This window comes from Alteromonas sp. MmMcT2-5, assembly GCF_022348315.1.
Classification (GTDB): Bacteria; Pseudomonadota; Gammaproteobacteria; order Enterobacterales; family Alteromonadaceae; genus Alteromonas; species Alteromonas macleodii.
The window spans coordinates 1-43,412 of record NZ_JAKRFB010000036.1 but is presented as its reverse complement, the minus strand read 5'-3'; the positions used below and the strand labels follow the sequence as shown (position 1 = coordinate 43,412).

At 44.5% G+C, this 43,412-nt stretch carries 36 protein-coding genes; 18 read left to right on the top strand and 18 right to left on the bottom strand.

Features of this window, described 5'->3' with window-relative positions:
* Positions 1 to 232 precede the first annotated feature (232 nt).
* The 6 genes from MHN09_RS14870 to MHN09_RS14845 all read left to right on the top strand — a co-directional run bounded on the left by MHN09_RS14870 (position 233) and on the right by MHN09_RS14845 (position 7,189).
* Positions 233 to 1,372, top strand: a complete 1,140-nt coding sequence (locus tag MHN09_RS14870; protein ID WP_039225346.1) for a M14-type cytosolic carboxypeptidase — start codon at positions 233 to 235, stop codon at positions 1,370 to 1,372.
* A 108-nt stretch (positions 1,373 to 1,480) separates the two neighbouring features.
* Complete coding sequence (locus tag MHN09_RS14865; RefSeq protein ID WP_014949838.1) at positions 1,481 to 3,139, top strand: AGCS family amino acid carrier protein; 1,659 nt, start codon at positions 1,481 to 1,483, stop codon at positions 3,137 to 3,139.
* 265 nt (positions 3,140 to 3,404) lie between these two features.
* The gene (locus MHN09_RS14860) at positions 3,405 to 3,731 is read left to right on the top strand and encodes a zinc ribbon domain-containing protein (RefSeq protein WP_069944504.1); all 327 of its coding nucleotides are present in this window, start codon (positions 3,405 to 3,407) and stop codon (positions 3,729 to 3,731) included.
* Positions 3,732 to 4,025: a DUF1315 family protein gene (locus MHN09_RS14855; RefSeq protein WP_014949836.1), complete on the top strand. Its 294-nt coding sequence runs from the start codon at positions 3,732 to 3,734 to the stop codon at positions 4,023 to 4,025.
* Positions 4,015 to 6,957: a DUF349 domain-containing protein gene (locus MHN09_RS14850; RefSeq protein ID WP_239241232.1), complete on the top strand. Its 2,943-nt coding sequence runs from the start codon at positions 4,015 to 4,017 to the stop codon at positions 6,955 to 6,957. The genes MHN09_RS14855 and MHN09_RS14850 overlap by 11 nt, the downstream gene beginning before the upstream one ends.
* A gap of 13 nt (positions 6,958 to 6,970) precedes the next feature.
* A complete protein-coding gene (locus MHN09_RS14845) occupies positions 6,971 to 7,189 on the top strand; it encodes a hypothetical protein (protein WP_014949834.1) in 219 nt (72 codons plus the stop codon).
* Positions 7,190 to 7,272: 83 nt separating this feature from the next.
* Here MHN09_RS14845 and MHN09_RS14840 read toward each other — a convergent pair whose 3' ends face one another.
* From MHN09_RS14840 to MHN09_RS14780, 13 genes are all read right to left on the bottom strand, one after another.
* The gene (locus tag MHN09_RS14840) at positions 7,273 to 7,467 is read right to left on the bottom strand and encodes a hypothetical protein (protein ID WP_014949833.1); all 195 of its coding nucleotides are present in this window, start codon (positions 7,465 to 7,467) and stop codon (positions 7,273 to 7,275) included.
* Positions 7,468 to 7,505: 38 nt separating this feature from the next.
* Positions 7,506 to 7,682 (bottom strand): DUF1328 family protein, encoded by a 177-nt coding sequence (locus tag MHN09_RS14835; protein WP_014949832.1) that lies wholly within the window; start codon positions 7,680 to 7,682, stop codon positions 7,506 to 7,508.
* Positions 7,683 to 7,928: 246 nt separating this feature from the next.
* Positions 7,929 to 8,624, bottom strand: coding sequence for a DUF2490 domain-containing protein (locus MHN09_RS14830; RefSeq protein ID WP_239241231.1), 696 nt, complete (start codon positions 8,622 to 8,624; stop codon positions 7,929 to 7,931).
* A gap of 116 nt (positions 8,625 to 8,740) precedes the next feature.
* Complete coding sequence (locus MHN09_RS14825; RefSeq protein ID WP_061095301.1) at positions 8,741 to 9,385, bottom strand: hypothetical protein; 645 nt, start codon at positions 9,383 to 9,385, stop codon at positions 8,741 to 8,743.
* 511 nt (positions 9,386 to 9,896) lie between these two features.
* A complete protein-coding gene (locus MHN09_RS14820; protein WP_239241230.1) occupies positions 9,897 to 10,475 on the bottom strand; it encodes a hypothetical protein in 579 nt (192 codons plus the stop codon).
* 24 nt (positions 10,476 to 10,499) lie between these two features.
* On the bottom strand, positions 10,500 to 10,757 hold the full coding sequence (locus MHN09_RS14815; protein WP_014949827.1) for a hypothetical protein: 258 nt from the start codon (positions 10,755 to 10,757) through the stop codon (positions 10,500 to 10,502).
* 52 nt (positions 10,758 to 10,809) lie between these two features.
* Positions 10,810 to 11,349: a hypothetical protein gene (locus MHN09_RS14810; RefSeq protein WP_049587617.1), complete on the bottom strand. Its 540-nt coding sequence runs from the start codon at positions 11,347 to 11,349 to the stop codon at positions 10,810 to 10,812.
* 4 nt (positions 11,350 to 11,353) lie between these two features.
* Positions 11,354 to 11,683 carry a hypothetical protein gene (locus MHN09_RS14805; RefSeq protein WP_061095299.1) on the bottom strand — a complete coding sequence of 110 codons (330 nt, stop codon included), beginning with the start codon at positions 11,681 to 11,683 and terminating at the stop codon, positions 11,354 to 11,356.
* A gap of 230 nt (positions 11,684 to 11,913) precedes the next feature.
* Positions 11,914 to 13,998 carry a response regulator gene (locus MHN09_RS14800; protein ID WP_202943079.1) on the bottom strand — a complete coding sequence of 695 codons (2,085 nt, stop codon included), beginning with the start codon at positions 13,996 to 13,998 and terminating at the stop codon, positions 11,914 to 11,916.
* Positions 13,999 to 14,086: 88 nt separating this feature from the next.
* Positions 14,087 to 14,539, bottom strand: coding sequence for a response regulator (locus tag MHN09_RS14795; RefSeq protein WP_049587620.1), 453 nt, complete (start codon positions 14,537 to 14,539; stop codon positions 14,087 to 14,089).
* Complete coding sequence (locus tag MHN09_RS14790; RefSeq protein ID WP_239241229.1) at positions 14,529 to 16,043, bottom strand: sensor histidine kinase; 1,515 nt, start codon at positions 16,041 to 16,043, stop codon at positions 14,529 to 14,531. Before MHN09_RS14790 ends, MHN09_RS14795 begins: the two co-directional genes overlap by 11 nt.
* A gap of 4 nt (positions 16,044 to 16,047) precedes the next feature.
* Positions 16,048 to 16,272 carry a hypothetical protein gene (locus tag MHN09_RS14785; RefSeq protein WP_014979579.1) on the bottom strand — a complete coding sequence of 75 codons (225 nt, stop codon included), beginning with the start codon at positions 16,270 to 16,272 and terminating at the stop codon, positions 16,048 to 16,050.
* A gap of 16 nt (positions 16,273 to 16,288) precedes the next feature.
* Positions 16,289 to 17,620, bottom strand: coding sequence for a sigma-54 dependent transcriptional regulator (locus tag MHN09_RS14780; protein WP_156086533.1), 1,332 nt, complete (start codon positions 17,618 to 17,620; stop codon positions 16,289 to 16,291).
* Positions 17,621 to 18,166: 546 nt separating this feature from the next.
* Here MHN09_RS14780 and MHN09_RS14775 point away from each other — a divergent pair.
* On the top strand, positions 18,167 to 18,772 hold the full coding sequence (locus MHN09_RS14775; protein WP_239241228.1) for an exopolysaccharide biosynthesis protein: 606 nt from the start codon (positions 18,167 to 18,169) through the stop codon (positions 18,770 to 18,772).
* An 8-nt stretch (positions 18,773 to 18,780) separates the two neighbouring features.
* On the opposite strand, the gene MHN09_RS14770 is transcribed toward MHN09_RS14775, so the two are convergent.
* Together MHN09_RS14770 and MHN09_RS14765 are read right to left on the bottom strand one after the other, a co-directional pair.
* Positions 18,781 to 19,704, bottom strand: a complete 924-nt coding sequence (locus MHN09_RS14770) for a LysR family transcriptional regulator (RefSeq protein WP_061095293.1) — start codon at positions 19,702 to 19,704, stop codon at positions 18,781 to 18,783.
* A 56-nt stretch (positions 19,705 to 19,760) separates the two neighbouring features.
* Positions 19,761 to 20,111, bottom strand: a complete 351-nt coding sequence (locus tag MHN09_RS14765) for a rhodanese-like domain-containing protein (protein ID WP_061095292.1) — start codon at positions 20,109 to 20,111, stop codon at positions 19,761 to 19,763.
* A 184-nt stretch (positions 20,112 to 20,295) separates the two neighbouring features.
* Between MHN09_RS14765 and MHN09_RS14760 the strand changes: the two genes are divergently transcribed.
* On the top strand, positions 20,296 to 20,607 hold the full coding sequence (locus tag MHN09_RS14760; protein ID WP_053103822.1) for a metalloregulator ArsR/SmtB family transcription factor: 312 nt from the start codon (positions 20,296 to 20,298) through the stop codon (positions 20,605 to 20,607).
* A gap of 96 nt (positions 20,608 to 20,703) precedes the next feature.
* On the opposite strand, the gene MHN09_RS14755 is transcribed toward MHN09_RS14760, so the two are convergent.
* Together MHN09_RS14755 and MHN09_RS14750 are read right to left on the bottom strand one after the other, a co-directional pair.
* On the bottom strand, positions 20,704 to 21,453 hold the full coding sequence (locus MHN09_RS14755; protein WP_239241227.1) for a PRC-barrel domain-containing protein: 750 nt from the start codon (positions 21,451 to 21,453) through the stop codon (positions 20,704 to 20,706).
* Between the two features lie 192 nt (positions 21,454 to 21,645).
* Positions 21,646 to 22,002, bottom strand: coding sequence for a DUF413 domain-containing protein (locus MHN09_RS14750; protein WP_049587633.1), 357 nt, complete (start codon positions 22,000 to 22,002; stop codon positions 21,646 to 21,648).
* Between the two features lie 399 nt (positions 22,003 to 22,401).
* On the opposite strand from MHN09_RS14750, the gene MHN09_RS14745 reads away from it, so the two are divergent.
* The 7 genes from MHN09_RS14745 to MHN09_RS14715 all read left to right on the top strand — a co-directional run bounded on the left by MHN09_RS14745 (position 22,402) and on the right by MHN09_RS14715 (position 32,053).
* Positions 22,402 to 22,569: a hypothetical protein gene (locus MHN09_RS14745; protein ID WP_168463489.1), complete on the top strand. Its 168-nt coding sequence runs from the start codon at positions 22,402 to 22,404 to the stop codon at positions 22,567 to 22,569.
* 126 nt (positions 22,570 to 22,695) lie between these two features.
* The gene (locus MHN09_RS14740) at positions 22,696 to 23,526 is read left to right on the top strand and encodes a LysR family transcriptional regulator (RefSeq protein WP_239241226.1); all 831 of its coding nucleotides are present in this window, start codon (positions 22,696 to 22,698) and stop codon (positions 23,524 to 23,526) included.
* 72 nt (positions 23,527 to 23,598) lie between these two features.
* Entirely contained in the window at positions 23,599 to 23,949 is a 351-nt protein-coding gene (locus MHN09_RS14735) for a DUF2750 domain-containing protein (protein ID WP_014949811.1), read from the top strand.
* Positions 23,950 to 24,072: 123 nt separating this feature from the next.
* On the top strand, positions 24,073 to 24,306 hold the full coding sequence (locus MHN09_RS14730; RefSeq protein ID WP_014949810.1) for a DUF2789 domain-containing protein: 234 nt from the start codon (positions 24,073 to 24,075) through the stop codon (positions 24,304 to 24,306).
* Between the two features lie 68 nt (positions 24,307 to 24,374).
* On the top strand, positions 24,375 to 25,763 hold the full coding sequence (locus MHN09_RS14725; RefSeq protein WP_239241224.1) for a ribonuclease J: 1,389 nt from the start codon (positions 24,375 to 24,377) through the stop codon (positions 25,761 to 25,763).
* 216 nt (positions 25,764 to 25,979) lie between these two features.
* A complete protein-coding gene (locus tag MHN09_RS14720) occupies positions 25,980 to 30,152 on the top strand; it encodes an EAL domain-containing protein (RefSeq protein ID WP_239241233.1) in 4,173 nt (1,390 codons plus the stop codon).
* A gap of 221 nt (positions 30,153 to 30,373) precedes the next feature.
* On the top strand, positions 30,374 to 32,053 hold the full coding sequence (locus MHN09_RS14715; protein WP_049587639.1) for an AMP-binding protein: 1,680 nt from the start codon (positions 30,374 to 30,376) through the stop codon (positions 32,051 to 32,053).
* A 158-nt stretch (positions 32,054 to 32,211) separates the two neighbouring features.
* Here MHN09_RS14715 and MHN09_RS14710 read toward each other — a convergent pair whose 3' ends face one another.
* A complete protein-coding gene (locus tag MHN09_RS14710) occupies positions 32,212 to 32,865 on the bottom strand; it encodes a dUTP diphosphatase (RefSeq protein ID WP_239241222.1) in 654 nt (217 codons plus the stop codon).
* Positions 32,866 to 33,503: 638 nt separating this feature from the next.
* On the opposite strand from MHN09_RS14710, the gene recC reads away from it, so the two are divergent.
* The 3 genes from recC to recD are packed head-to-tail and all read left to right on the top strand — an operon-like array spanning position 33,504 to position 43,309.
* Positions 33,504 to 37,127: an exodeoxyribonuclease V subunit gamma gene (gene recC, locus MHN09_RS14705; RefSeq protein ID WP_239241220.1), complete on the top strand. Its 3,624-nt coding sequence runs from the start codon at positions 33,504 to 33,506 to the stop codon at positions 37,125 to 37,127.
* Positions 37,124 to 41,074, top strand: coding sequence for an exodeoxyribonuclease V subunit beta (recB, locus tag MHN09_RS14700; protein ID WP_239241218.1), 3,951 nt, complete (start codon positions 37,124 to 37,126; stop codon positions 41,072 to 41,074). Before recC ends, recB begins: the two co-directional genes overlap by 4 nt.
* A gap of 33 nt (positions 41,075 to 41,107) precedes the next feature.
* Positions 41,108 to 43,309, top strand: coding sequence for an exodeoxyribonuclease V subunit alpha (recD, locus tag MHN09_RS14695; RefSeq protein ID WP_239241217.1), 2,202 nt, complete (start codon positions 41,108 to 41,110; stop codon positions 43,307 to 43,309).
* Positions 43,310 to 43,412: the final 103 nt, after the last annotated feature.

Here is a 43,412-nt window from a genome sequence, read left to right as displayed (position 1 = left end):
CGTCCATAAAAAAATCCGATATCAGTTACCTGATACCGGATTTTGAAGCCTTAAAAAGATCGGTCAACCGATCATTAAATTCTTAACTGATCGGCATTAACCTAAGTGGTCGGTTTTTTGATGGTGTAAACATTTTGTATACTTTCGATAGTACAAAACCCGCTGTGTGCGTGGAATTTGTGTTTACGTCTATGCTAAATTAGCGCTCAAATAATGAGGAAAACGACAGTCTATGCATATTTCCAGTCAATTCGACAGCGGTAACATTGAAGTTGTTAGCGCACAATCACCAGACGATATCCGTCTAACCATTCCCAACGACAACCAATCTGAATTTGCTCAGTGGTTCCATTTTCGTTTAGTGGGCGAAACTTTTGTAACTCACACAATGACTATTGGTAATCTGGCTAAGTCAGCGTATCCAGAGGGTTGGAAGGGGTATAACGTTCTAGCGTCTTACGACCGTCAAACTTGGTTTAGAATTCCTAGCGAATTTGACGGTGACAATCTTACGTTCTCACTAACGCTAGAACAGCCAAGCGTATACTTCGCGTATTTCATTCCTTTTAGCTACGAACGTCACCTTGATCTTGTGCACGACGCGCAGATGTCACTACTGTGCGAGCACAAATTCCTAGGCCTTACCCTTGATGGCCGTGATATGTCTATGCTGGTTATCGGTGAAGAAACACCAGAAAAGAAAAAAGTCTGGATCACGGCACGTCAACACCCTGGCGAAACCATGGCCGAGTGGTGTGCCGAAGGTATTATTTATCGTCTGCTCGACGAGCAAGATGGTTTGGCGCGACAGTTGCTTGATAATGCTGTTTTCTACATTGTGCCAAACATGAACCCAGACGGCAGCGCACGCGGTCATCTGCGTACCAACGCTGTAGGAACCAATCTAAACCGTGAGTGGGCGACACCATCGAAAGAAAAAAGCCCAGAAGTACTTTACGTACTGAATGCAATGAGCGAAATTGGTGTAGACATGTATCTTGATTTGCACGGTGATGAGGCATTGCCGTACAACTTTGTCGCAGGAAGTGAGGGTAACCCTAGCTACAATGACACCATCAAAATGCTTGAAAATACGTTTAAAGATGCGCTGTTGAACGCTACGCCAGAGTTTCAAGATGAATTTGGTTACGATAAAGATGAGCCAGGCAAGGCTAATTTAACCGTAGCGTCAAATGCGGTGGGCGAGAAATTCAAATGTATGGCATATACGGTGGAAATGCCATTTAAAGACAATGCAGATGTACCGGACGATATCTACGGTTGGTCGGTACAGCGTAGCCGTCAATTAGGTGAAGATTTACTTATTGGTGTGAATGCAGTTGTTAAAAAGCTAAAAGCATCAGAGCAATAAAATAAAAATAAGGAAGCGAAAGTTTCCGCAAAAAGGCCTCGACAAAAAGAGGCCTTTTAATTATTAAAATAAAACAACAATTAAACATAATAAAAAAGGGGAATAACGTTGGAAGGGTTATATGGTTTTCTAACTATGCTCGATGGATTCTTAGGAGGCGCGTTCTGGTTTCCTTATGTACTGTTAGGCGTAGGTCTTTTCTTTACGGTTTATCTTAAATTTCCGCAAATTCGTTTCTTTAAACATGCCTGGCAAGTTGTTACCGGTAAGTTTGATAAAGAAAGCGATCCAGGCGACACCACGCACTTTCGCGCACTTACAACCGCACTGTCTGGTACCGTAGGTACAGGTAACATCTCAGGTGTTGCATTCGCTATTTTCCTTGGTGGCCCCGCTGCACTATTTTGGATGTGGGTAACCGCCTTTTTAGGTATGACTACAAAATTCGTTGAAGTTACTCTATCGCACAAATATCGCGTAAAGACAGAAGACGGCACCATGGCCGGTGGCCCTATGTATTACATGGACCGTCGCCTAAACATGAAGTGGTTAGCGGTTGCATTTGCTGTTGCAACGGTAGTCAGCTCATTTGGTACCGGAAACCTTCCTCAAAGTAATGGTATCGCGCAAAGTATCGAAGCAACATTTGGCTTCGAACCTTGGATGGTAGGTAGTGTACTGGGTATTCTTCTAGCCTTGGTAATTCTTGGTGGTATCCAACGCATTGCCGCGTTTACAGCGCGTGTTGTTCCAGTTATGGCTGTTATCTACCTCATCGGTGCGCTAGCGGTTATTTTCGCTAATCTTGACAACATAGGGCCTTCGTTTGCCGCAGTTATCGGTGATGCGTTTACTGGTTCAGCTGCCGCAGGTGGTTTCTTGGGAGCTTCGTTAGCTTATGCGTTTAACCGTGGGGTTAACCGAGGCTTGTTTTCAAACGAAGCGGGTCAAGGCTCTGCACCTATCGCTCACGCAGCGGCAAAAACAAAAGAGCCTGCTTCAGAAGGTATGGTGTCACTGCTTGAACCCTTTATCGACACTATTCTAATTTGTACCGTAACGGGTTTGGTTATTTTGTCGTCTGGCGTGTGGAAAGAAAAACACGAAAACGTCTTCGATCGTTCAGACATGTACTTTGTTGCAGGTCAATACGACGACTCGAATCAGGATGACGTAAACAAACTATATGGTTACTTGAATGAAATTGAAGGTAACAATGTACAGCCTTATACTGGCTCAATTACCGTTGTTAACGGCACGGCGGTAAGCGATGGTTTTACACTGCTTAACGCTAGGTCTGTAGCAGAAGACGTGAAGTATGCAGTAGGTAGTGAAGACTTGTTTACTGGCACGCTTAAGATTGTCGACGGAAAGCCGGTTAAAGAGAACCTTGAAGTAAGCGGTAAGTCACTGGTTCACTCGGCAGCGCTCACCACCATTGCCTTTACTCGCGGTTTCTTTGGCGATTTCGGTCAATATATTGTGTCAATTGGGCTTATGCTGTTTGCGTTCTCAACCGCCATCGCTTGGTCATATTATGGTGATCGCGCTATGACATATTTGTTCGGTCCTCGCTCCGTAATGCCGTATCGCGTCATCTACGTCGCCGGTTTCGTTTGGGCTGCATTCTCTGACACCACATTAGTTTGGGCACTTTCAGCTGTGGCTATCGTGGTAATGACCTTGCCAAACTTGTTCGGCATCATGTTGCTTTGTAAAGAGATGAAAGAAACGGTTAACGACTACTGGTCTCGACATAAAAAATAAGGTGAGTATTGCCTAAAGCATCGCCCCTTCTTGAGTTTCACTGAAGGGAATGCAACTTGGCTATCAGGTAAAAATGCGTAGCGGTGAACTTTGTATAAAAGTTAACACCCTGCGCATTTTTGTTTTATGGCGATAAGGTTAATCCACAGAATCGACTTCATTGTTGTGATGAACTTAAGTATGATACCCATCCGCGTATAAATGCGTCTTCGCTCAATAGCGAGTTGCGCATTTCCATTTCGCACCCAATAAACAGGAGCAACATATGGCATTAGTTGACTGTCCTTCGTGTAACAAAAAAACGTCTGACAAAGCGAAGACGTGTCCTCACTGTGACTTTAAAATCGGTGATGCGACCTCTGAAGATATAGAGCGCAAACAAAGCTTACAAAGATTTAAAAAGTTAGCCAGTATCCAGAACCAATCCCTTCTTGCTATGCTGATATTCGTTGCGAGTTTTGGCTTCATGTATTGGGGCGGAACACACCCAGGTGATTTGCAACATAATTTAGCTATTTTGGGCGCAGTGGTTGGCTTTGTTTGGTACTTAGTAAACCGCGCGCGTATTGTTTACATAAAGCGTTTTTCCTAAATGAATATAGAAGCACTTTTAGCCAGCATGACGCCGGAGATTTACGAGCGTCTGCGTCAGGCTGTTGAAACAGGTAAGTGGCCAGATGGCACGCCTTTAAACGAAGAGCAAAAAGCAAGCAGCATGCAGGCTGTTATGCTGTATCAAGCAAAAATAGAAAAGTCCTCTGAGCATATGACAGTAGGTGAAAGCGGCGAAATCGTACATAAAAGTAAAGCCGACTTTAAACGCTCGTTACGCGATGAGCAGGATGATAATAATACAATAGCGCGGTTTAAACAGGATGATATTTAGTCGTATATTTGCGCCTTCACACCAAAGCCCAAAGCCTGAAAAACGGATGCAGGCAATCGAGAGTCTCTCTCCCGAAAAGGCACAGGAAAAAACAATTCTTCACGAACTGGCATTTAATGACGAAGATGCAAATGTCAGTTTAGCAGCACTCGAAAAGCTTAATAGCTTTGTGCTGTGGCTTAAAATGTCACAAATTGCCAAGCAGTCTCGCGTTAAAAAAGCGGCGGAGAAAAAGGTAAACGCCGCTTTGTTAGGCGAGGGGGATGTCACACTCTCCCGCCAAGAGATATTCTCTTTTTTAACTGAAACAGCCAACGCCGATTTGGTAGTGCAGTTAGTACCGCAAATGTTGAAGAAAGAGCCTATGCTGTTACAAGATGATGCGCTAGCTAACGCACTAATCGAAAAAGTAGCGAAGACATCTTTCACCCAGTTTGTTTTTTTAGAAGGCGCAAGTCCCCAACTGAAAACCCAGCTAATAAACGCCCATTCAGACGTATCAGATTTACAGAAACTAGCTAAGAAAGTGTCAGATGATGCGCTTACAAAGCAGATTAATGCACGTATTGACGCTATCAAAGAGGCTGCAAAGCGCCCAGTGGAGCTTAAAAAGCAGCTCACTCTGGGACTTTCAAAATATCAGGCTTTACTCGACAAATCAGATGTAGAAACCATTGATGAAAAGCGCAGCGAACTTGAGAGCGAATTGACTGGGTTGTTTGCTCAAATTGACTTACTCACTTCAGAAGAACGCGCTGATTATGAAGAAAAGCGCGCGCGTATAGGTGAGCAGCTCGAGCGATATTTAAGCCGTATCCGCCCAGCATGGGAAGAGAAGCAACAAGCGTCGCAACGTGCCAATACCAAAGCATTGTGCGAACAGCAGCTTACTTATGCCAAGGAGCAGGTAGCTTGGTTGTACAATAACAGGCTTTGTGAAGCGACGCTTGCTGATGTTGCTACGGTTAATGAAAGCGTGCGCGGTGTTGAAGCAACGCTCGAACAGCTAGCGCGTCTCGATGATGAATCTGCAACTGATAAGCGAATTACACAGATTAAGCGCTCTGTCGACGAACTAAACGAGCAGCTTGATCGCTTCTCTATGCAGCAGCAATACGGCCAAAAGCTACTGATAAAACTTCAGTCGCTCGAAGACATTGCCGCTAAGATCGTTTCGGCAGGCGATAGCGAGTCGGACAAAGACGCCCGTGATGTGAGCGTTGAAGAAGCTAGCGCATCGACTGAGGATTTGAGTCAGGTAAATGGTGGCGACGCATTACAAAGCAGTAGTGTAGTGGCTCTTAAAGCGGAGTTTGACGAAGCACGTCAAGCGTATAAAGCGCTTAGTTGCGAAATCGATGCCATTCCTAAGGCGTTGTCTAAACGTTTCAACGCAGCGACAAGCAGTGTAAATGCCAAAGAGCGCGCTCAAAAATCCAAAGAAAATGAGCAAGTAAAACACATTAGAAAGCACATTAGCGTTATCGATAACTTAATTGCTCAGGGTAAATTCCGCGTTGCTATTTCAAAATTTGCAAAGCTTCAGGAAAGTTATGCTGCGCTTCCTGGTTCAGCGAAAAAGTATGTAGAGAAGCGTTTTGAAAAGACCGCTGGTGATGTGTCGCGCTTAGAAGGATGGCAGGATTACCTTGCTGCGCCGCGCAAACCCGCTCTTGTAGAGGAAGCAAAAGCGTTAGCCAGCGCTGATGCAGAAAATATTAAGCAAAGAAGTGAAGCCATTAAGTATCTTCGTAAGCAATGGTTATCACTAACACCGTCATCGTCAACGAGTGAAGAAAGTAGTGATGACGCGTTGTTACAGCAGCAATTCGATGATGCACTTGAAAAGGCCTTCGAGCCTTGTAGAGCGCATTATGCGAAGTTAGATGCACAGCGGGCTGCTGCGCGTGAACAGCGCATGTCGATTATCGCTACGGTTAAGGCAATGGACATTAACATGCCGGAAGCCGAGTTAGTGAAAGTTTTCGATAGAGTGTCTAAACAGTGGCACGCTGCAGGTCAGGTTGAACGTGAAATTTATGAACAGCTGAAGCAAGAATGGAAGGCGGTATCATCGCCCATTCAGGCAAAAGTAAATCAATGGCAAAGTGACAACCAAGCCCAAAAGCGTGCGTTAGTCACCCAAGCTTGTCAACTTGCTACGGAAGAAGATGTCGCTGGCGCTGCCGACAAGGCTCAGCAATTACAAAGCCAATGGAAGCAAGTAGGCCATGCAGGTAAACGTGAAGAGAGTAAGTTGTGGGCAGAATTTAAGGCTGCCAATGACACCGTATTTGAACGTTTAAAAGCCGAGCGGAAAGTACAGAATAATGCATTTAACGCGTTAGTAGATTCGCTACTCAAGCAAGTGGAAGCTGTTGACATCAACAGCGATGATGCAACGTTCAGTCAATCAATAAGCGACGTTCGCGTTCAGTTAACCGACTTGCCTAGAGCGCAACGTACGAAAGTAGATAAAAAGATTGATTCACTTGAAAGTAAGCGCGCGGCGCAAGCGAAAAATGCACAATCTCAAGCCCGATTGGCGCGAGCTAAGGCTCTGATTTCTTTACTACAGCTAAGTGTAGGTGAGGGAAGTGGTGATGAGCAATCTCTAGCGGAAACGTTAGGGAAGCGTTGGTCAAGCGTATTGGGTCAGTCAACTGGAAATAAAAAAACTCAGCACGATAGACAATGGTTAACGGTAGCATTAGAAGTCGCAACTGGTATGCCAAGCCCAGATGCAGACGCATCTATACGCTCTAGCGTACAGCTACAAATGATGACATCTAAGTTGGAACAAGGCGAAGCGGCAACAGCTCCCGACATTCTTGCTGACTGGTTATCATACGACTCGATAAGCGAAGAAGATAACCATTTGCTGCAACGAGTTGTTTCAGTTATTGATGCTCACCCTGAAATTGTTGCTTAAACGGAAAGCCTAAATGGAAAACAGTGTTGAGTTTCAATTTGAAACAGAAATGTCTGCTTATCGCTTTTTGAATACTGTAAAGCATATTGACGCAGAAGGGTTAAGAGTGAAATTCGGGCGTACGGATCATCACGTGAGTGTAAAATACCGTTACGGCGTAGGTGAATTTGATTCGACGCTATCTACACTAGACGATCTTGCTCGTGAGTTAGGTGGTGAAGAAGTGTCTTAACTAACCAGTTAGGTCAAACCACGTCGACTGTAAACACAAAAAGGGCCAGACAATTGTCTGGCCCTTTTTTGATAAAAACGTGATTAACAGTCTTTATCTTCAGCGTCTACGCCTTCTTTCACATCTTCACAAGCGTCTTCAACGGCATTACCTGCATCGGTAACAATTTCGTCTAGCTCTTCGCCTGCGTCTTCCGCTTCACCGTCACCGCAAGCTGCTAGTGATAGTGCAAATGCTGATGCTACTAGTACCTTTGATAAGTTTTTAAATGAAAACATATCCTTACTCCTTTTTCCTATTAAAATACTTCTAACTCTTAGGCTCTTGGTGCTCTACCACGTAACGCATTTGCGATAAGTGAGATTACTAGCAACGCGATAAACACAAAGAAAAGAAACTGTGCGATACCTGTTGCTGCACCTGCGATGCCTCCAAAACCAAAAACTGCTGCAATAATGGCGATGATAAAAAATGTGATTGCCCAACCTAACATAACTAAATCCTCGTATTGCTTCCGTTACTTTCACTTTAACTAATGCTATCTTTGTGCCTGTTTTTTAAGTTATTGAAATATAATGATATAATTTAATTTTTCTCTGGTTGTCAGGCCGTATCTGCAGGCAATTAACGTCACGATTACACGTACGAATGCATTTTTTACATGATTGAGTAAGGCCCTAGTCACCCAACTTTACTCTATGTGTGTTAAGGGCCTTTGGCTGGAGTTATTCTTTGATTCTTACCAGCTTCCGAAGAACGTGAGAGCAAGGTTGTGGTTTGTTATGGCGACTGAATTGGCGCCTGGCGACGCAATATGATTCTGTAAGTATCCCATCTCGACGCGCCATTTCTTGTTGAGGTGATAGGCCGGTCCCACGTAAAGTCTATTTTGATCAAACCCGCTAGTTTGGCCCCAGTCTGTGTCGTTCAAACCCAAAAATACCTCGTCCCACACGACCATTGACCATTGCTCATTTAAAGGTTTCGACCACCGTATAAATTGTCTAAACCGATAGCCTGTATCACCGCCTTCATCGCTCCTGAATCGCTGCTCCAAACGACTTCTACCTGAAATGGTACCGCCCATAAATTTGCTTAATGAATACGTGGCTTGCTGCCACACCCTGTCTTCTTCAATTGAACCGTTGTCTGAGTCTATCGTTACTCTTGCAACACCCAGCCACAAGGTTGTATCGCTTGATAGTTTGTAGCCGACACCGGGACGAACGATAGAAGCGCCTAGGCGAGATGCGTCGTCTTTAAAGCGTAAATGACCGTCAAACCAAAATTGCCATTTACCTTTATCATCGGCATCTCCAGTGAGTGCGAGGGCGTTCCAAGATTGAAAATCTGACTCGGCGTGCGACTTAACGCCGGCTGTCATCGCCATCACAAGTAGTAAGACGCAACGCGTCATAATTCGTTTTGCGCACATAGTTTTTCTCGTTGAAAATAAAAAAGAGGCAAAGCGAAAGGGAAGGGACGCCTTGCCTGCAAAGGGAGAGTGTTTCGCCCCTCACACTTCCTAAGAATGGAGGGGCAGTGGCCTATTTAGTTACCGTTTGGGTTGTAAGGTAACGAAGATTGGTGAGCAACAATACGCAGGTCGCCGTCACTATCTTTGACATAGGCAAAAGTGTATTCCACCTTCGTTTCGCCACCTTTTGTATCGGTAAAGAAGTAGTTGCCCATCGCCACGGCCATGCGACAGCTGTTGTTGATAATACCCACATTATCGAATTTCACATTTGTGTAAGGCTTTATTGCAAAGCCTTTGTCCTCTTCGTAAGCGTCGTTACCACCAACAAAGTATGAAAGCGCAGCATCGAAGCTTGAACGGAACTGGTCGTTAGCTGCAAGCGTTGGTTTAAACAGTACGCTGCTTAGATCATAACCATACATAGCTTGGATGAAATCTGCGGCTTCGCCAGAGTAATCACCATCATTGCTAAATACTGCACCAATTCGCACTATCCCGTCGCCCCACATCTTTTGTGCCGTTACCACTTCTCGCTCAGTAATACATTCGTCGGAATAAAGTAATGCGTTGTCGAGTGCTTTAGTTTTTAACGCCGGAACATTCGAACTAGCTGAATGCTCCATCTGCGGTTTTGCTACTGCACTGCAACCAGTCACTAACATTACTGTAGCTGCTACAAGGGTAGTTTTTGTCATTAACGTGCTTAGCTTTCTCATCGCCTGACTCCTTAGTCATTTGCAAAATAAATATGTGCTATTAACTGATTCAATTGCTTAGAGCAGTACCGCTATAACGCTGTCGATAGAGGTATATAAATCTGCTCTGCAGTTCATGGGTTTAATGATAGCGAGCTATGATGACGGAGACTTTTGTACAACATTAATAGAAGATTAACGGGCCATTAAAAATGCAAGAAGCAATTCAGGAGAATGGACAACAGCTATAAATTAGAGGCTGTGATAGCAGCAGTGTCATCGACTCTTTAAAGAAGAAACGAATATGACACCGACCAAGTTTGTAGAAAAGTGAAGAATGCAGTTAGCCACTGGCCTGTTAGCCACAACAGAAAAAGTAATAAAGACTAGTGCACAGGTTGATGGCTTTGAAACATATTACGGTTTTGTTTATATGTTTGAGCGATGCTTTTCAGTAACTGCAACTAGGGCCTGAAAAGCATTTCTATTAAAACTGATGTTTCAAAGCATTAGTGAGTGGCAAAACGCTCAGCTAGTTGCCATTTTTTGGCTCTAGAGGCTCTGATAGTACCTCTAAGACAGTAAAAGCATTTTTACCTAGACGCGTTTTATCATTCGCCATCATTACATCAATAGTAAAGTAGATGTCGTTAATTTGAGTTTTCACAACGTCGTTTGAGCTTGGGACGGCCATAGGCTGTGCCACTTCATCGCAGCCTGACATAGTGCACTGCCTGTCTGTTTGAAATGCCACGGGCTCTTCCTTGTTCGCCATAACTTCTCGCGCAATAACGGGCTTTTTATCCACGTTGGTTTTAACAATAGCTAAATAGGTAAAGCCTTGCTTTTGTGCAATTTCCGCTGCTCTGTAGAGGGCATATTGCTGTACTTTATCAGCAGGAGTTTTGTCTGTTGCCTTAAAAAGAATCTTATATTCGTTCTCAGAAATTTTTTCGCTTGAATAACCATAGGCAGCTTTGGTACTCGCTGACTTATAGGGGGTTGGGGCTGCTACAGGGGTCGATGAACAACCTACTATTGCAAGGCTAAACGCCGCACCAACACAGGCAAGCATCATACGGCTTTTGTTCATATTTTTTTTGTTGTTCATCTCACATATTCCTTGGTACTGTGATCATTGAAATAGCGACAATAACGCAGTCCTACTTATTGCCATTAGGGCTTGATTGCGTTTTGCTTTGGGTTTTGCATCTACCGCACCCTTGTATGCGCCAAGGGTTGCGATGCCAAGCAATGTTTCAGGCTTTCCCATCATCAGTTTACATTGCCTCTTTGCTTGTGTAAGTGCAACATCTGCATGATGTTTTTGCGAAAAATAAGCATGCTCTTTCTGTGCTATATCTTTCATATTCGATTTTAAAAAAATGTTCATCTCTTTTCCTCATTATTGGCCGTGATTTATTACGCAATGGTGAGTGTGTTCACTATCCGAAAACCCGTCGCCACGTTTGAATGAGTCTGCTAAAGCTCAAGTAATTAAATGAATTTTGTGCAAGTTTAAATAAACAAAAGGCCGCAACACTGTTAAACACCAACAACAGGAGTGGAACTACCACATAGCTAACGCCCACACTATGAAGTATAGCGCCAATAGCGATGTTTAAAATGAGCCAACATACAGTGCCCACCGCAAATGCCGCTAAGCATGCAAAGACTGTAACAAAGAAACTCTTTTTAATGAGCATCAATTCACTGTTAGTGAGCTCTAAAAACGCTAAACCCTGCGCTTTTCGCTGGGTAAATGCTTCAGAGAATGCCGAGAAGATATCCGAAAACGATGGGTCGGGGTAATTCTGTTGCGTCGACTTGTGTTGCGTAGAGTGTTCAGAGGCTGCTGATGCAGCGTTAGCATTGTCACCGTTGCTTTTAACATTAAGATTCGCCTGCGCCGCGGGCGGCGTCAGGCGAAAAGGATTTTCTGTGCACAAATTGTACTTTGCTCTTCGAAAATCAGGTACAGTCATCGAATTACTTCTTACGTAAAAGTGACGTCACTAACATTCCTGCTGCGAATGCGATACCCGCTGTCGCTACTGGGTTTTCAATGGCATATTTACGTACGTTTGACGCCTGCCATTTCTGCTGCGCCAGACGCTTTCTCGCTGACATGTTCTCTGCAGACGATGTAGCAGTGCGACGAATGTTTTCCTCCGCAATGCCAGCACTGTCTGCTAACTTGTCGACTGACGCATGAAGAGAATCTTTCAGTTGATCCGTTACTGGGTGACTCGGCTCAGCCACGCTGTTTGTATCGTTATGTTTAACTGTTTGCGATTTAACTGAAGCTTGTGTAGCCATAATACTCTCCTTAATATTTTAGGTTCATATAGGTAGCTGCAACTGATATACCAAATTATTATCTTACTGTTTTATATGATTTATTTTTATTTTACTATTGTTGCGTGAAGTGCTTATGTGCAAGTCTCACACACTGTTGTGTCTTACGTCTGTAATATTTTCTTGCTCTTGATGATGCGCTGCTCAACCTCCGACATTCGGTACAGGTTGGCAGCGAAATAATTAACTTTTCAGCCCACTACCGAGGCTAAATCGTCTTTAGTGACAGGTTTGAGCAGTGCACTGTTGATCCCTATAGTTGTCATCGTTTCGGAGTCCGCTTCGTGGCCGCTTACAATAGTAAGGATGGCATCTGGTAGCTTTTTCTTGAGCTCACTCGCTAAGTCGTAACCGTTATAATCGGGAAGGGTAAGATCCATAAGAATGTGATCGAAACGTTGATTTTCTGCAGCCTGTAATGCTTCAGCACCGCTGTACTGAGTAGTGACCGTATGACCTAAGTGGGAAAGAAACAATTGTAGTAGCTCCGCCGCATCCTCATCGTCTTCAATCACAAGTATATGCTTATTGGCAGGCTGATCTGAATCACCTTTTGAATCAGTAGACTGGATTTTCTGCTCTGCTTGCCCATTATCTGCAAGTCCTCGATAAGCGGTTTCGTCCTCTGGAGCGTGCGGCTTGTCTATTGGCATGTCTGCAACTTGTGCCTCCACGTTGGTAAATGTTACGTGATTACCTGGCGGGAGGTATTGCGAAAGCAAGTTAGCCAGTGCAAACCGGTCAATCGGTTTTCCAATTACGTCGTTAAACCCTTCGCGAATTAACGATTCTCTTAAGCCTTTGCGGCTTGCTGCTGTGACGGCTATCACTGGGATATCCTGCCCATGTCGTCTAATCGCATGTAGGGCTTCTATGCCATTCATCACTGGCATATGAATATCCATTAAAACGAGATCGAAGGGCTGGTTGTGTTCATCCGCCTGCAACACGGCTTCCAGTGCTTTTACGCCATTTTCAGCGTAGCTAATGTCAGCTTGAGATTGACTCACAAGGTGGCCGGTTAGACGTCGAATTTCTCGCAAGTCATCAACAATTAATACGCGTCCAGTTACGTTTAAATTGATGCTACTAGACTCGACAGGTTGAATTTGGCCTAACTCAAGATCTACGCGAGGCTGTTCAGAAACATCGCCAGGGTTTATATCAAATGTAAATGTGCTGCCTTCTCCTAGACGAGATTTAACATCAATGTCGCCGCCCAGTTTAGTGACTAGCTCTTTGCAAATGGCAAGTCCAAGTCCTGCTCCGCCATGATTGGCACGCATTACATCTTCTATTTGTTCGAAAGGCTGAAAAATGTTGATGAGCTTATCAGGCGGCATGCCGATACCTGTATCATCTACAGAAAATCGCAGCAGTGTTCGACTCGAATCGTTTACAGACGGCTCGTCGAGAGAGATGGTAAGCGTGATACTGCCCTTATCGGTAAATTTCACCGCATTTGAAATTAGGTTCAACAATACCTGACGCAGGCGGGTAGGATCTGTGTGAATAAACTCTGGTATTTTTGTTTTAGAAACAACGTTAAGGCTTAGTCCTTTGTCTTTGGCATTCAAACGCATTAATGAGTGAATGTCCGTTAAAAACGCGCTTAAGTTCACTTCTTTAATGTTGAGTTCAAGCTTTTCTGCCATTATCCGCGACATGTCCAGCAAATCGTTGAGTAGGCTCAACAGGTGCTTGCCATTAGAGTGGATAATAGATAACTCTTGTTGAAAAGGGCTGTTTCTCGCATCGTCTATAAGCAGTTCAGTGTAGCCAAGAATAGAGGTGAGGGGCGTGCGCAGCTCATGCCCTAAATGCGCAAGGAACTTATCTTTAGCCTTGTTCTTTTGCTCTACTTTGTTTCGCTCAATTCGCTCGTTCTCTATGTCACGGCGAACCATGGCGTATCTAATCGTGCGCATAAACCGCGGTGATTCAATTTCCGATTTTTGCAAGTAGTCTGCGGCACCTGCTCGCATGACCATTTCATCCACCGTAGCATCCGATTGTCCGGTAAGTATCACCACGGGTAAATTGAACTGGTTAGATTTTAAAACACCCAATACATCAATCGCGTTCTCTGCACCCAGTAAGTAATCTAACAAACACAGGTCGAAACTTTGTGTCTTTAATGCTTCCACTGCGTCTAAGCTATTCGTCACCCACGTCAACTCAAACGTAGGTGACTCGCACTGTGCTAGATAGTCAGAGGTTAAGAAGTAATCATCTTCATCATCCTCTACCAATAAAATTTTTATTACCTCTGACATCTAGTACCTCGTTTACCGATGGGGTATTTTTGAAACTTTATTGAGTAACATGTTTGGGTTGTCAAAAATTCAACTAACCCTTATTTGTTTACTCGTGTGGTAATTCTACGAACTCTATCCAGTAACGTCCGAGCGCGCGCATTAGTTCAACCAATCCTTCAAAGTTCACTGGTTTTGTAATGTAAGATGCGCAACCTAGATCATAACCGCGTAGCATATCTTCCTCCTCTTTAGAGGTTGTGAGAATTACCACTGGGATACTGCGAAGCTTGGGGTCGTTTTTCAGTTCTTGCAGCGCCTCTCTACCGTCTTTTCTTGGCATGTTTAAATCTAGTAAAATAAGACTAGGTCGCGGTGCCGATGCAGGATCTGTATATTTACCTTCATGACGAAGAAACTCTAATAATTCAACGCCATCTTCAACACAAAACAGATTGTTTAGAACGCGGCTTTCATTGAGCGCGTCAACCGTAAGTAAGCGGTCGTCTTCGTCATCGTCCGCCATAAGAATATTGATAGGCTGAGTTTGTTTACGCGTCATTGTGTGTTTCTCCATTATTGTTGTTAGAACCAAACGGTTCGCTATTTTTGGGTATTATTATTGAGAACGTTGCCCCTTTTCCGGGAGAACTAACTGCGGTTATTTGACCGTTGTGCCGTTCTACAATACGACGACAAACGGCAAGCCCAATACCCGTACCTTTGTATTCGCTTCTACCGTGAAGGCGTTGAAAAGGGGCAAATATTTTTTCAGCAAACGATTGTTCGAACCCTATACCGTTGTCTGATACGGTGATTTTTGTCCAGTCATATTCTTCAGCAAGCAGAATGTCTTTCGTTTCTTCTTCCTTCGCGTCCCTTGCAGATATCGTTACTTCTGGTCTCACGCCCTCGCTCTGAAATTTCAGTGCGTTAGACACTAAGTTTAAAAACAGCTGCTCTAATTGCGATTTGTCACCGCGAATAGTGGGCATATCGCTAACATGTATTTGCGCAGACTTTTCATCGATAGCGATTTCCAAATCGCCCATGATGCTATCCACTACGGTGCCTAGATTAACGTCGTCAAACTCTTTACCTCGTGTGGAAACACGAGAAAAGGCGAGAAGGTCTGAAATAAGCATGGACATCCGCTCTGCTGCATTTAGCATGCGCGCAAGGTAATCTTTGCCTCTTTCGTCTATCACATCGTTGTAGCCCGATTCTAAGCGGTTACCAAATGCCCGAATTTTTCTTAATGGTTCTTGAAGATCGTGTGACGCCACAAAGGCAAAATCTTCCAACTCTCTATTACTTCGTGCTAATTCGTCTGAATAGACACTTAACTCCTGCGTTCTATCTGCTATCCGAGATTCTAGCTCTTCGTTAACAGACTCTAGGTCAGCTTGATACTTCTCATGCTCACGGGAATTTATTTTGAGCAGTAAAAATACTGTAATAATCAGTAGCAGAGTCGTTGCAGAGGAAATGATCAGTGTATTAACAGAGTCCCTTCTTAGGCTCATTAAGTTGGCTAAATGTGTGCCTTGCATATCTCGTTCTGAACCGTCGATTTCTCTAAATAAGGTTTCAAACTGTTTGTAGAGTTTTATACCCTTATCGCTATTCACTAAAATGACAGCTTGTTGCTCTTTCCCTTCTTTATACAGCTCAACTACTTCAATGACTTCATTGATTTTTGCTTTGGTTAAAGACAAAAGTTCTTCGATGCGGATGGACTGGTCGTTAATATCTGAAGAGAAGGAGCTTACTTCTACCTCATCCATTAATTCGCCGATTACGCTTAACGTTTCGGTGTAGTCGGTAAGATATTCTTTATCGCCAGTTAGCATATAGCCGCGCTGACCAGACTCCACGCGAAGTACAGCAACGTGAAGGCGGTTAACTGCATTGATAACACGGTTCGTAGTGAACAGCCGCGCTTCCAGAGCAGAAAGGTCATTCAATGTACTAACTACGTAAAATGAATTAGCAGTTATTACAATAATGACCAGAACAACTAAAATTATCCAACTGTATAGTGAAGACAATACTTTAGTAATCATTTACTTAATCCGAAACATTGCCACTTAACTCTGATGTCATTTCAGCAAGAGTATGGCTGCAGTCTTTAGCACTGCTTATTATTTTATCCAACGCCACTAAAGCCTTTTCAGGTGCAACGTCACCGTTTAATGCCATTTTCACTAGCTCAGCTTGCATTGATATTCTGTTTAATGGTTTGCGTGCATCATGCACATAAACACTTAGTCGAGAAAATTCTTCGCTAGTCATGCCGAATACCTCTTACTTAGTCGTCTTTACTTAAGTCACCATATGCATGAAGACGGTTGTAAAGCGTTTTTGTACTAATTCCCAGCATTTCTGCTGCGGTGGTCTTATTGCCATTCACTTTTTCCAACGTGGCATAAATTAGCTCTTTTTCCACGTCTTCAATGGTTCTACCGGCTTGAAGTGCCGGTGTCGTGCTCTGTTTTTGAGCAAATGGTGACTCAATGGTTTTTGGTAATTCAATCTCACTCTTTTCAGGGTCGCTCATAATGGCAGCGCGATGCACAAAGTGTCTTAGTTCACGCACGTTACCGGGCCAGTCGTAAGCTTGTAACGTATCGAGTTGACTATCTTCCCACTTAAATTGCGAGCCATTATCTTTATTGAATTCAGCAATAAAGGTTTTTGCTAGTAATGGAATATCTTCCTTTCTTTCGCGTAGCGGAGGAATGGTGATTGGGAAGACCGCAAGTCTGAAGTAGATGTCTTCGCGCAGTACTTTGCTTTGCGCAATCTCTTCCATTGTTCGGTTCGTGGCAGATACAACGCGGCAGCTCACCGGGATGGTCTTCGTTCCGCCCACACGAATAACAACCTTGTTTTCTAAAACGCGGAGTAAGTTGGGCTGCATATCAATGGGCATTTCTGTGATTTCGTCCAAAAAGAGCGTACCGCCCTCAGCTTGTTCGAAAACACCTTCTTTACGTCCTACAGCGCCGGTAAATGCTCCTTTTTCGTGACCGAAAAGTTCACTACCTATTAGTTCTTTTGAGAATGCACCACAGTTGGTTGCAATATAGGGGCCTTCACTTTCTGAAGCACGATGAATTGCGGCAGCCACCACTTCTTTACCTACACCGCTTTCACCAAGCAGCATTACATTTGCGCTGGTTTTACTCACTCTAGAAATCAGCTTGTAGAGCTCTTTCATAATTGGCGATTCACCAATCAGCAAGTCAAAATGTTTCTCTATTTTGTCTTGTGCAGGTGCTTTTTCTTTTGGCTTTTGACTTAATACAGCCTCTATTTCCTCCCGTTGAATTGGCTTAACGAGATAGTCGACCGTGGGGCCACACAGACCCTTTATCACGCTTTTCACAGAAGGGTGACCCGTTATCAAAGTAACGCGAGGGCGCTTAGGAAGTGCATCTAGTTCATTGAATAAGTGCGCGCCGCTTCCATCGGGTAACATGAAATCAAGCAGTACATGGTCAAAGGTTTCTTTTTCTAACCAATCGCGGGCTTCTTTGAGTGTGGCAGCGGTAAGTACTTCGTGGCCAAGAAATTCGATGATAGTACAAGCTACTTCTGTGAACTCGGCGTCGTCATCAACTAAAAGTACGGTAAGCAAGTGGGTGTCCCTCTCTTCTGTCGTTTCCTATTCAGAAAAATTATGGAATAGAATCAATGTTATAGTCTTATCATACGCTATTAACAACTGAATGCTAACGCGCATATTTAAAATTTATTTATACGCTGGTTTAAATTGATAAGGCGTTAGCGCATCGGAAAATATTTAAATGCCTCAAGCAATCCGGAAATTTTGTACATTTGCCTTGATGCCAGAAATAGTCGGTTGCGCTACCTTCTTCTAATTTATCAACTCTTTGCGATCAGCGGTACACATCGCACTAAAGTACAGAATGTCTATATCTGTTTTTGTTTTATTAGGTGATTTTATTTTACTTATCAGGAGCATTTGCAAAAAGTATTCCTGTCTTTAACACACTGTCACATGCAATCGATGGCATATTTTTCGCACGATTTGCCTGTCTAAGGTTACTTGCAATTTCACTATGGCAAATCGAGTAGGTGCAAGAAATGTATATTAACTAGGCGAGGAGCCCGTCTGATTAGCGCGACGTTCGCTGGTAATGTGATATCAAAGGAATTGAAGATGTGGGGAAAAACAGCTGTAAGATCAATGACCTTATACGAGTTGTTGGGGAAAATGCAGCCGCGAGCAAGACAAGATACGTTCGAGTTTGCTGAGTTTTGGGATGTGATGGAGAAAAGAGGCTTTGGACCAATGCTGGCGCTGCCATCTTTTATCGCTTGCACACCGATTGGGGCCATCCCTGGGATCCCATCTTTAGCGGGTGGGACGATTTTACTCATCGCGTTGCAAATTTTACTCGGTCGTAGGCATCCTTGGTTACCGCAAAAAGTGATGCAACTAAACTGTGACGCCGATCAGCTTCGCTACATTGTCGAAAAGGTTAAACCGTATGCAGTACGTGTAGACCGCTTTTTAGTTCCTCGGTGTTTTTTCATGCGCCAGCCTGTGTTTAGATCACTCATCGCATTGTGCTGTGCAGGTTGCGGATTTGTAATGATTCCACTGGAGCTTATTCCCTTTATGGGGCTTATTCCCGCTTTTGCTGTTTTTATTATGGCAATAGGCATGGCCACAGACGACGGTGCTGTGGCGTTAGTTGGTGTTTCATTATCGCTATTTGGCTTTATACTTGGGTTTGAACGCCTTGCAGTCGCGCTAGGTTGATGGTCTAACTACTCAGTACACGAATCGAGCATAAAATCTGACGATGGAAGGTTCATTGTTTGATATCGTAGCTCACCAATAAAAGCACGGGCAGCTGGTCCCAACGTATCGCCGTCTTCGAAAGACAAATAAAGGAGCGCCTTACGCAACGCTGCATTATTATCGAGGGGAAGGGGAACGAGTGTACCGTCTTCTAGCTCATCTTTAATTATTGCTATAGGCAGCCACGCAAAACCCAACCCCTGAGCAATAATATCTAATGACGTTCTAACGTGGCTTACGGTCCAGCGCTGCTCTGCACCTAACCAGCCCACATCAGCTTTACGCTCCGCGGATGAATCCCTTACCACAATTTGACGATACGCTTTTAAGTCTTCCAGTGTGAGCGTTCTATCCAATTGGTGTAATGGATGGTCGGCGTGAGCGACAGCTGCAAATTCAATTTCGCACAAGTCTTCGCTAAAGCCATTAGAAAACGCGAAAGGAGAGATGCCTAAATCAACTTTACCATTGCTCAAAAGTGAATTTGCGCCACTGAGTACAGTTTCTTCTATCTCGATACGAAGGAGCGGGAACTCAGCAGAAACTTTCGCTAGCACGTTATAAAGCAATTCAGACGGGAAAATAATATCCACCGCTATGCGTAAAGTTGTTTCTGTGCCAGATTTAAGGCTATTGGCAACGGCCTCGAGCTTGTGTGCTTCGCTAAGCAAAAAAGAGGCACGGCGATACATAAGTTCACCTTGCGGCGAAAGCTGGACTTTACGTCCAATATTCTCAAACAATGACACTCCAATGGCGTTTTCAAGCTTTTGAACCGCGTGGTGAACGCTCGATTGACTTTTGTGAACTTCAGCAGCAGCTTGATTAAAGCCGCCTGCATCGACGACGGCTTTGAACATTCGCCATTGTTCTAACGTAGATTTCAGCATACAGCGCCTTAAAACTCTTAATTAACGCTACTTATAGCATACGCTTGGTTAAGAAGTCATTTCTGGTTTGCTTGATTTATCGTGGGTACAGGGCATGTCACAACCGAAACGTTCTCATAGCCCATCTTTATAAGTTGCTCTGCAGCTAGTTTTGCTCGAACGCCCGACGCACAGTGAATATAAAGTGGCGCTGAAGCATCTTTAAACTGTTCCAGTGCCTTCATTTCGAGCACGCCGCGTGGTATGTGAAGCGCAGAAGGTACGGGCTGATTGGCAACTTCGGCACTCTCTCGTACATCAATCAGTATACCGCTATTGTTTCGGCACTCACTGGCCGCTTGCTCCGCAGATACAGTGCGTAAGTTCACGTCTATGTTTTCTATTCGAGTCTTCATGTCTATAAGCATATTTTTCCTTTTTGCCTAAACTTAGTTGAAATAAGTAAAATCTAATATATTGATGTCAGCGTAATAAAACAATGTAAAATACGGCGATTCGTCGCATAAATTGGCAGGTCGGCAAAATGCCTTATACTTTAGTATAGTAAATGGCTAAATTGGTGCCGAAATACTTTACAGATAGAGAGTGCTTATGTCCGAGGATATGGTAATAGGTTCAGATGATATAATGGAACACGCTGCGGAAGCCGAGATCTTCCTTAAGCAATTCGCGAATAAAACACGCCTTATGGTGCTTTGTTCGTTGCTGAAAGAGGAAAAATCGGTAACCGAACTTCTCGAAGTTGTTAGCGTCTCGCAGCCAGTGATTTCTCAGCACCTTGCTTTATTGCGAGAATCAAAGATGGTGGCCACAAGAAGGCAAGGTCAAACTATTTACTACCGCTTAGCAGACGAGCGCGTCAAGCGTTTAATTGCTTTGATGTACGAATTTTTCTGCGAGTAATCTTCTTTTTGTATCTTAAGCTACAATGTCCGCCTTCAACAACGGACATTGTAAAGTTCCTAACTAAAAATCGCCAACAATGACATTCTTCGGTTATTAATTTCCGGTTTTATTCAATTGCTCGCAAAGCATAGGCACATAGCCTTCTTCAGAAATTTTTTCACTTTCCACTTCAGGTCTATCAACCAATTCGTCGTGACTTAAATTCACTACTACGCTGTGCGCCGCCCAGTCGATACTTTCAATATCGCTAGGTAGAAGTGCGAGATGTTTACCACCCGGAAGCCAGTTGTTGGTATCTACCACTAGCATGATTATCTTCCAGCTCTCGGTGTCAATGACGAAGTTACTGATGTGGCCCACGTTATCTGTGGTTGTAGCTACTTCATATCCACCAACTTCGCCCACTGCTCTTAGGTGGTTGGTGCTTTTTTTCGGGGTTTCAGTTTCAGACTCTTCAGCGCGTTGTAATTCGACCAGTTCATTTGGATGTGCGAACTCTCCCCATGCTCCTGGACCAATCCAATAGTATCCGTAACCAAAATATTTGAAGAGGTTTTCTTCGTATTCACGTGACACAGGCTTATGTTCGTCAATAGAGGGGCTGTTTTTCAATGTATCAACTGTCATATTGATATGAACAGACTCACTATCTTCATCTAGCTGTTTGACAGATATAGGTGATATTACCACTTTGCGGCTAAGCGGTAGCCAAGTATTGGTATCTGCGACCAAGTAGCGAACAGTGAAGGTTTCGTCGTCGAAAAGGATATCGCGGATGCCGCCCACTTTGTCATCAAGGGCATGTATAGAAAAGTGAGTAAGCTGTTTTGAACTAATGATCATCGTTGCGCCTCCTTTGCATGGGCTCGTTTTTCAGAATGAAATGCACAATTCACTGCACATCACTCTGTATTACTACTAAGTGTAGACAGTCCTTAATGTTTCTTCATTTTGTTCTTGTCTGAAGTTGATTGAGATCATTTGTTCAATAACAAAAAAGCTCGCCGGAGCGAGCTTTTTAGTAATGATGTAGCATTATGCTACATCGAATTCTTCATCAGAGTAATCTTCATCATAGTCTGACTGGTTACTCGCACTGCTGTGAAGGGTGTAGAAGTGCTTTTTGCCCCTTGCTAATCTGACGTATTTCGCCCAGGCTTTTTCTAGGTTATTGCTAGCTTCAACTTTACCTGTAACGAATTCGACGAAATGTCTCTCATCATCACTTTCAGGCGACAACTCGCCATTTTCAAGTCCTAGCAGTGTTTTGCCGTAGTGGGTTAGAAGATCGGCTTCAGTAATACTGAAGTCACCTGATTTACGAAAACCGTATGGAAACTTCTGACGGTCAATATAAGGTTTTGCAGATTGTCGAATAGCTAAACTTTTCATGTTGTACCCAACGTAATGTTTTGTTCAGCGCACTTTTAAGATAATTAAAAACGAAGATAAAACAAAAGATTTTTCTCTTATCAATAAAAAATTTTTAACGGTATAAAATCTAACACTAAATTTTAGATTACGTTAGAAAAGTATACAGAAAGTACGAGGTGATAACCTCAAGTATGATGTGTCTAAGTTTTTGAAATTAAAGTGAAATATAAGTATCTATTTATTGGCCCTGCAACGGGTATCGCTATTACACGAGCGTAAATGAGTTGGACGTTAAAAGTCTATGAAAATCACTGATGAGAATAATCAAAAATTCTTGTCGCTACGATGATTAAAATTCGTTTTCTATTTTGTCACTTAAGATAATAATTGAAGTGTGTTAACAACCCAGAGAAGTCAATGAGTAAAGACTATCGTTACCAGCGTGATGAATGGGACTCGGTAGAAGAGGAAGATTTTCACGCTAAAAAGCCAAGTTCCAAACGTCAAAGTACTGTAAAGGAAAAGCAGAAGCGTGACCTGCAACGCCGTGACAAACAGCGTCGCCTGCACCAAGAAGAGTATTAATTCAGCGAGTTGGTGAAATTTTAATAAAGCGTACCGTTTATAGCGGTGCGCTTCTGTGCTTTTGTGTTTACTTGCCGTATTATCTGTGTCAATTTAGACCCACTTTGATTCGGTTGTACAATAAGCATGGATATACGCTTTCTCACCACCTTTATAGAGGTGGCAAAAACTCGTCACTTTGGTAAAGCGGCTGAAAACCTTTACCTTACTCAATCTGCAGTCAGTGCACGCATAAAGCTACTTGAAGAGTATTTTCATACCACGCTTTTTATTAGGCAACGCAACAGTATACAGCTCACTCAATCTGGTGAGAAACTTCTGCCTTACGCTAGGCAATTATGCGCAACGCTAAACGAAGCAAAACAAGAGCTCCAAATTCAATCCTCTGAATATGTTGTTTGCGGCGCAACACAGCTTGCGAGCGAGCTGTTATTGCCTCAGATGCTCAGTCACCTACACAACTCGTTTCCCGATTGGTCAGTAAAGGCTGAAGTTCTTACGTTAGATACCCTTTCGCGACAATTGCACGAAAGGGTGACGGACTTATCATTCTCCACGGAACCGTTGAAATCTGAAGAAGTAAATAGTGATGTATTGCTACAGCAGGATTTGGCGCTATATAGAATTGGACAAGCGTCTGAGACTATTGATGCAGCAGATTTTGTGGCTATTGATTGGGGAACTAAGGCAAGAGACTGGTTGCTTACTGCTTACCCTCAACTTCGCGATGCAAAGCTAAGAACCAATTCGTTGAATCTTGCGCTCAACAATTTACAGAGCGAAGGTGGTATTGCCGTATTACCGACCAACGTTGAGAGTCAGTTACCCGGTAGTGTGAAAGTGACCAGAATTGAAATGTTAGAAAACGTATCGTTTAAGGTGTATATGCACAGCATGAAGCAAGTCAGACGAGTGGGTCTAGCAGAGATAATAGAAAGCGTGTCTAAAGCGTGTTAACCGCTGCCATTAAATTTACCCACTGTGCCTAATTTAAAGGCATGTGAGTCGCAGAATTAAAGAGAGAAACTTATGTCACAATTACATCCTTTATTGGAAAAAAACGCATTTCAACGACTAGAAGCAAGCCTTGCAACAATTAAAGCGGAAGAGAAACTCTTCATTCTTAAAGATGAGCACGGCTGTGTAATGCTAACTACTGATGAAGAAGATGGTGTTCCGGTTTGGCCTGATGCTGAGTTAGCACTCTTGTGGGCAACCGAAGACTGGGCACACTGTGAAGCGATGGAATTAAGCACCGAAGAGTTTTTGACTAAGTGGGTGCCGGGCATGACGCAAGATGAATTAATGGTCATTGTATGTCCTGTACCTGCTGAAGAAGGAGAGGTGATTACGCCAGAAGAGTTCGCTGACTACCTTTAAAATGTGATCTCAAGGGGAAGACAAAGGGTAATTATCCAGTGAGCAAATGGGCATAAAAACGTTAGTTGGATACAACGTATCTGGCGTTTATTGTGCCCTTAATTAATAACCCAAGGAGGCGTTATGTTTACTGAGCAACCCACAATGAATAGTCTATTTAGCCAACTCGGTTTAGGAAGTTCAGACGAAGAAATTGCTGAATTTTTTGAAACACATCGAGGGCTGAATAAGAGCCAACATCTTCATGAAGCGCCTTATTGGAATGAAAGTCAGTCTGCATTTTTGAAAGATGCCATTGTTGAAGACGCTGCGTGGGCCGAAGTGATAGACCAACTTAATGCTGAATTGCACGAATGATGGCTCTGCGCTCCTAGATTTAAACGTCAAACTAATATTCAATGCTCTGAGAGAAGGTAATAGCCGTTTTGTTGCACCCATCTGCTGATGATTTGTGGTTTCTTCCGTTAGGCGGAACGGGCGAAATTGGGATGAACCTCAATTTGTATGGTCATGATGGTCAATGGTTAATGGTTGACTGTGGGGTTTCTTTTGATGAGCCTCTCGTACCTGCCTACAAAGGCGTCAGCCAAGCGTCTAACCAGAATACGTTCAAAGCCACTACGCATCGCGTTGTGGCTCCGAACCCTTCATTTATTGCTAAACAAAAAGAAGCACTGGCTGGCATTGTCATTACCCACGCCCATGAAGACCATGTAGGCGCAATTCCTTACCTTTGGGAACGTTTCCAAAAGCCAATTTATACTACGTCTTTTACCGCCGAAGTGTTAAGGCGAAAGCTTGCAAGGAGCAAATTGGCTAACCGTATTGCCATTATTGAAGTCGATGCAGGCGATACCAAGCAAATTGGGCCTTTTAGCGTTAACTGGCTAGCCATTACTCATTCGCTTCCAGAACCCTTCGCACTAAAAATCAATACACCAGTAGGCACAGTATTGCATACAGCAGACTGGAAAATTGATGCCAACCCCATAACAGGTTTACCTTTTGACGTTAGCCTTTACAAGCGACTAGGCAGTGAGAATATTCTTGCCATGGTTGGAGACTCTACCAATGCAACAAAACCTGGCTTTTCAATTTCAGAGAGAAATTGTTACGACGGCCTATTAAGCACTATCGCGCCGTTAAAGGGGAGAGCGGTGGTAGGTTGCTTTGGTAGCAATATAGCACGGCTAATTTCGCTGGCTAAAGTCGCCAAGAAAACTAAGCGTTACATGGCGCTGTACGGTCGTTCGTTAATGAACATGTACGGCATTGCCAAGCAACAGGGCATTTGGCCGGACGATTTACCGGTGTCCGATCCCCAGCATTTAGGTTATCTTCCCCCCCATGAAGTTTTAGCCGTAGCGACAGGCAGCCAGGGCGAGAAAAATACCGCACTGGCGCGTTTTGCAAAAGACACTCACCCTTACCTTAGCTTAGACAAAGGGGATACTGTGCTATTTTCTTCGATAGTTATTCCCGGAAATGAAGAGAGTGTAGACCGATTAAGTAAAGCGCTGCAGGCAAAGGGAGTAACGGTTATTCACAGTGAAGATAGCACGCTGCCAATTCATGCCAGCGGTCACCCCTGCGAAGAAGAATTAAAGCTCATGTATCATTGGGTTAAACCGAACATTGCTATTCCGGTTCACGGGGAGCATCAACACCTTCAAGCACATGCAAATATTGCTAAAGCGTGCGGTATTAAAAAGACCTATGTAGGGCAGAACGGTGATTTGTACAGGCTAGCGCCACAGCCTAGCATTCGCAGACAGGTTGTTCCAGTTGGTCGCATTCCTGTACAGCAAGCGTAAAATAAAAATATTGAAATAGCCCTAAGTGTATTTAGTCGGACGCGCCTTTTGCTTTTGTTCATATTGTACGCTTTAGAAAAATTAATTTTTATTTATCAATGCGATAGATGTGTCCTTTACGTTTTTTAAAACCTCATTTTAGAAGCTGCCCAAGTTTAAAACATTCTGTTACACTTGGGCTTATAATAAAAATTTAAAACGTGCGACCCATTTTTGATGAGATATTTCAACTATTTTTTACTGCTGTTTTTAGTTGTAAGCCTACAAGCGGTGGCCTCGCCGCGACTGTCTAATCCCGTCTTTCAGTCTTTATCGACCAAAAATGGCCTTCCGCAAGATATCGTCAACGACATTGTTATAGACGAAGATGGCTTTGTGTGGATAGCCACAGAAGGTGGTTTGGTTCGTTGGGATGGAGTTAGAACTAAACGAATAGCAGGTCCAGACAATTCTCTTATCGACTCATCCATTTATCGACTTGCCCTTCAAGGTACTGAAGCGTTGTGGTTTAGTGTGTACGGCAGAGGGGTTTATTATCTCGATTTGGCCACTCAAGATGTGGTGCAATTAGAGCCAACGTACTACCACGACTTTGAAGGTTTTGTGCAACATGCAGAAACCTTTCATTGGCAAGATGACACGCACCTTATCATTGCACTGGCAGAAGAAGTGCATAAATTTAACACGCAAACTAAAACCCTTGAGCGAATAGCAAAGCTCCCTGAGCCGCTGTTGGGTAACAGCCAAAGCATCCGGGCGGCAATCACCGTTGAAGACACCTTACTGGTAGCCACTACATCGGGGGTGTACGTCAAAAATATCAACAATTTAGAACAGTCTTTACGTCGACTTGATTACCTGGGTGATATTCCCGAAAACCTCGATAACGCCAATGCAAAGTTTCTACTTTTAGACGATAAGGACAGGGTGTGGATTTCAACGGTTTCGGGCGTATTTGTTGCTCAGAAACAAGACTTTCTCAAGCAGGTACAGGGCGAAAAAGAACATGTCTTTACACAGGTTCTATCTGACAGAAACGTGTGGACGTTGGTTCAGTACAAAGACGACGCTTTTTGGATGGGCACTAATAAAGGGCTATATCAGCTGAGTAAAAAAGCAGGTGGTTGGGAATACGAACACATCTTAGAACCGCATAACGGTTTCACCGAAATTTCAAACAAAAAAATTATCGCCATTGCCAAAGATGAATCTGACAACCTCTGGTTAAGTTCAGTCTATGCTGGTGCACTGTATTTCGGTGTGAAAAGTGCGGATATTTTTGCTATCCAGAATGAACGAGCCGGTGAGGCTAGCGTTTTGACTAGCCATGTGGTGTGGTCGTTTGCCGAGACTGAACCTAATAAAATATGGATAGGTACAGAAAACGGGCTTAATCACTATGATTTCACGACAAAAAAGTCTGAGAAGTATCTGTATTCAAAAAGTCAAAGAGCGATTATCGGCGAAGGCGCCGTAAACAAAATTGTTCCAACGCAAAGTGGCGAATTGTTTCTCAATACGTACAACGGAATACGGTTGTTTGATATGGAAACAGGGGAGGCTAACCGGCCAGAGGTATTAAAAGGTGGCGATGACACCGTATTTGATGCGTATGGCGCGGGAATGATGCTTTCAGATAAAGGAGATTTGTACTTTATTGGCAACGAAGGTTTTTTAAAGTATGACGTGGACAAAAAAGAAATTTCTTCTTTAGAGCTGGATCCTCGTGTTTTTGACATAAATTTTTCATTGGGTTTCTTGGGGCAGTCTCATTACCACAATGATCGATTATTTTTTGCTACCGAAGGTGGTTTGTGGTTAATCGACCCAGAGACGTTTCAGCATGAATTGGTCTATCGATTCTCAGAGCTACAGCGTGGCCGAGATCGCTCCATATCGTCGTGGGTTATCGACGATATGGGTGTGCTGTGGCTTGCATACAGTGGCGTAGGGTTGGTTGGCATAGACGCAGACACGTTTGAGCCGTTGTACAACCTAAACGAATCGAATATTTTATTATCAAACATTGTTTACGGGCTGCAAAAAGACGAAGCAGGCAATATCTGGTTTAGTTCGCACAAAGGGTTACACAATTACGATCCGTCTACCGGCCAAATCAAGAACTTTATCTACGGACGTGAGCTAAGTGTTTCTGAGTTTAACCAAGGGGCTTCGCTTAAGCTTAAGGACGGTCGACTGGCTTACGGCTCGACGAGCGGCGCTGTGGTTTTCTCTGCATCGCAATTGGAAAGCTTGGAAGTTGGAAGAAGTTTGCTAAGTAAGCAAACTGCTATAACGGAAGTTGCCGTAGATAATAGGGTGCTTAATCAGCCGCTTAAAAACCTAAGTGGACATCATTTCGATCTCGATTACGAAGATTATGGGTTAACAATCCATTTTTCGTCATTAGCGATGTCAGGCATAGGAAAAGTAAAGTACTACTACAAGCTGTTGAACGGTGATCGCGTCGTTACAGAAGGCGTGACTGACGATGCAAAAATAACCTTTACCAACATAGAACCGGGTGACTACGTTTTTTCTGTTGCCCCCACGCCAGGTAGTTTCGACTATAACGTGCTACCGGCTGAAATTACGCTTTATATGCCACATGCGCCTCTGCGTTCACCGCTTGCATATACTATTTACGCAGCGCTCATCGTAAGTTTATTCGTAGCATATTTACTCTCCCGTCAACGCCAACTGTTTAGACTACAAAAAGCGCAGCAGCAGGTAACGCTATTCAGTGACGCTTTTAGACAAACTCGAGACTGGGTTTTAATTTTTGATAAAGAAAAGCGTTTAGTTGCCGCGAACCCAGCTTTTGAACACGTGTTCGGCTTTAATAATAAAGAGCCGTTACCCAAGCAGTTGGCACGACTTTATTTGCGTTACCCAACGTTGAATAGACACCTTTCTGGCAAATTACCGGAAATGCAGGGAGGGGATTTTTGGAAAGACGAGGCCGTGATCGATGGTGCTGATGGCAAGCGCTACGACGTGCTTATTGATATAACAGCGGTAAGTGGCGAAAGTAATACTGCAGAGCATTACCTGATTGTTATTTCCGACATCACAGAACAAAAAAATGCTGAGCGCAAACTTCTGAAAATCGCGACCTACGATGGCTTAACAGGCTTGGTCAACAGAACATTGCTGCTAGACAGACTGGAGCATGCTATTGGGCTTGCCCGTCATCATGAGCATCGTGTGGCGGTGATGTTTGTTGACTTGGATAGATTTAAAGGTATTAACGACTCACTTGGGCATGACTACGGTGACAAACTGCTGCGCATTGTAGCCAACCGAATGCGAAACCTTGTGGCTGAGTCGGGCACCGTTGCGCGATTAGGTGGCGATGAATTCGTTATTGTTATTGAGGAAGTTAATGCCAATGACGACTTGAGCTCATTCGTGGCCCAAATCATTGAGTCAGTAGAAACGCCTATATCGCTAGCAGAGGAAGTGCTTCGTGTTTCTTGCAGTATTGGCGTGGCGTTTTATCCAGAAGACGCCTCTGAGCCTGCTGAGCTTATCAAGCAGGCTGATGTGGCCATGTATACGGCGAAGAAGGACGCATTAAGCGGCTTTACCTACTTTACGACAGACATGAATGAACGTGCCAAAACGCGTTTACAGCTTGAAAATAAAGTAAAACGTGCCTATTCAGATGACTGCTTCTTCAATCACTATCAGCCAATTATAGATGCCAGAACCAATACCACTATTGGGGTTGAGTTACTGCTGCGAGGAAAACTGGATAACGAGCCTCTTTTCCCCGATCAGTTCATACCGGTACTTGAAGAATTGAAGTACATAATAGAAGTTACACGACAGGCAATGCGAAGAGCGGCAGAGGACTTGTCGTCCTGGTATAGCCAAGGCTTCACGGGGTTTGTCTCTATTAATCTATCTGCACTTCACTTCAAAACCGAATTCGACTTAACCGGTGTGCTAACCCTGCTTGATGAGTTCAATCTACCCAAAGAAGCGTTTCGATTCGAGATTACCGAAGGCGTATTGATGGATGACAGTGACAATGCGTTAAGACAGATTAATCGGTTTGTGAAAGAAGGTTTTGTATTAGCCCTTGACGATTTTGGTACAGGTTACTCGTCTTTAAGCTATTTAAAGCGTTATCCGTTGTCGGTATTAAAAATCGACAAGAGCTTCGTTAACGAAATGGCGCCGGGTAATGCAAACGAAGCGCTGGTAACAACAACCATTACGTTAGCGAATAACTTGAATATGAGTTGTGTTGCGGAAGGCGTTGAAACAAAAGCGCAAGCGGAAGAATTGATTGGAAAAGCGTGTTATTTCCATCAAGGCTATTTCTACGCCAAGCCTTGTACCGCCGAGGAAGTTGCACCGCTGTTATTTAAAGCGTGGTAAAACGTCGATATTTACCGCGTTTTTCTAACAGATAAGACCATAAAGATTTAAAAGCCAAATCTATAAGAAAACTAAATTTAGCCTCTAAAGCCTTGTTATTCGTCGCATAGAATGTAAACGCTTGTTTAAAAAGCTTGTTTTTCAATAAAAAATAGGGCTTATTAGAAGTCTGTGAAATCATTGTAAAAATGAGCTACATTATAACAACATATGAGTGACTTATGCCGCTAGACATGACAGCAAACGCAAATACCACGGAAGTAATAACATCGCCATTAAGTATGTTGTACCACTGGGAACAGAGCCGTGGGAACGACGTATTTCTTACGCAGCCTATTAACGGTGAATACCACGACTACACATGGAAGCAAGTCGCCGAACAAGCCAGAAAAGTGGCAGCACGTTTACGTGAATTCGATTTCCCGCAAGGCAGCCGTATAGGTATCTTTTCAAAAAACTGTGCTGAGTGGTTTATCGCTGATCTGGGCATTATGATGGCAGGTCACGTGTCGGTACCTATTTTCTCAACAGCCGGTCCAGACACGGTCCAGTATGTATTGAAACATGCTGACGTACAGCTATTGTTCGTTGGAAAACTAGATAATACTGCAGAACAAGTTGCCTCTATTCCTTCAGAATATTTAACGGTTGCATTTCCTTACCCAAACATTGCTACTAAACAGCAGTGGAAAGAATTTATGGATATCGCGCCCATAACAGACTCGCCTGTACCTGATATGGATGATTTGATGACGATCATTTATACGTCTGGCAGTACCGGTCAGCCTAAAGGGGTGGTGCACAGTTACAATACGGCTTGTTGGGCAGCGCGTCGCTCACTCGATCAATTGGGTATTAACCAAAACGATCGCACAATGAGCTACTTACCTCTTGCGCATATTACAGAGCGTGTACTGGTCGAGCTTTCAAGCTACTACAGTGGTGGCAAAATTCACTTTGTAGAAGATTTAACTACCTTCCAACGGGATGTAGGTCACTGTCAGCCAACGCTATTTATTTCGGTACCGCGTTTATGGACAAAGTTCCAGATGGGCGTGTTAGCGAAAATGCCGCAGAAGAAACTGGATACGCTGCTTAAAATTCCAATTTTGAACAAAATTGTTGCGAAGAAAATTCGCGATGGCTTGGGCATTAATAACGCACGTTTGTGGGCAAGTGGTTCGGCGCCACTTGCACCAGCAGTCATTGAATGGTTCGCGAAAATTGGTATCTACATTTCTGAGGGATGGGGAATGACCGAAAACAGTGCCTATGGCACCGGCAGTGTACCTTTCCGTCATGATAAAATCGGCTGTATCGGCAAGCCATACGACGGCGTAGACATTCGCACGTCAGAAGAAGGTGAGATTCAAGTTAAGTCGCCGTGCAACATGCTGGAATACTACTTGGAACCACAAAAAACGGCTGAAGTCTTTACTGAGGATGGTTATCTGCGCACTGGCGATAAAGGGGTCATTGATGCTGATGGCTACGTTAAAATTACTGGTCGTTTAAAAGACATCTTTAAAACCGCGAAGGGTAAGTATGTTACGCCAGCGCCGATTGAAGCAAAATTCATGGAAAACCCTATTGTTGAGCAAGTGTGTGTAACGGGGACTAATTTGCCTCAACCTGTGGCTTTGCTAGTGCTTAGTGAAGAAGCGCAGAAAAAAGACAAAGCGGGCATTGAAGCAAGCCTTAAGAAAACATTCGAAGCTATCAACGCAAAACTGGAAAGCCATCAAGTTATGGATCGCGTTATCATTATGAAAAACGAATGGAGCATCGAAAACGACTTGCTGACTCCGACGCTCAAAGTAAAGCGTCATGTTTTAGAAGACCGCTTTGTTGATATTATCCAAGGTAGCTATCGCGACAAATTAGTTTGGGTTGACGCGTAAAATCCTCGTTGAGTCTTTTGCTTTGGCACTAATTGAAAAAGCTCTGTCCATGACAGAGCTTTTTTTATTAGAAGGAGGGGCAATAAGCGTTAAAACTGTGTTGGGCTATAAGCACTACAGCGACGCTAAATCGCGTCAAACGAAACGCAATGGTCGCTTTAAGAAGGGTAGCGAGAGCGTAACCCTTCATATACTAAGTCGCTAAACTCTGGCTTCGTTAAATCTAGGGCATCCATTACTTCTACCAGGTGCTCGTTGTCTTCACGACCTTCCCACACTTTTACGTAAGTGCCTTCTTTATAGCCGTTATCTTGGCGGAAAAAATTGAGCACATTTTTACCTACGTACTGACGATACAGCTCGTCAGCTGACATTTCACACTGGCTTACGATGAACATGAATAGTGGCACGCTAAAGCGTTTGGCGGCGCAAAGGCCCGTCATGAGCTCTAAATTATCAAGAAGCGTCAGATTTGACGCGTCGTAGTCCTTTCCATCGAAGGTTACTAGCGTTTTGCCACTTGCTAATTCAGAAGCAATACTTTTTGCAGATTCAGCGATATCGCCTTTATATTCAATAATGCAGGCACTTAGTGCAAAGTGCCAGATATCCACCAATTCCATCTGAAGCTGTGGCAAGTCTTTTTGCTGTGCTTTCCACCATTTCCAGCCGTGATGCTCAATCGCTTCAACTGACTCTACCATTGCTGCACGTAAGTATCCGTAACCAGCATTTAGCCAGTCTGGGTTTACTTTGGCGTTCATTTTATCCTGAAGAGAAAGCATAGTGGCGAGTTGTTGCGCGGTTAACATTGTTGCTCCTGACCGTGAAATTGTGTTGCGTTTCGTAAAGGCGAAATTGTACTTGAATGACGCTTCGGGAGAAACTGCTAAATTTGCGGCAGCGAGAGTAAAGCGCTTTCTTTAATGTCTGCTTGCTTGTGGTGCACTTGCACCATGGTAAAACTATGACTTATTGGTCATGTTTTCTCGTTTCGTGTAAGTTGTTGATACTTAATGATTAAAAAGTTGGCATTCAACCTGCTAAACATAAAGCGTTAACAGTGCTGCTCAGTAGCGCTAACGTGAATGAGTGCCAGGCAACGCTTATTCACGTTGTTACTGAGTAGACCGTAAACCTTACCCATACAGATTTTTCGTGTCCTGAGGTCTGTGTGGGTTTTTTTTGTCTGAAAATCGCCCACACACGCTTCTTTGTACTCATTTACTGCGCCAGATCTCTCTATTACTTCGCTAAGAACTCTCCGGATATTGTTTTCGCCATGCCCCCCCAGATATTTGTTTTATTATCATAAGACAATTGCTCATCTAAATTTAGGAGAAATAACTTAACTACTGAGCCCAATGCGATACACTAAATTATAAGGTCGAGGATACCTGTACAGTCTTTGCACAGTATCTAAAAGCACGTTCTACAAAGGATTTTTCGATTGCTTGCGCTATATCCCTCTAATAAATTAGAACACTTAAGTTTTCTTCTCACCACGCTTTTACGTCAGCAGCCCATGGGCGTATTTACGCCAGAAACCATCTTGGTTGAAAGCCCGGGAATGCAGCACTGGGTCAGTATGCAGCTTGCCAAAGAACACGGCGTGGCAATGAATATTGATTACCCTTTACCAGTACGCTTTATGTGGAATACAGCACGTACAGTACTTGGACAGGACAAAGTACCCAAGCAATCTCCATATCGTCGTGAAGTACTGACATGGCGTATCGACAATATTCTCCAAGACAGCTCGCTAATGAGCACAGAAGCTTTCGAGCAAGTTAACCGGTATTGGCAAAATGCGGGAAGTGAACAAGAGCAGGGGTTACAGCGCCTTCAGCTAGCTACCGCTCTGGCCGACGTGTACGAGCAATACTTGTTGTACCGCCCAGACTGGTTATTTAAATGGGAAGCTAACGAACGCGCTGTATTTGATGACATGGAGATATGGCAAAGCGAAATTTGGCGCATATTGGTCAAAGAGCAACCGCTGCATCCTGCACGTTTGCATCAAATGACGCTCGATGCGTTAGAAGCTGGTCATTTACCAAGCGAGCCAACGAACAAGTTGCCAACTCGGGTGATAGTGTTTGCCATTAACACTATGGCCCCGCAGCTGATCGCGTTTTTTGACGCTCTCGCGCAGCACATCGATATTCATATATTTCACTTAAATCCTAGCGTTAATTATTGGGGTGAAGCGAAAAGCAGTAGTGAACAGGCGAAGCTATTGCGCTTAGAAGGCCTTAAAAAATGGATGGAAGAAGATCAGTCAAACCCGCTGCTTGGCAACTTAGGTAAGCAGGGCAGAGAGCTATTCAACTTACTCACCGAGCTCGATACCTTTGAGATAAGTGCGTTTGATTCACCAGATTTTGAAGAGCCTTCTAACAGTGGTGAGAACGTTCACCGTTATGGTCTACTCGAATATATTCACAACGATATATTGCAAGCCGCTCAACCTAAGCCACTTACTCATGATTTAAGAGAAAAAGACGATAGCGTTACTATCATGTGCACCCATTCCGCACTTCGCGAAGTGCAGGTATTGCACGACCACTTGTTACACTGGTTATCTCAAGATAAAGCGCGCACCCCATCTGATATTCTGGTGATGTGCCCCGCCATCGAAAACTACGCGCCATTTGTTGATGCTGCATTTCACAGAGTAGGCACAAAGGCTTTGGTTGGCAGGGGACAGGTTAGGCTTCCGTGTACCATTGCAGATAGAAGCCCAATGGATGCAGAGCCGTTGATTGCGGCATTTATGGCGCTGCTACAACTGCCCGATAGCCGTTTTGGTGTGTCGGATATTATGGATTATTTGCAGTTAGATTCAGTGCAAAAGCGTTTCTCAGTGTCACAAGATGATATCGAGCAAATGGTGGTATGGCTAAAACAAGCTCATATTCATTGGGGTCTTAATAGCGCCCATAAAACGGCCGTTTCAGAAGGCGTTGATCTAGACGACACTTACAGCTGGTGGTGGGGAATACGCCGTTTACTTATGGGCATGCTGGCACCAGATAGTGAAGTCATTGTTAGTGACTTACTTACTATTCCCGACGTTGAAGGACAAAGTGCGCTTACGCTAGGCAAGCTTATTGACGTTGTGGCGCTGTTGGGTGAGTTTGCCCAAGTATTAACAGCCCCAAGGACGGCCGCGCAGTGGTCTAAAGCCTTAATATCGCTTAGAGATGCGTGTTTTATGCCGATAAAAGAGCAGCAGCAAAGTTGGGATCTTATTGCCAAAGTTGCTGCCGATCTTGCTGCACGATGCGAAGAGGCAGGTTATGAACACGAACTCACCCTTCGTCAGGTTCGCGACCTGCTACTCAATCGATTCTCGTCGCCAGATGCTGGTAACCACTTTATGACCGGTCAGGTTACGGTGTGTTCAATGCTGCCCATGCGAAGCATACCGTTTAAAAAAGTGTGCATTTTGGGCCTGAACGACAGTGAATTCCCCAGAAAATCAAGCCCACTTGGCCTCGATTTAATGGCAGGTGCTGGCCGCCAAATCGGTGACCGCTCAAGACGTTTGGAGGACAGATATTTATTCCTCGAAGCCATTATTTCCACCAGAGAGAGCTTATATTTAAGCTACCAAGGAAACGACGTTACTAATAATAGTGAGCGACAACCCAGTCTGGTATTGGCTGAGTTCATGGATATGCTAGAAAACAGCTACGCACTGGAGTTATCAAAGTACAGCGTTAATGCGCCGCTACACCCGTTTAGTGAAGAAGGCTTTACGGGAACCTTGCCGAGCTACGAAACAGGGTGGTTACGGTTAGCTGACGCGTTACAAAAAACGAAATTAAATACCGACGAAGCAGACAATGACTCTACCAATGATGCGGATACGTCAACGTTAGCGCCATCACCTGATGCACTATCAACGCAATCGCTTCGTCTATCAGGTATTCAAGTTGCGAGAGCTTTCAAAGATCCACTGGAGTATTTTTCTGTCCAACGGCTGGGCGTGAATCTGTCTCAATCGTTTACGCTACTTGAAAATAGCGAGCCGTTTGAAACCAATGCGCTGCTGCGCTACCAGGTGCTCGATGCTATCTTTTCGTCTGCAGAGCGCCTTGCGCCAGAGAAAGATGATGTCACCTCTCTTTCCTATAGTGAAAAAGTGATCACGTTTGCGTCGCTTAGAGGGGATATTCCCAATAACCCCGTTGCCAGAGATGAAGTTGAAATGTGGAAAGAAGGGGCGTTGGCATTGAGTCAGGCCATGGGTCCTCACGACGCGGAGCCTAAAAAAGCGCACTTTCAAGGCAAATACATCACCTTTACTTCATCGGCTTTATTAGGCAGTGACGCGCTAGTCGAGCTTTGTGCAGGCAAGATTGACGCACATCGCGCTTTGGGTTTCTTCATCTCACAATTAGTTTTTTCAAGCAGCGATGAAGAAACCAGCTACAGCAACTATCCGCTGGATATCTATTCCTGTGCTTGGGAAAAGGGCGAAACCATTTTGAAAAAGCAGCGTTTCTCCGCTTACGATCGCGAAACTGCTGTGCGTTTACTTTTGTTTATTGAACAGCTTTATATGGCAGTGTACACGGCGCCGACACCAGTTCATTTAAGTTTGTTCGGTACTTTTATGCCCGGGACCAGAAATTCAGACACTAAGCCTGTAGTGGAAAGCATAAAGCCTGAGATGTTTACCGACATTCTGCATGCGCTACTAGAGAGTGCGGACGGGACTAGTGAAACCGACAAAGCGATACTTAGCCAAGTTCAACATGCAATTGACGAGATGTGCCCGTTCACTGATAAAGACAACGCTGTAGCTAGCGAAACGACAAGTGAAAAACACGAAAAAGCAAAACAGGCGGTGGACCAAGCCGCTGCACTTTTTGACACGATAGAATTACAGCGAGCATTAGCCGACTGGCAACAAAGTAGCGGGCAGTTCAGCGCCGATATGGCAAGCAACCCTTACTTACATTGGCTGTTTCCTCAGGGCGTGAGTTGGAATGATATACCGCATTTAAGTGCTTTTGTGCTGCTCGCCATGGTCAACAATGCGTCTCAGGAGGAGAAGCTATGAGTTACAACCCTACATCCTCTGATAACCCTATAGACGAACAATCTCAGCCGCAAACCGACGACCACAGCGGCACTGAAGCGCAATTACTCGATGTCGTCGCTATGCCGTTAAAAGGGCGCCACCTTATTGAGGCCAGCGCTGGTACAGGTAAAACCTTTAATATTACGCGCTTGTATCTGCGTCTATTGCTTGAAAAAAAGCTCACCGTCAAAGAAATATTGGTGATGACTTTCACCAAAGCCGCGACCGAAGAAATAAAGGGGCGTATTGCGGCAACATTAAGAGAAGCTCTACTTATTTGGCAGCAAGCCAAAGATAACGGCAATGAAATAGACAGTGGCTGTGACCCGGTTTATCAGTATTTATTTAATAGCTGTGATATTGACGAGAGTTTGGCACTTTTAAAAGCGGCGCAGCTAGAGCTTGATGAAGCCTCGGTGTTTACTATTCACGGCTTTTGTCAGCATGTTATTACCCAATTAGCATTTAACAGCGGCTTTGCCATGTCGCTTAACTTGGGCAATGACACCAGCGACTTGTACCTTGAAGCTGCCGAAGACTTCATTCGAAAAATTAGCAAAAGTGAGGACGAGTTTAGGCTACTGGCAGAGTCAGGCTGGCATACACCAGAAAAACTGCTGCGAGAGTTTAACGCCAGCATTAAAAGTACTCTGACCCCAATATTGCTTAGTGAAGAGAATATTGAGGCGGCGTGTAAAAAGCAGCTAGATGAAGCGCCGTACACGTCTTTAGCCTACGTGAAGTCTCTACTTCAAAGCGTAGAAGACAATGAAGGGCTATTGGTAGAACAGCTCATCAAAACACCGGCCCATAAAAAAGAGCGGCCGCAGGAGTTGGCTGCACTTAAAGCTTGGTTGCGTTCTTGTGTGGATGAACAAAGTTATCATCTTCCTCCACCGGAAGCGGAGGCTTTTGTTAAAGGTAACCGATATGCGCGAAATTCATCTGGCGTAAAAGAGATTTTAGCGCCTATAAAAGACTTTGCAGGGGCGCTTAAAAAAGCATTTGGCGAGAAAGACAAAGCGCTTGGTAAGGTGCCTGTATTCAAGCTGGTGGTTGAAGCCATTGCGTTCATCAAATCCCGCGTTGAAAAGCAGAAAAAGCAGCTTGGCGTTATCGACTTCGACGATCTTATTCGCATGCTCGCCGACGAAGTGGTGAAGCCGAACAATACCCTAGTGCCTGAGCTTCGCAAAAAATTTCCCGTAGCGCTTATCGACGAATTTCAAGATACCGATGCAAAGCAGTACGCGATTTTAGACGCAGTTTATCCTAATCCTGAGAATGCTAACGAAAGTGCGTTATTAATGATAGGTGACCCCAAGCAGGCGATTTATCGCTTTCGCGGTGGCGATATTTTTACCTATTTAAAAGCGGGTAGGCAGGCAGATTACCGCTGGGTGATGAATACCAACTGGCGCTCGGTTGAGGGAATGGTTAAAGCCTATAATCGGTTATTTTATGGCGCGCCTGTGGCATCAAATAGACCTGCCGATGTGTTTGGTTTTGATATCAAATACAACCCAGTCGAATTTACGCCTAAAGCGGCCGCGGCAAAAACGCCACTTATCGATCCTGCCGAACAAGATAGTGTAATGAAGAGCGGTGTAATGAAAAGTGCTGTAACGAAACGCAGCGCAATGAACTACGTTAGCATGTGTTTGGACGACAAAGAAAACGCCCACATTATGCGTCGCAAAATGGCTCAGTGGATTGCGCAAGAGATTTACCGCTTATTGAACGAAGCGCACTTTCAAACCGCCAATGGTGGCACCGCGCCGGTTAAGCCTCAGGATATCGCTATCTTGGTGAAAGACAGGACCGAAGCTGGCGCTATCAAAAGTGTACTGCAGCAAAAAGGCTTGGCGTGCGTTTATTTAAGCGATCGCAGTAACTTATTTGCCAGTGCCGAAGCCAAAGATGTACTGCGGTTACTTAACGGTATTTGGCATGCTAACGACACCAGTAAAGTAGCGTCGAGCTTGGCGTCACCGCTTTGGGGGTATAGCGCACAAACACTTATTGAATTGCTATACCATGAAGATGACGCGCAGTGGGATGCTGCTATCGACAAGGTATTGTCGCTGCGGGATATGTGGCTGCAAAAAGGGTGCATGAGTGTGCTGCTGTATTTAATGCAAGACAGCTATCAACCTCATGCTGACAGCGTGGAACGCGCCCTTACTAACTATCAGCATTTGGCCGAAGTGCTGGAAAAAGCGAGCACTACTCACCAGCGCCCAGAGCAGCTACTCGACTGGTTGAATAAGCAAATTCATAAGCCTGAAAGCGATGAAGAGCTTACTTTGCGCCTTGAAAGTGACAGCCAACTTATTCGACTTATTACTCAACACGGCTCGAAAGGGCTAGAGTACCCCATCGTGTTTGTTCCTTTTGCCACCGGCTACAGAGACGCCGCTAAAAACGGCAACACTACGTCGCAAATACTTACTTATTACGACGAAGAAAAACAAGATTTGCAAATGCAGCTTGGGCAGACGCCACAGGCGATAGCTCGCGTTCAAAGTGAGAGTGAAGCGGAAGACATGCGACTGGCCTATGTGGCGGTAACACGAGCTGCCCATCGCTGTTACATGGGCGTTGTACCGCTGACTAACAATGAAAGAAGCGCGTTAGCACGAGCACTTGGTGTAGGTGGCGATGGCAGCAACAACGATTGGTCAAGTGTGTTAAACCGTGTTGCTGAAGAAGAAGCGTCCCATGCCTGCCATATCGACGGTGATGAGTTTGAGGAAGTGTATACTGGCTTTGAGCAAGAAGATGAGTTACCTCAGCTTACCGCGTTGCAATTTACCGGCACGGCAAGCGAAGAATGGCGACTGTATTCATTCTCAGCAATGAGCCGTTTAACCACGGTTGGTGCTAACCAAAGCGTTGAAACAGGCACAGCGGCAGAGCCCGGCGCATCAACAGAGCCCTTAGGTCAAACCCTTCCTAGTGTGCCCGTACTTCAAACCATTCGAGATGAGGAAGTGTATGCAAGCGACCCCCTTATGGGTGAGATGGTCACAATTGATGCAGACATCAATTCCTCGGCAGCTGTTGAAAGTACGGTAAGTAAAAATGATCTGCGTTTTACCCTAGAGAAAGGTGCGAGCGCAGGCAATTTACTTCACGATATTCTAGAGCACAGTGACTTTAGTGCGCCCGATTGGGAAGAAACGGGTAAGGAACTGGTTAACCGCTTCGGGTTAGATGAAAAGCGAACGCCGCTACTCTATGAATGGTTAGAAGAAGCGCTACAGACGCCTCTGTATCCCAATATGCAGCTAAGTATGAGTGATTTGCCCTTAGCGCAAACCCTGCGCGAAGCCGAATTCTATTTTCCAATGAACGACACGCAATGGACTCAGCTTCGTGAAGTACTCGCGACTCATCGAAAAAACGTGGCTGACGTTATTGGTGGTGAAGTGGAAACAGCGCCACAACTAATTACTGCAAAATTACAGGGAATGATGCACGGGTTTATTGACTTGATTTTTGAGCATGACGGTCAGTTTTATGTGGCAGACTACAAGTCAACCTGGCTTGGCGATACTCTAGATAGCTACACGCCAACAGCGCTGTTTCATAACAACCAGCATCACCTTTACGACCTTCAGTACTTAATTTACTGCTTGGCGCTACATCGCTATTTAAAGAATACGCTGCTTAACTACGACCCAGATATGCATTTTGGTGGTGTGTATTACTTGTATCTACGCGGTATGCACCCAGAAAACGAGCGCGGGGAAGGGGTATTTTATACTGATGTTCCATCGTCTGTACTCAATCGATTAGACGGGATATTTGCGAGCAAAGACGATGCCCAGCAAGGCAATAGTTCTTCGAATGCAGGCAGCTCTCACCAGCCTTTGGAACAAACGTCTTCGGGTCAGCAGCAGTTTAGTTTCGATGACGAGTAGTCAACATCATAGAGGCTAAAGCAAAGGAAAATAATGAAAAGCAATCAACACTCTGTACCGTCATTTTTTGATAACTTGTTTGGCATCGAGGCAATCGACAAATTTGTCGCAAAAGAATTTGGCTTTATTGATGAATTGGAGCAAGAAGAACAGTTTATTTGGGCTGGGATCTTAGCATACTTGTCGTATATGCAGCGCAATGGCCACAGCTGTATCTATCTTAAAGACATAGCGGGTACGACGCTTTTTAAAGAGGTAGTCGCAGAACAAGAGGCAGCCTTGGCGGCCGAAACAAATGAGCATAGCAGTAACGGGGCGGCCGCTGCTTCACTGACGCTGGTTGAACAAACCGAGCAGGAAAAAGCGCCCAAAGCAGGTGTTGACGTGCCACAACTAACACCGTTACTTAGAATTGTAAAAAGCGCACTGGTTAACGAGCAGGTGGCTCAACTATTTGTCTATAGCAACGGCAAGCTGTACAGCCGTCGCTACTATGAATTTGAACAAGAAGTAGCGCGCAATGTTGTAAAACGAGCTGCGCTTACGCCGTTAAGTGATGAGGCAAGCGAAAAAGTAAAGCAACTTTGGCCCGCAATATTTCCTACCGAAACAACCGATCAGCAAGACTGGCAGCAAATTGCGGTGGCGAAAAGCCTGATGCAGCGCTTTTGCGTTATAAACGGTGGGCCAGGAACAGGTAAAACCTATACTGTATTGCGCTTATTACTGGCGCTACAGGCTTGCGATGAAAACTTAAAAATTGTGCTGGCAGCGCCTACAGGTAAAGCGCAACAGCGTATGACCGAATCTATTATGAACAGCATAGACGGGCTTCGCGGCAAGTTGGACGACACAGTGCTTAACAACGTGCCTACCGACGCTGTGACGCTACATAGATTACTAGGATTGCGCGAGCACGGTGTATCGACTAAGTTCAATCAGCACAACCAATTGGCAGCAGATGTACTTATTGTCGATGAAGCAAGTATGGTCGACTTAGCGCTAATGACACGTATAGTACGAGCGTTACCAGACCATGCACGGCTCTATTTTATCGGTGATGCAGATCAGCTTCCTGCGGTTGAGCTTGGCAACGTGTTAGAGCAGCTAGTTAGTACCGCGCCAGCATGTTTTGATGACAACGCGAATGTGCCAAATGGCACAAACAGCGCACATAGCTCACTTAGTTTAAACAGTCATGACGACGCGTTTTCTTTAGGTGGCGTGCCATCGTTAATGCGTCAGCACATCGCTACGCTGTGCCCGCATTTGCCCTTGTTACCGGTTGATGAGCAGGCAAAAAGCTATGTAGCAACTCTGCAAGCACCGCAGCGCTTCAAGGGGCAGGTGGCAAAAGTTGCAACGGCCATACAGCGAGGTGATGCAAGCGGCGCACTTACTGCAATTAATGACCAGGCTGATGCCAATGACGAAAGTGCGGGTCTTGGTTCAAATACGGCATCGCGACTACAATCCGGCGTTCATCTATGGCCAGAACTCCAGGTTAGCGGCCGTGATTTACAACAGTTGGCCAAAGAAAGCTTCTTGCCTATTTTTGACGCTGGCAGTGCCGAAGAAGCGCTTAATCGCCTGAATGTGGTTAGGTGGCTAACCCCAGTCCGCAAGGGCGGAATGGGCGTAGAAGGCCTGAATAATTTGGTGTTCGATGCTATCAAGCACAAAATCAGAAAGCGGGAAGGCCATTTCTATCAAGGTCAGCCCATTATGATTGTAAAGAATCATCATCCTCAACGACTATCAAACGGTGAGGTTGGTGTAATCTGGCCTGACAGCAAAGGAAAGCTATATGCGTGGTTTTACCAGGATAGCCAAGCTTCGGGTCAAAACGGTTCAAGTCAGAAAGCTTCGGCAAATGCGGGAGACAGTGCTGACAAGACGCTAGCGCAAAAACAAGCGTTGCGCAGCATATCGCTATCAAGAGTACCGCAGTTTGAAACTGTGTATGCCATGACAATACATAAATCTCAAGGCTCTGAGTTTAACCATGTTGTACTTATTTTACCTAAGCCTGATAGCGAAAAAGCCGCCAACTTATTTCATCGAGGCCTAGTGTACACAGGGTTAACCCGTGCCATAGACGGCTGCTTAATCATTTCTGACAACGCTACATTTAGCCACATGGTTCAACGGGTGGATAAGCGTTATTCCGGGCTGTCTGAAGCGATTAGCCTGCACCTAGAGAGCACATCAAACGCCACCCCAGAGACTGAATAGAAATAAATGTACTCTGACCCTGAGGTATCCCCACAAATAATATTGCGATATCAATAAGATAAAAAAGATAGGAACATTCATGACGTTTGGTGATCAGATCAAT

Bases quoted from the DNA above. Each gene is read 5' to 3' on its own strand.
- MHN09_RS14790 (WP_239241229.1), bottom strand. From the start codon at position 16,043: ATGATTACTAAAGTATTGTCTTCACTATACAGTTGGATAATTTTAGTT.
- MHN09_RS14855 (WP_014949836.1), top strand. From the start codon at position 3,732: ATGAATATAGAAGCACTTTTAGCCAGCATGACGCCGGAGATTTACGAG.
- MHN09_RS14815 (WP_014949827.1), bottom strand. From the start codon at position 10,757: ATGAACATTTTTTTAAAATCGAATATGAAAGATATAGCACAGAAAGAG.
- MHN09_RS14835 (WP_014949832.1), bottom strand. From the start codon at position 7,682: ATGTTAGGTTGGGCAATCACATTTTTTATCATCGCCATTATTGCAGCA.
- MHN09_RS14745 (WP_168463489.1), top strand. From the start codon at position 22,402: ATGAGTAAAGACTATCGTTACCAGCGTGATGAATGGGACTCGGTAGAA.
- MHN09_RS14775 (WP_239241228.1), top strand. From the start codon at position 18,167: ATGTGGGGAAAAACAGCTGTAAGATCAATGACCTTATACGAGTTGTTG.
- MHN09_RS14710 (WP_239241222.1), bottom strand. From the start codon at position 32,865: ATGTTAACCGCGCAACAACTCGCCACTATGCTTTCTCTTCAGGATAAA.
- MHN09_RS14820 (WP_239241230.1), bottom strand. From the start codon at position 10,475: ATGAACAACAAAAAAAATATGAACAAAAGCCGTATGATGCTTGCCTGT.
- MHN09_RS14860 (WP_069944504.1), top strand. From the start codon at position 3,405: ATGGCATTAGTTGACTGTCCTTCGTGTAACAAAAAAACGTCTGACAAA.
- MHN09_RS14845 (WP_014949834.1), top strand. From the start codon at position 6,971: ATGGAAAACAGTGTTGAGTTTCAATTTGAAACAGAAATGTCTGCTTAT.
- MHN09_RS14850 (WP_239241232.1), top strand. From the start codon at position 4,015: ATGATATTTAGTCGTATATTTGCGCCTTCACACCAAAGCCCAAAGCCT.
- MHN09_RS14870 (WP_039225346.1), top strand. From the start codon at position 233: ATGCATATTTCCAGTCAATTCGACAGCGGTAACATTGAAGTTGTTAGC.
- MHN09_RS14735 (WP_014949811.1), top strand. From the start codon at position 23,599: ATGTCACAATTACATCCTTTATTGGAAAAAAACGCATTTCAACGACTA.
- MHN09_RS14830 (WP_239241231.1), bottom strand. From the start codon at position 8,624: ATGTGCGCAAAACGAATTATGACGCGTTGCGTCTTACTACTTGTGATG.
- MHN09_RS14805 (WP_061095299.1), bottom strand. From the start codon at position 11,683: ATGGCTACACAAGCTTCAGTTAAATCGCAAACAGTTAAACATAACGAT.
- MHN09_RS14810 (WP_049587617.1), bottom strand. From the start codon at position 11,349: ATGACTGTACCTGATTTTCGAAGAGCAAAGTACAATTTGTGCACAGAA.
- MHN09_RS14800 (WP_202943079.1), bottom strand. From the start codon at position 13,998: ATGTCAGAGGTAATAAAAATTTTATTGGTAGAGGATGATGAAGATGAT.
- MHN09_RS14765 (WP_061095292.1), bottom strand. From the start codon at position 20,111: ATGCTTATAGACATGAAGACTCGAATAGAAAACATAGACGTGAACTTA.
- recB (WP_239241218.1), top strand. From the start codon at position 37,124: ATGAGTTACAACCCTACATCCTCTGATAACCCTATAGACGAACAATCT.
- MHN09_RS14840 (WP_014949833.1), bottom strand. From the start codon at position 7,467: ATGTTTTCATTTAAAAACTTATCAAAGGTACTAGTAGCATCAGCATTT.
- MHN09_RS14720 (WP_239241233.1), top strand. From the start codon at position 25,980: ATGAGATATTTCAACTATTTTTTACTGCTGTTTTTAGTTGTAAGCCTA.
- MHN09_RS14715 (WP_049587639.1), top strand. From the start codon at position 30,374: ATGCCGCTAGACATGACAGCAAACGCAAATACCACGGAAGTAATAACA.
- MHN09_RS14740 (WP_239241226.1), top strand. From the start codon at position 22,696: ATGGATATACGCTTTCTCACCACCTTTATAGAGGTGGCAAAAACTCGT.
- MHN09_RS14795 (WP_049587620.1), bottom strand. From the start codon at position 14,539: ATGACGCGTAAACAAACTCAGCCTATCAATATTCTTATGGCGGACGAT.
- MHN09_RS14755 (WP_239241227.1), bottom strand. From the start codon at position 21,453: ATGATCATTAGTTCAAAACAGCTTACTCACTTTTCTATACATGCCCTT.
- recD (WP_239241217.1), top strand. From the start codon at position 41,108: ATGAAAAGCAATCAACACTCTGTACCGTCATTTTTTGATAACTTGTTT.
- MHN09_RS14730 (WP_014949810.1), top strand. From the start codon at position 24,073: ATGTTTACTGAGCAACCCACAATGAATAGTCTATTTAGCCAACTCGGT.
- MHN09_RS14760 (WP_053103822.1), top strand. From the start codon at position 20,296: ATGTCCGAGGATATGGTAATAGGTTCAGATGATATAATGGAACACGCT.
- MHN09_RS14825 (WP_061095301.1), bottom strand. From the start codon at position 9,385: ATGAGAAAGCTAAGCACGTTAATGACAAAAACTACCCTTGTAGCAGCT.
- MHN09_RS14770 (WP_061095293.1), bottom strand. From the start codon at position 19,704: ATGCTGAAATCTACGTTAGAACAATGGCGAATGTTCAAAGCCGTCGTC.
- MHN09_RS14785 (WP_014979579.1), bottom strand. From the start codon at position 16,272: ATGACTAGCGAAGAATTTTCTCGACTAAGTGTTTATGTGCATGATGCA.
- MHN09_RS14750 (WP_049587633.1), bottom strand. From the start codon at position 22,002: ATGAAAAGTTTAGCTATTCGACAATCTGCAAAACCTTATATTGACCGT.